The following is a 55072-nucleotide window of genomic DNA, read 5'->3' on the forward strand; positions in this document are numbered from 1 at the left end:
CGGTAGCCGGAGTACCAGGCCACGTACGGGCGCAGCGCCGTCGCGGGCCGGGCGCGGACGGCCTCGTCGACCGGGTCGGTGGCGTGCGTGGTCACGGGTTCCAGTATCGGTGCCCGCGGTCGCGCGCGGGAGCGCGGTCGCCTACGGTGAGGGCACGGTCACCCTGTGAGGGGCGCGGTGCGCCGCCGGGGGATGGCCGCCGGGGGGCAACACCGACGAAGGAGTCCCCGTGACCACTGCCCGAGACATCATGCACACCGGCGCCCAGTGCATCGGCGCCCACCAGACGCTGGACGAGGCCGCGAAGATGATGCGCGACAAGAACGTCGGCGCGCTGCCGATCTGCGGCGACGACCAGAAGCTCCACGGCATCATCACCGACCGCGACATCGTGGTGCGCTGTCTCGCCGAGGGCAAGGACCCGGCCGCCATGACGGCCATCGAACTGGCCGGGCACCTGCACTGCGTGCGGGCCGACGACAGCATGGACACGGTGCTCAAGAAGATGGAGCAGCACCAGATCCGGCGCATCCCGGTGATCGACGGCGACCGGCTGGTCGGCATGATCAGCGAGGCCGACCTGGCGATGGGTCACCGCGAGGGCCACCGGCTGACGGACCAGCAGATCATCGAATTCATGGACAGCGTCTACTCGAAGCGCTGACGCGCCCACCTTGTACGACTGCCCCGCCGTGCCCGCGGCGGGGCCGCTCGCCGTCTCATGGGCTGGATTTTCCTTTCTCGCAAGGCGAGATGCGGGCACAATCGCGCACATGGGAAAGCAGTACGAATGCATCGACGGCCGGCTGCGGCAGTTCATCGAACGCCAGCCCGTCTACTTCGTCGCGACGGCACCGCTGGCCGGTGACGGACACGTCAACCTCTCGCCCAAGGGCCGCTCCGGCACCCTCGCGATCATCGACGAACTCACCCTCGCCTACCTGGACTTCGGCGGCTCGCAGGCCGAGACCATCGCCCACCTGCGGGAGAACGGCCGGATCACCCTGATGTGGTGCGCCTTCGACGGCCCGCCCACCGTGGTGCGGGTGCACGGCCACGGCGAGCCGGTCTTCCGGGACGACCCGCGCTTCGCCGACCTGCTCGCCCGCTTCGAACCCGGGGCGGACGGCTCGGGCCTGCGGGCGATCGTGCTGGTCCGGGCCGAACGGGTCAGCGACTCCTGCGGGTACGCCGTGCCGTTCATGGACTACCGCGCCGACCGCGACCTGCACGCGCAGTACTTCGACCGCAAGGACGAGGACGAGTTCGGCGCCTACTGCGAGCGCAAGCCCCTCGTCGCCACCAGCATCGACGGCCTGCCCGCCCTCCCCCTCCCGCTCCCCGCCCGCCCGACCCCGTCGACCCAGCCGGCCTGAGGGGTCTGCGGGCCGGAGGGGCTGGGCGGCCGGTGACGCGGCGAAGCCGCCGTACCCCGGGGGGTGCGGCGGCTTCGTGGGTGCGTGGGGGCGGCGGGCTTACTTGCCCAGGCCGGCCTTGACGGAGCAGATCGGCCAGGCGCCGGGGCCCTGGGCGGCGAGGACCTTCTCGCCGATCGCGATCTGCTGGGCCTTGGAGGCCATGTGGGCCTGCGGGGCGTACGCGGTGCCGCCGAAGGCCGCCCAGGTGCTGGAGGTGAACTGCAGGCCGCCGTAGAAGCCGTTGCCGTTGTTGATGGCCCAGTTGCCGGTGGCCTCACAGGAGGCGACCTTGTCCCAGACCGACGCCGGCGCGGCGGAGGCGCTGGTGGCCGTGACGAGGCCGGCCACCGGCAGCGCGGTGAGCGCCCCGGCCATCAGAGCCATCCGGACGCGGTTGCGGCGCTTCGGGGTGGCAGTGGTGGTGGCAGCGGCAGTCTCGTTACGGAAGGTCATGCGTTTCCTTTCGGAGGGGGTGTGCGGGCGTGCGGAACCAGGCCCTCGGAAGGCCGTCGGTTGCGGGGACGCATCGCTCGCGCGGTCCGGCACCGTTCCTGCCCGGGGGCCGTGGGGCCCGGCCGGAGCGGAATCGCTCGGTGCAACGAGTTCGAAGGTACGGGGGTGGTCGTGGCGGTTTCAAGGAATCGCAGGTTCGAGCACGTCAGAGGCCTGTTACCGCAGGTAGCGATCACGAAAATAAGGTGATTCCGACCGATTTGCGGCTATTTCCAAGATCAAACCACCCCCGGAAGTGGCCCCGGTCACCGCGAAGGCCGTGTGAGGCCGCGCACACCGTCGACAGCGCGTGACGGCCCGCCCGCCCCCGGTACCGGCGCGGCACCGCCGCGGGCCCGCCCGGGTGGCCCGCGCCACAGCCCTCACCCGGAGTGCCCCCGCCGGCCACCCACGGTGGCGGGCATAGCCTTCCGCCCATGAGCAATGACAGCGATGCGGCCGACACCGGGGCCGTCGAGGGCGCGGGCCGACCGGCCGGCGCCGAGCGCGGGGAGCACCAGCCGGCCGTCGCGCCGAGCGGCTTCGAGCTGGGGACCGACGGACCCAAGGTGATCCTGGCGGGCCTGGACGGCTCCGACTCCTCCTGGCGCGCCACCGCCTACGCCGCCGGACTGGCCCGCCGGCAGGGCGCCCAGCTGGCCGTCGCCTACGTCCAGCCGATACTCGGCGCCGCCACCGCCCTGGCCGGGGCCGCCGTGGAGGAGACCACCCAGGAGGTCGCCGACGAGCTGCTGGCCGCGCTGCGCGAGGCCGAGCAGCGGGTGAGCGAGGTCTGGCGGGTGGAGTGGCGCTTCCTCACCCTGCGTGGCGACCCCTACACCGGCCTCGCCAAGCTCGCCGACGAGCTGCGCGCCGACGCCGTGGTGGTCGGCGTCTCGGAGCAGGCCGGGCACAAGGTGATCGGCTCGGTCGCGGTCCGGCTGGTCAAGGCCGGCCGCTGGCCGGTCACCGTCGTGCCGTAGCCGTAGCCGTAGCCGTAGCCGTAGCCGTAGCCGTAATACGTAATAGGGGTGGCGGTTGTAGGGGTGGCCGCAGTGGTACGGGCCCGGACCGCCCGCCGGGCGGCGCCGGAGCGGCGGGTAGGGTGCGTGACCATGACGGAGACGTCGGGCGCGCACCCCACCGAGCCGGCCCACCCGACCGGTAACGACCTGCACCTGGACCTGCCCGCCACCGGCGGCCGCCGCGCCGCACTGATGGCCGCGCTGCGCGAGGCGATCCGCAGCGGCAGACTTGCCCCCGGCACCCGACTGCCGCCCTACCGGGCCCTGGCCACCGACCTCGGCCTGGCCCGCAACACCGCCGCCGAGGCCTACGCCGAGCTCGTCGCCGAGGGCTGGCTCACCGCCCGCCAGGGCTCCGGCACCACCGTCGCCGACCGCGCCGCACCCGTCCCGCCTGCCCGGGCCCGCCGCCCCGCGCGCCGCCCCGGACCGGCGCACGACCTGCGCCAGGGCCAGCCCGACGCCGCCTCCTTCCCCCGCGCCGCCTGGCTGGCCGCCGCCCGCCGGGCCCTCACCGCCGCCCCGAACGAGGCCTTCGGGCCGGGCGACCCCCAGGGCCGGCCCGAACTGCGCGCCGTCCTCGCCGACTACCTCGCCCGGGCCCGCGGCGTGCGCACCGACCCCGACCGGATCGTGGTCTGCTCCGGCTTCGCCCACGCGCTGCGCCTGCTCTTCGACGGCGCCGCGCCCGCCCTGCCGCCCGCCGACCAGGGGCCGCTGGCCGTCGAGGCGTACGGGCTGGGCTTCCACCGCGGGCTGCTGGCCGCCGCCGGCGTCACCGCCGTCCCGCTGCCGATCGACGAACAGGGCGCCCGGATCACGGAGTTGGCCCGGTACCCGGAGGTCCGGACGGTCCTGCTCACCCCCGCCCACCAGTTCCCGACCGGCGGCCCGCTGCACGCCGGGCGCCGCGCCGCCGTGATCGACTGGGCGCGCGGACGCGGCGGGCTCGTCCTGGAGGACGACTACGACGGGGAGTTCCGCTACGACCGCCAGCCGGTCGGCGCCGTCCAGGGGCTCGACCCCGACCGGGTCGTCTACCTCGGCAGCGCCAGCAAGAGCCTGAGCCCGGCGCTGCGCCTCGGCTGGATGGTCCTGCCGGACCACCTGGTCGACCGGGTGCTCGCCGCGAAGGGCGAACGCGAGGCCTGGGTCAGTGCGTTGGACCAGCTGACGCTCGCCGAGTTCATCGACTCCGGCGGCTACGACCGCCACCTGCGCCGGATGCGCCGCCGCTACCGGGACCGCCGCGACCAGCTGGTGGCCGCGCTGGCCGTCCACGCCCCGCACATCGAGGTGTCCGGCATCGCGGCCGGCCTGCACGCCGTGCTGCGGCTCGCCCCCGGCACCGAACGGTCCGTTCTCCAGGCCGCCGCCCACCGCGGCCTGGCGGTCGAGGGGCTCGCCGACTACCGGCACCCGGCAGCCGATCCGGCGGCGACGCCCGCCGTCGACGGCCTGGTGGTCGGCTACGCCACGCCGCCGGACCACGCCTGGCCGGCCGCGCTCCGGGCACTGTGCGACGTCCTGCCGGCGCCGGCCTGAGCACCTACCGGCCTGAGCACACCGGCCTCAGCGCACCGGGCCGGGCGCACCGGCCCGAGCAGGTCGTCCGGGTGCGCGGCGAAGGATAGGGCACCGGCGGTTCCGCCGGGCCGGAACGCGGACGGTCGGTCCCCGGCGTCCGCCCGCCGCTCGTACGCGAGTACGGGTTCGGGCCGAGGAGGGCGGCCCCGACGGCGCCGCCCCCTACGCTCCTTGGACATGCGCAGAACACATCTGAGCCGTGCCGCGCTCGCCGTGGGCCCGGCCCTCGCCGCCGGACTGCTGCTGGTGGCACCCGCCCGGGCCGCCGACAGCCCGCTGCCCCTGACGGCGGTCTCCGACCACCAGACGACCGGCCGGGGAGGTGAGTTCACACTGACCCTGACGCTCACCAACCCGTACGACACCCCAATCCAGTTCGTCTACCAGAGCGTCCAGGAGACGTACGACACCAGCCTGGTGAAGGGGCTCAAGTACACCGCCACGGCCTGCGGCACCCAGACCAACGGGTGCAGCGACAACGTGCACGGCGGCATCGCCCGCTACGACGTCCCGCTCGCCCCCGGCGCCAGCAGCACCTTCACGGTCACCTACGCCGTGGCCCCGGACTCGGCCTGCGGCCAGGGCGTCCGGATCGACTTCTACTCGTACCTGTACTACGAGTACCAGGGCGGTCTGGCCAACAACTCCGGCATCCTGGGCATCCCCGGTACCCAGGTCGCCTGCTGATCCACCCCCTTCCCCCCGGCGCGGCCCTCGCGGCCGCACCCCCCGTACACCCGTCAGGTGCCGGCCACCCCCGTACCGGCACCTGACGGGCCTTCCGCATGCGTCGGAGCCGGTGTCGGAGCCGGAGCCGGTGCCGGGCTCGGTGTCTGAGCCGGGTGGCAGGATCGGGCCATGCCCGACCACGCATGGATGCCGTACCGCCCCGGACCGGACGACGACCTGTTGCTGCCCTACGGGCTGTACGCCGCCCTGCGGGAGCAGGTGGGCCCGGAGCACACCTCCCGGGTCGGCGGGCTGCTGCGCCCCTCGCTGGAGCTGCGCACGGACGTCGCCGAGGACGAGCCCGGCTGGACGTCCGTCGGGCGGACCGGCGGATCGGCGGCGCTGCCGCCTGGCATCGACTGGCCCGAGGGCGACGGCCACCCGATGGAACTGCTCGCCCAACTCGACTGCGCCCGGCTGGCGGAGGCCTTCCGGGCCGGTGGCGGCGGGCGCTGGCCGCTGCCGGTCGAGGGCCTGCTGCTGTTCTTCCACGACCCGATGCCCGCCGACCTCGACGGGGAGAGCTGCCGGGTGCTGCACGTCCCGCCCGGGAGCCCGGAGCGTCCGGCCCCGCCGGACCCGGACGGCCTGGAGCCGCTGCCCGCTCGGCCGGTCCGGGCGCGCTGGGCCCGGTCGGCGCCCTCCTACCTGGAGGACGAGCTGCGGGCGCTGCTCGCGGGCGACTACCTGGTGGCCATGGGCGTCTCGGACGCCTGCCGCGAGCACCTCGGCGGGGCCGACGTCCGGCTCCTGGGGTGGTGCGACAGCGACAACACCACCCGCCCCGACGGGCACCGGCCGCTGCTCCAGGTCGAGGGTTCGGCGGTGGAGGCGCGGTGGGGCGAACTCGTCAACGTCTCGTTCTGGATCACCGAGGAGGACCTGGCCGCAGGCCGCCTCGACCGGGTGCGGCAGGGCCTGGAGGTCGCCTGAGCGGTGCGCCGGGTTGACGGCGGGAGGCCGTGCGGCAGGAGGGCGCGCGGGATGGGGTGGGGCCGGTGGGGCGCCCGGGGCACGGGGTGCGCACTCGCGAACGGGTGTTCCGGTGACGATAGCGGCCCGTGGGGGCGGATCACCGGAGATTCACCCTATCGGGGGGTAGTGGGCCGCCGTACGGGCTCCGTCGGGTTCTGGTGATCTAGGGTTCCGGATGGGCCGCCGGGCGATGGCGGTCGTCCTCTCGATACTCGCCAACTTCCCCACCAGCTCGCGGATCTGATGATCCGTTGCGGAGCATGCCCCGGAACCGGAGCGGTACCGGCCCCGGCTGCGTGATCCGACCACACGAATGGAGACCCCTGCCGATGTCCGTGGACACGACGAGCCCGGAGACACAGCAGGACCGGCAGCAGAGCCTCGCGACGGCCGCTGCCCGCAACCTTGCCACCACGACCAAGTCCGCCCCGCAGATGCAGGAGATCACCTCCCGCTGGCTGCTCAAGGTGCTCCCGTGGGTCGAGGCCCACGGTGGTGCGTACCGGGTCAACCGACGGCTCACCTACACCGTCGGCAACGGCGTGGTGGAGTTCATCAAGACCGGATCCCAGGTCCGCGTGATCCCGGCCGAGCTGGGCGAACTCGCCCTGCTGCGCGGCTACGAGGACGAGGAGGTGCTGACCGCCCTCGCCGACCGCTGCCAGCAGCGCGACTTCGGCCCCGGCGAGGTGCTCACCACCCAGGGCGAGGCGGCCGACCGGATCTTCCTGATCGCGCACGGCAAGATCAACAAGATCGGCACCGGCAAGTACGGTGACGAGACCGTGGTCGGCGTGGCCGCCGACGGCGACCGCTTCGGCGACGACTCGCTGCTGAACCCGGACGCGGTCTGGGAGTACACGGCGAAGACCACCACCTCCGGGGTCGCCCTCACCCTGAGCCGGGACGACTTCGCCCGCATCCGGGACAACGCGCCGAGCCTCCAGGAGCACCTGGCGACGTTCCTGTCCCTGCCGCTGCAGGCCCAGAACGAGCGCGGCGAGGCCGAGATCGCCATGTCGGCCGGCCACCGCGGCGAGTACGAACTCCCCGGCGCCTTCGTGGACTACGAGCTCAAGCCGCGCGAGTACGAGCTGAGCGTCGCCCAGACCATCCTCAAGATCCACACCCGCGTCGCGGACCTGTACAACCAGCCGATGAACCAGACCGAGCACCAGCTCCGGCTGACCATCGAGGCCCTGCGCGAGCGGCAGGAGCACGAGATGATCAACAACCCGGAGTTCGGCCTGCTCAACAACGCCGACTTCGACCAGCGGATCCAGACCCACTCCGGCCCGCCCACCCCGGACGACCTGGACGAGCTGCTCAACCGCCGCCGTGACCCGGACTACCTGCTGGCCCACCCCAAGGCCATCGCCGCGATCGGCCGCGAGTTCAACGCCCGGGGCATCTACCCGCACCACGTCGACCTCGGCGGGCAGCAGGTCCCGGCCTGGCGCGGGGTTCCGATCCTGCCGTGCAGCAAGATCCCGATCACCAAGGAGAACACCAGCTCGATCCTGGTGATCCGTACCGGTGAGGACAACCAGGGCGTCATCGGCCTGCACCAGACCGGGCTGCCGGACGAGTACCAGCCCTCGCTCTCGGTCCGCTTCATGGGGATCGACGAGAAGGCGATCATCTCCTACCTGGTCAGCGCCTACTACTCCTGCGCGATCCTGGTGCCGGACGCGGTCGGTGTGCTGGAGAACGTCGAGATCGCGCACCGCCGCCACTGAGCGCGCGGAACGGCGGGCGCGGGCCGTAACCGGTCGGCGCGAAGATCGTTTCACCTGATGGCGGACGGCCCGCCCCGGAGGCGGGCCGTCCGCCTGATCGCGTCTGAATGCGCATGGTCGTACCCGATCGGCTCTGATTCGGATCCGACCACTGCTGCCCGTTCCTGTCGGCCGATCAGCCAAATCCTTCCGTCCTGCCCGGACGACCCGAGAGGTGTGTGGAGCCCATGCCGCAGCGCCGGCAGTACCGACGGATACCGCGGCACGGCGGCGGGGGCGCGGTCCCCGGTCGACGGGCGCGGCTGATCGGCGCGGCGGTCGGCGTGGTGGCGATGTGCGCGCTGGTAGGCGGGGCCAGCGCATCGGGGGCCGAACGCCCCGGCGGGCACGCGAACGGCGCGGCCGTCGACACCTGCGTGTGCACCGGGACGGACGTGTCCACCACGGTGGGCCCGGGCGGCAGCGTGGACGTCGGAGTGGACGTGGACGTCGAGGTCGGCGTCACCGTCGCCCCCGACGTCGGCCGCCACCACGGGCCCCGGCCGCCGCACGACCACCACCACTGCCACCGGCCGCTGACGGCCGGCACGGTGCCCGCGGCGCCCTCGCCCTCCGGCACGGCCGGGCTCCGACCCGCGCCGGGGCGACCGACCGACGGCCACGGGTCCGACGGCCACGGTTCCGGCGGCCACGGGGCCGGCGGCCACGGGGCCGGCGACGAATGGTCCGGCGACGACGGGCAGGGGGAGCACGGGGACGGCTGGTGGCACTGGGGCCACCACCATCACCACCACCATCCGCACCCCTGCCCGAGCCCCACCCCGACGCCTACGCCGACGCCCACCCCGACCCCTACGCACACACCGACGCCGACGCCGACCCCCACCCCGACGCCCACGCGCACCCCCACGCCGACGCCCACGCGCACCCCGAGCCCCACCCCCACGCCGTCCCCGACCGCGGTGCCGTCGCCCCCGGACCCCACCCCGCCGCCGTCGCCCCCGGCCCCGGCGTCTCCGCCGCCGCCCGCCCCCGCGCCGGCCCCACCGCCCCCGGCGGTGCCCGCCGCGCCCGCGGCCCCGGCCCCCGCGGCCCCCGCCCCGCAGCCGCCACCGCCCGCGGTGGTGCCGGTTCCGGCGGTGCCCGCGCCGACGGCCCCCGCCGTGGTGGCGCCCAGCCCCGTGCTGCCGAGCCCGGCCCGTCCGAGCCCGGTCTGGCCCGCCCCGTCGGCGGATCCGTCCTTCAAGGTGGTGCGGGCCTCCAAGTCGGGGCCCGTCGCGCCGCCGCACCACGGCGCCTCGACCACCACCACGATGCTGCTGATCACTGTCCCCGCGGTGCTCGCGGCGGCCTCGCTGCGCCCGGGTCGTGGCCGCGGCCGCGGTCGTTCCGGGTCCTGACGGCCTTCCGTCCCGACCTTCCCCCGGCTCCTCCTGTCGAGTCCCGTCGAGCGGGCCCGGGGGTTCGCCTTTCACGTCACGAGCCAAGCCAGAGAAGGGAGTTCCCATGTCCGAGTGGGTGGCGCTGATCATCGCCTTGGCGGCGGCCTGTGCCGTTGTGTCGACGGTGGTGGTGCTGCGGCGTCGCGGCACCGGTGTCGTCGAGAACACCGACGAGACGCCGGACGTCATCGAGTACATCACGATGATGATCGGAGTGGTCTACGCGATCGTCCTCGGCCTCGCCATCGCGGGTGTCTGGGAGGCGCGCGGCGCCGCCCAGGACGACCTGTTCCGTGAGGCCCAGTCGCTGCGGGAGGTCAGCGACCGGGCGGTGGTCTACCCGGTCGAGTTCCGCGACCAGGTCCGGTCCGATGTCGACGCCTACGTCACCTACGTGGTGACCGTCGAGTGGGACTACATGGGCAAGAACGGTGAGATCACCGACAAGGGCACCGAGTTGCTGGACAAGATCCAGAACGAGGTGGTCTCCCGGGCGCCGGCCTCGGAGCTGGAGGCCCAGGCCTACCAGCCCATCACCGACCGGATCAGCCAGGCCTCCGACTCCCGCAACCAGCGCGGCCAGAACGCCGGGCCGACCATGCCGGGCGTGGTGTGGTTCGGGCTGATCGGCGGGGCGGTGGTGACCATCGGCATGCTGTTCGCGCTGCAGATCCAGCACACCCCACGGGAGTTGATCCTGGCGGCCTGTTTCAGCGTGCTGATCGCCTTCCTGCTGTTCATGATCTGGGACTTCGACGATCCGTTCGCCCGGAGTGTCTCGGTCACCACCCAGCCCTTCACGGACCTCTTCCCCTCGCTCAACCTCAAGAGTTGAACCGGGGCCGAGATCGACGCCGACGCCGGTGGTCCCGAACGGGGCCACCGGCGTCGGTCGTTCGACCGGCTCGACGTCAGCGCAGGCTGCTGTCCATCGAGTTGAGCATGGTGCCGGAGGCGTCGTCGTTCTCCAAGGAGAAGGCGAACAGGCCGCCCAGGCCCTTGCCCTTGGCGTAGGAGCCGCGGGCCTGGACGGCCTGCGGGGTGTCACCCGTCCAGAAGTTGGTGCCGTCGTAGACCCAGCTGCTCTCCGTCACCGGGTCCCAATGGGTCTGCGCGGCGGTCGGGTTGAGCTCCTTCCAGGCGGCCAGACCGGCCTCCTGGCTGAGCGGCTTGGCGGCCGTCGGGCCGGTCGCGCTCTGGTACAGGCCGTAGTTCGAGCCGGCCGGGACGCCGGTCCAGCCGCGCCAGTAGAACGGGATGCCGAGCACGATCTTGTTCGCCGGGAAGCCGCCGGGGATGCCGTACTCGGGCAGGCCGGTGGTGTACGCGGTGAGCGTGGTGTCCACGTTGTACTTGCGGGTGCCGGGGGTGATCGGTGTGGTCGGGTCCGCCGCGCTGTCGTGCAGCGGGTCCTGGTGGTTGGTCGGGCCCTTGGCGTCCCAGGAGCCGTGCATGTCGTAGGACATCACGTCGGCGTAGTCCAGGTAGGCGCCGATCCTGTCGGTCTCCAACTGGGCGATCTTGTCCTGGCCGCTGGGCAGCGCGGCGCTCAGCAGGTAGCGCTTGCCCTGGGCGGCGCCGAGGGCGTCCAGCTGGGTGCGGAACTCCTTGAGCAGCAGGGTGTAGTTCTGCTTGTCGGCGGGGGAGTAGTGGTTGCCCGTGTGGCCGCCGGCCGAGCCCGGGTACTCCCAGTCGATGTCGATGCCGTCGAAGATGCCGGCCGCCGAGGCCGCGCCGCCGGAGGCGTCGCCGGCGACCCCGGTCGGCAGGTTCCCCTTGAGGAACATGTCGACGCAGGAGGAGACGAAGGCCTTCCGGGAGGCGTCGGTGGCGGCCGCGTCCGAGAAGTACTTGGAGTACGTCCAGCCGCCGATCGAGATGGTGAAGCGCAGGTTCGGGTACTTGGCCTTGAGCTGGCGCAGCTGGTTGAAGTTGCCCTTGAGCGGCTGGTCCCAGCCGTCGGTGCTGCCGTCCACGCTGGTGGCGGAGGTGTAGCCGTCCTGGTAGTCGGCGTAGGCGTCGCCCGCGCCGTCGCCGGCGTTGGGGTCGGAGTCGTTGGCCGAGTCGGAGGCCTTCACCGCCTGGAAGCAGGTGAACTTCGAGGGGTCGATGTTGGCGAAGGCGTAGTGGACGACGTCCAGCTTGTTCGCGGCGCCGCTGGTGTCGACGTTCTTCGGGTAGTACGCGTTCTCGTAGATGCCCCACTGGTCGAAGTAGGCCGCGCGGACCGGCTGTTGGGCCGGGGCGGCGGCGGTCGTGGTGCTCACCGGGGCGGACTGGGCGGAGGCGTGGCCGCCCGAGTAGCCCTGGACGCTGAACGTGTAGGCCTGGCCGGGCCGCAGCGAGCTGACGGCGACCGAGGTGCCCATCGAGGTGGCGACCAACTGGCCGTTGGACCACACCTTGTAGGCGACCGGGCCGTCGTCGCCGTTCAGGGTGGACGGCTGCCAGCCGAGTACCACGGCGCCGGAGGTGACCTTGCTGACCGTGACGCCGGTCGGGGTGGTGACCTTGCCGTCCCCGGCCGGGCCGCTCGCGGTGGCGGTCGCGGTCGGACTCCCGGTGGGGCTGCCGCTGGGTGATCCGCTGGGGCTCCCGGTCGGGGAGCCCGTCGCGGTCGGACTGCCGCTGGGGGAGCCGGTGGCCGTGGGGCTGCCCGAGGCCGTCGGACTGGTGGACGCCGTGGGGCTGCCGGTGGCCGTCGGACTGGTGGACGCCGTCGGGCTGGTGGTGGAGGTCGGCCCGCCCGGCCCGGTCAGGGTGAGGTCGTCCGCGTAGTACGTGCCGGTGCCGTACCAGCCGTGGGTGAAGACCGTGACGGAGGTCGTGGTGGCGCCGGTGGTGAAGGTGCTGCTGAGCTGGTTCCAGCCCGTCCCGCCGGGCGTCCAGCTGGAGGCGTTGACACCGGTGCCGGTGGCGCCCAGGTACACGTAGCTGCCCTGGACGAAGCCGGCCAGGGTGTAGCTGGTGTTCGGCTGGACGGTGACGGTCTGCTGGCACTGCGCGGTGTCGGAGCCGGAGGCGGCGCCGCTGAGCGCGTAACTCCCGCCGTGCACCGGGGTGGTGACCACCGAGCCGTTGGAGCAGCTCCAGCCGGACAGGGTGCCGGTCTCGAAGCCGCCGTTGGCCAGCAGGTTGACCGGCGAGGCGGCGGCGGAGCCGAGGGTGAGGGCGAGGGCGGCGCCGCTGGTGGTCAGCGTGGCGGCCAAGGCCAGTGCGGTGGCCCGTCTGTGCCGGGTGGCCCGACGGGCGGCTCGACCCTCGGCGGGCAGGTCGGGCCGTGCGGGCAGGACGCGGTCGTGCATGCGGGGTGTCCTCCGGATGTGTGGGGGTTCCGGCGGTGCGTGGCCCGGACGGGCCGTGGGGAGCCGGCCCGGACGCGGTGGGGGCGACCGGGCGGGGTGACACGTGCTTGACGGGTGCTCGACTGAACAGATTGGACTGGACCAATATTCGCCGTCAAGGGTGTCCACCCGCTGGACCGACCCGGGCGGCGAACAGCGGCCGACCGGTAGGTTGACCGGGACGGAACAGGACCGCCGAACGGAGGAGCGCATGGACAGTCAGGGCTGGGACGACCGCTACGCCGCGAGTGAACTGGTCTGGGGCGCCGCGCCCAACCGGTGGGTGGTGCGCGAACTCACCGGCCGCACCCCCGGCCACGCCCTCGACCTGGCCACCGGCGAGGGCCGCAACGCCATCTGGCTCGCCGCCCAGGGCTGGGAGGTCACCGGCCTCGACTTCTCCGCCGTCGCCCTCGAACGCGCCGAACGGCTCACCGCCGAACTGCCCGACGAGGTCGCCGACCGCCTCACCTGGCGCCACGGCGACGCCCGCACCCACGAGGCCCCCACCGTCGGCTACGACCTCGTCCTGGTCGCCTACCTCCAACTGCCCGCCGCCGACCGCCGCGCCGCACTGCACCGCGCCGCCGAAGCACTCGCCCCCGGCGGCACCCTGCTGGTGATCGGACACGACCTGAGCAACCTCACCGAGGGCGTCGGCGGCCCGCAGGACCCGGCCGTGCTGCTCACCCCGCGGGACGTCCTCGCCGACCTCGCCCCCTACGGCCTGCACACCGTGCGGGCCGAGCGCGTCCGGCGCGAGGTCGACACCGAACCCGGCCACCGGGGCGGTGCGACGGGCAGCGCGACCGGCGCCGCGACGGGCGTCGCGATCGACGCGCTCGTGCGCCTGGAGCGGGGTGCCGCGTGAGCGCCCGGCCCACGACCGCCCGACCCACCCGCCGGCTGCTCCTCACCGGCCTCGCGGCCGCCGCCCCGCTGGTGCTCGCCGGCTGCTCCTCCGGCAAGAAGGACAAGGCCGACAAGAACGGCCCGGTGGCCAGGGCCAGTGACCCGGGCGGCGCCGCCTTCGTGATGATCATCCGGCACGGCGAGAAGCCCGACGGCAACCAGCCCGGCCTGGACGAGAACGGCAAGCACGACGGCAAGTCCCTCACCCAGCGCGGCTGGGACCGGGCCAAGGCACTGCCCACCCTGTTCACCACCCCGCCCGCGACCGGCCTGCGCACCCCCGCCCGGATCTACGCCGCCACCGACCAGGGCCCGCTGGCCGGAGCCCACCGGATGCGGCAGACCGTCACCCCGCTGGCCGGCAGGCTCGGACTGACCGTGGACACCACCTACGCCGAGTCCCAGGAGTCCCAGCTGGCCGGCGCCGCCCTCGCCGGAACGCAGCCGGTGCTGATCTGCTGGGAGCACTCCCGGATCCCGCGCATCGTCGAGGCGCTCGGTGCGGCCGGCAGCGGGGCGCCGGGCACCTGGCCGGACCGGTTCGACCTGGTCTGGGTGTTCTCCCGGGCGGCCGGCGGGGCCTGGGCCTTCCAGGAGGTGCGCCAGCACCTGCTGGACGGCGACGCCTGATCCGCCCGGTCGCCCCCCGGTCCGGCTCGGTCGCCTCCGGCCCGGACCGGAGGCGACCGGGCGGATCCCGCTGCCCGCCGGTCAGACCGCCGACGCGCTGATCGTCACCACCGAGTACTGGACGACGGTCAGCGGCACGCTGACCGTCCCGGTGGTCACCGTGTACGGGACGGGCCGGGGCGCCGGGTCGGTGCCGTCCGGGCTGGCGACGGTCACGGCGGTGACGACCGCTCCGGCCGGGAGCGCGTACGAGAGGGTGCAGTTGACGGGCGTGGTGCGGAAGTCGGCCGGGGCGTCGCCGAAGTTGGTGAAGTTCACCAGGTGGACGACGGTGTCGCCGCCGAGCCGCCGGGCGTCCAGGAAGATCCGCCGGTCCCCGGTGAGGGTGACGGCGGGCGGCGCCGACTGCCGTACCGCCGCCAGCAGTTGGTCGGCCGAGGCCTGGTCGGTGTTCGACAGGTAGCTCAGCCCGGGCAGGGCCTTGAGGTACCAGCAGCTGCCGCTGCCGTAGGAGTTCCGCCGGCTCGCGGGCAACGGGTCGGCCCGGCGCAGCCCGAGGACGTCGGAGAGCGCGAACTCGGCGCGCCGGCCGCCCAGTTCGTCCAGCGCGGTGGGGGCCGGTCCGGTGATCACGACCGTCCCGCCGGCCGCGACGAAGCCGCGCAGCACGGTCGCCTCGGCATCCGAGACGGCCTGGAGGTTGGGCAGCAGCAGGACCTGGAAGCGGGCCAGGTCGGCGGCGACGAGGCCGGGGCTGGGCACGGTGTCGAACGGCACCTGGGCGTACACCAGGGCCTTGACCGTGCCGCGGAACTCGCCCAGCCAGGGCAGCGCGGCGCAGCTCATCTGCGGGTCGTCGCCGCCCCACCAGTCGGCGATCCCGGCCGGGGCCTTGGCGTTGGCGTACATCCCGTTGCCCTCGCCGGGCGCGACGTAGTCCCGGGACGGCGCGGAGTGGTAGACCCCGACCCGGGCCGCGGAGACCGGGTCGTAGAGCTTCCCCTGGTTGGCCCGGACGAAGGCGTACATCCGGGCGCGCATGGCCGCGTCCACGGTGTCGTTCTTGAACGGGGTCTTCACCTCGTACGGGTTGCAGCCGGCCGCGATCAGCTGGGACATCACCAGCGAGGCGTCGTCGGCCTGCCAGCCGTAGGAGAACGCCCAGGCGGGCTTGGTGCCGCTGGCCGCGCGGGCGTACTTGTACATCGAGATCAGGCAGGTCCAGTCGGTGGCGGTGGCGTGCCGCATGCCGTCGTAGTTGCCGAGGATGTCCACCTCCCAGACCTGGGAGACCGCGCCCTCGGCGGTGCGCAGGTAGCCGCCGTCCAGGCCGATGGAGGTGGCGTAGCGGTAGTCCATCGAGACCGTCTCGACGAAGGTGACCAGGTCGGGGTTGACCGAGCGCCCGGCGGCGGCGATGTCCAACTGGAAGCCGAGCAGGCTGCGGTGGCGCCACTCGACGTAGCGGCGGAACACCGGGTCGGTGAAGTCGGCGGCCCGGGGCAGGGCGAGCCCGGTGTCGGCCTTGAAGGCGGCCGCGCCCCAGCTGGAGGCGTCGCACCAGGTGAGCACGCCGTCGAAGTAGATCGGCACGTCCGGCCAGATGCCGTCCACGCCGGTGGCGGCCACCCCCTTGATCCGCCGGAGGTAGTAGTCCCGCCAGGGCGAGTCGGGGCTGAGCCAGACGCTCTCGTCGCCCGGGTCGACCCAGACCACCACGCTGCCGTAGAACACGTTGGGATTGCCCGCGAGGTCGCGCTGGACCCAGTCCTTGCCGTGGTCGTCCTTGTAGAAGGAGCGGCCCTTCTCACCGCCGGGGGAGATCAGTTCGAGGGACGGGTAGTACATGACGACCTTGAGGCCGGCCGCGTGGGCCAGGCCGGTGAAGGTCTTCACGTCGGCCATGTGGGCGGCGAACTCGGCGTCGGTGAGCCAGTTGGAGAGCAGGGTGTCGAGTTCGATGACACTGACGTTCTGCGCCTTGAGGGCGTCGACGCAACCCTGCATGTCGGCGGGCTCGTTGAAGGTGCCGTCGGCGATCCGGGCGTAGCGGGTCCAGTCGGGCCAGGGCTGCGCCGGGGCGGATCCCGGCGCGGCCGGGCGGGCGGCTCGGGCGGCTCGGGCGGTCAGGGTCGGGGTCGGGGTGGCGGGAGCGGTCGGCGCGGCCGGGGCGAACGGGGTGGCGGCCCGGGCCGGGGCGGCGGGCAGCAGGCGGCCAGCGGCGAGGGCGCCGCCCGCGCCGAGGCCGGCCCGGAGCAGCCGGCGGCGGCCGAGGCGGGCGGTGGTGGCGGCGGTGGCCGCGGGCGGTGTTCCGTCGTGCTGTTCGGGCATGGTGGTCCCCCAGCGTGGGTCGGAGCGGCTCCGAGGCGACCCTAGACCGTGCGCCGCCCGTCGGGCCGGTCCCCTGTCATGGCTACGCCAGTCGTCGGACGGGTGGATCCGCCGGTGCGCGGAGCACCGCCGCGAGCGGGGCCGGTGGGGCTGGTGGGTGGGAGCGCCGCCGCCTGGGTAGGGGACCTGGACGGACGCCGTCCGATGATCATGGTTTCTCTGTGTGCGATAGGTTCACGGCACGGACGGCGGCGGGAACGAGGAGGGCACAATGGCCGTTTCGCTGGCCAAGGGGCAGAAGATCAGCCTGGAGAAGCCGGGCGGTGGGCAGCTGAGCGTGGTCCGGATGGGCCTGGGCTGGCGGGCGGTGCAGCGCAAGGGCTTCCTGGCCAAACTGCTGTCCGCCGGGCAGGAGATCGACCTGGACGCCTCGGCGGTGCTCTTCGCCCACGGCAAGCCGCTGGACGTGGTCTTCTTCCAGCACCTCACCAGCAACGACGGCTCCGTCCGGCACAGCGGGGACAACCTGGTCGGCGGCTCGGGCGGCGCGACCGACGACGAGTCGATCACCGTCGACCTGACCAGGGTGTCAGCCGAGGTCGACCAGATCCTCTTCACCGTGAACTCCTTCACCGGGCAGACCTTCCAGGAGGTCGAGGCCGCCTTCTGCCGCCTGGTCGACGAGACCACCGGCGTCGAGCTGGCCCGCTACACCCTCACCGGCGGCGGCCCCTACACCGCCCAGATCATGGCCAAGGTGCAGCGCACGCCGGGCGGTTGGCAGATGGCCGCGATCGGCCAGCCCGCCAGCGGGCGCACCTTCCAGGACCTCATGCCGGAGCTGGTCAAGCACCTGTGACCCTCGGGCTCGGGCTCGGGCCCGGGTTCCGGCGCCTCAGTCGAGGTCGCGGCGCCGGAACCCGGCCAGGGCCAGCGCGATCAGCGCGGCCGCGACCAGGGTCAGCACGGCCGGCGGCGCCCAGTCCATCCGGGCCGCCGGGAGCCGGGGCACCCGGCCGAACGGGGACAACCCGTCCAGCCCCCGGGGCAGCCGCAGCAACGGGCCCAGGTAGCCGATCACGAACGCGTACGCCGGGACGGCCCAGGCCAGCGCCGTCGCCCGGGGCAGCCAACCGTGGACGGCGGCCGCGAACCCCACCGTCACCCACAGCGCGGGCACGAAGGCCAGCGCCGCACCCAGCAGCCGCAGGAACACGGCGCCGTCGCCGGTCGACAGCGCCCCCGCCAGGCCGAAACCCGTGCCCGCCGCCACCATCACCACGACGGAGCCCAACAGCGCCGCCGCCAGGTGCCCGCCCAGCCAGCCGGAGCGCGACACCCCCGCGGCCAGCACGGGCACCGCCCGCCCGGCGCTCTCCTCGGCGCGCGCACGCTGCGCCGCCAGCACCGCGTAGACGCCGCCGACCACCGCGACGACCAGCATCGTCAGCGCCGCGAAGGAGTCGGCGAGGGAGTGGCCGCCCAGCCGGGCCAGCGCCTCCTTGATCCGGTCGACGTCCCGGAGCATCGAGTCGGCCTCGCCGAGCAGCGAGCCGTACATCGCGCCGAGCAGCAGCAGGGCCGTCGCGAAGCCGCCGATCAGCCCGCGGTGCAGCCGCAGCGCCAGGCCGAACGGGGTGCCGAGGAAGGCGCTGCCGGTGGCCGGGCCGGGGCGGGCCGCGCGCAGCCCGGCGCCGAAGTCGCGGCGGGTGCTCAGCGCGAACCCCGCCACGGCCGTGCCGGCGGCCAGCGCCAGTGCGGGCAGCAGCGGCCACCAGCGGTCCTCGACGAAGGGGTAGCTGCGCTGGAGCCAGCCGATCGGGGAGGCCCAGGAGAGGCCGGTCCGGCCGGTGTCCCCGGCGGCGCGCAGCGCGTAGGCGGCGCCGAGTACGGCGAGGGCGAGCCCGGAGGCCGTCCGGGCGTGCGCGGAGACCTGCGCGGTGACGGCGGCGACGGCCCCGAACAGCAGCCCGCCGACGGCCGTGGCGGCGCCGTAGAGCAGCGCGCCGCCGGCGCCCAGTCCGGGGATGCCGAGGGCGGGCAGGCCCAGGGCGAGCAGCAGGCCGAGGGCGAGGTCGGCGACCGCGGCGGCGGCCAGCGCGGCGGCGAGCTGGGCGTGCCGGCCGACGGCGGCCGAGCGGACCAACTCGGCGCGGCCTCCCTCCTCCTCGGCCCGGGTGTGCCGGATGACGGTCAGCACGTTCAGCAGACCGGCCAGCACGACCAGTAGGCCCAGCAGCCGGTGGCCGAGCATCGCGCCCCAGGTGTAGTCGGCCAGGTAGCGGGCCGGGCCGGTCATGGCGAGCACGGCCGGACTGGCCGAGGCGTGCGCGATCGAGGCCCGGTCGGCGGCGGTCGGGTAGACGGAGTGGACGCTGTCGGCGGTGGCCAGGGTGAGCAGCCCGAGGCCGAGCACCCAGGCGCTCAGCCGCACCCGGTCGCGGCGCAGCGCGAAGCGCAGCAGCGTGGCGCCGCCGGCCAGGGCGGCGGGCCCGCCGGGGCGGACCGGGGCGGTGCGCCGGGCGGTGGGGGCGGTGGTGGCGGTCATCGGACGGCCTCGGGGTCGGGGCGGTGCCCGTTGGCGGCCAGCTCGTCGCCGTAGTGGCGCAGCATGAGCTCCTCCAGGGTGGGCGGGTGGCTGACCAGGGTGCGCAGTCCGGCCTCGCTCAGCATCCGTACGGCGGCGTCGAGCCGGGCGCCGTCCACGGCGAAGCGGACCCGGCGCCCCTCGGTGCGCAGGGCGTGCACCCCGGGCAGCGCGTCCAGTCCGGTGACGGGCCGGTCGGTCTCCGCCTCCACGGTGGTGCGGGTGAGGTGGCGCAGCTCGGACAGGGTGCCGCTCTGCACCACCCGGCCCCGGCGGATGATGCTGACCCGGTCGCCCAGTTTCTCCACCTCGTCCAGGACGTGGCTGGAGAGCAGGACGGTGCGGCCCTGGTCCTTGGCCTGCCGGACGACGTCCTGGAAGACCACCTCCATCAGCGGGTCCAGGCCGGAGGTCGGCTCGTCCAGCAGTAGGAGCTCGGCGTCGGAGGCGAGTGCGGCGACGATGGCGACCTTCTGCCGGTTGCCCTTGGAGTAGCTGCGGCCCTTCTTGGTCGGGTCGAGGTCGAAGCGCTCGATCAGTTCGTCCCGGCGGCGGCGGTCGGGCCGGCCGCGCAGTCGGCAGAGCAGGTCGATCGCCTCGCCGCCGGTGAGGTTGGGCCACAGCTCGACGTCCCCGGGGACGTAGGCGAGGCGGCGGTGCAACTCGACGGCGTCGCGCCACGGGTCCTCGCCGAGCAGCCGGGCGCTGCCGCCGTCGGCGCGCAGCAGGCCGAGCAGGACGCGGAGGGTGGTGGACTTCCCGGCGCCGTTGGGGCCGAGGAAGCCGTGGACCTCGCCGGTCTCGACGGTGAGGTCGAGGCCGTCCAGCGCGGTGGTCCGGCCGAAGTTCTTGCGCAGGCCGGACAGGATGATGGCCTTGGTCATGCTTCCGAAGCTACCGTAGTTTCAGAAAAACGTGAATATTGGGAAGGCGTTAAAGTTCGGTCAGTGGGCGGATGATCTCCGGGAAAGGGGAGAGCGGTGGAACGGGAGCCGGAGCGGAGTGCGGAGCAGGGCGTGGAGCAGGGGGCGGCGCCGGCGCCGGGCAGGTGGCACGAGTACCAGGCCGTGGCCGACTTCGTGGAGCGGTTCGCGGCCGAGCTGGTGGTCGCCGGCATGGGCCGGATGCCCGCGCGGATCTTCTCCTGCCTGATGGCCGAGGAGAGCGGTGTGCTGACCTCCGCCGAGCTCTCCGAGCGGCTGCAGATCAGCCCGGCGGCCGTCTCCGGCGGGATGCGCTACCTGATCCAGGTCGGTCTGGTCGCCAAGGAGCGCGAGCCGGGCTCCCGCCGCGACCGCTACCGGGTGCTCAACGACGTCTGGTTCGAGTCGCTGACCCGGCGCGACGAACTGCTGCTGCGCTGGATCGGGGTGTTGAAGGAGGGTGAGGTGACCGTCGGCAGGGGCACGGTGGCGGGGGAGCGGCTCGCGGAGAGCGCGGCCTTCTTCGAGTTCATGATCGACGAGCTGCACGGGATGCTCGGCCGCTGGCGCGTGCACCGGGCGGCGCGGCACCTGGAGCTGTAGGAAGCCGGCCCCGACGGCGTTCGCGTCCCGGATGTGCGGACGGCGGCAGTCCGGCCGGTCGGGCCGTCCTGCCGCCGTCGGCGGTTCGGTGCGGTGTGTGCGCGGGTGCTACTTCTTCGCGCTCGCCGAGGGGGAGGGGGAGAGCGAGGCACTCGGCGTGCCGGTCGGCGCGGCGGAGGTGGTGGCGCTGGCGCTCGGGCTGCCGCTGGGCGTGGGCGTCGCGCAGTTCGGGGCGGTGGTCGGGGCGGCCGACGGGGTGCCGGTGGGGGTGGCCGTCGGGCCGGCGGTGGGCGAGGGCGAACCGGTGGGCGTGGCCGTTCCGGTGGGCGTCGCGGTCGCGGTCGGGCTCGGGCAGGACGTCGGCGTGCCGGTCGGGGTGCCGGACGGTGTGCCGCTGGGCGTGGCCGTCGGGGAGGCGCTGCCGGTCGGCGTGGTGCTCGGAGTCGTGGTCGGCGTGCCGCTCGGGGTGGCCGTCGGGCTGGCGGAGGGCGAGGGCGAACCGCTCGGCGTCGGCGTGCCGGTGGGCTGCGCGGACGGCGTCGGAGTCGGCGTCACCGGAGGCACCGTCGGCCGGCCGCCCGGCGTCGGGCCGGTGCCGCTGCCGGTGTCGCCGGTCGGGGTGGTGCCCGCGGTGCCGGTGCTGCCGGACGGCCGGAGGAAGGGCGAGGGCGTCGAGCCGGGCAGGGTCGGGACGCCCGGGCGGTCCGCGACCGTGGTCACCTGGCCGCTGCCGAAGTGCGCCATCCAGTTGCGGACGGTGCGCAGGTACTCGGTGGAGTTGTTGTAGCTGAGGATCGCCCGGTCCAGCTGGGCCGGGTCGGAGAGGTCCCGGCCGCCCGCGCAGAGGTAGCGCCCGGCGGTCTCGGCCGCGTCGAAGATGTTGTTCGGGTCGGCCGTGCCCTTGCCGGTGGCGTCCACGCCCCAGGAGGCCCAGGTGGAGGGGATGAACTGCATCGGGCCGACCGCGCGGTCCCAACGGGAGTCGCCGTCGTAGCGGCCGCCGTCGGTGTCGGGTATCGCGGCGAAGCCGTTGCCGTCCAGTGCCGGGCCGAGGATCGGGGTGAGCGTGGTGCCGGCGGCGTCCACCTTGCCGCCGTTCGCCTGGCCGGACTCGACCTGGCCGATCGCCGCCAGCAGCTGCCAGGGCAGGTGGCAGCCCGGCGAACGCTGCGCCAGTGAGGCCTCGGCCTTCTGGTACGCGGCGAAGACGGTGGCGGGCAGCGAGGGCCCGTTGGCGGTGAACGGGCCGGCCGCGGGCAGGCCGGGCTGGGTGCCGGGCGGCTGCGGCAGCTGGACGGCGCTGCCGCCGTCGGCGGCGGTGCCCGGGACTCCGGCGGCCGGACCGCCGAAGGGGGTGGCGGAGCCCGAGGACTGCGCGGCGGCGTCCTGCGACTGCCCGGTGTCGGCGGCGGCGGCCGGGGCGAGCCCGAGGCCCGACACCTGAGAGCCGGTCAGCGCGGCCAGCGCGGCGAACGCGGCCGCCGTGCCGGTGACCCGCTTGCCGATCCGTACCTTCCGCCCGCCCTTGGCACTGCCGATCCTCGCCGCCATCTGCTGCCCCTCCCCGTCGCCGTCCGGACCCTCCCGGAACGGTTGAGCCTTCGTCATCGTGCCCGCCCGCCGCATCGGCGGCGCCCGCCGCCGCAACGATTAGTATCACGACGATCTGACAGGTCCAGGATGGACGGGAGGCGGCCGCGAACCCGACGACGGGTGAACGCGGCGCCCCGGCCGGGGTCCGGTCGACCCGGAGCCGTCGCGCGGTGCCCACTCCGCGCTCCATCTCCGCTGCCGGTAAAGGGAGTTGGCCGTAGGGACAACGCCGGGCGGCCGGGCGCCCCGGCGGTCGGACGGGCGGTTCGAAGCGCGGGGGTGGTGCGTGGGCGTCGTTTCGGGCTCCCCGGCGGCGCCCGTCGCGAACCCCCCTGACCTGGCCCGATGCCCGCCCCCGTGGGCGGCCTTCCCTAGCAGGGCGGACGGTCGGGCGCCAGGGGGCGTCCCCAACTCGGCCCTGGACGGATGACGTTCAGGTGAAAGTGGGCATGCCAGGAATCCCGGTCCGGCATGCTGTGCCGCGTGACCATGTGGATGGAGGCCGAAACCGTGACCGCGAACCTGCCGGAGACCGTCGCCGAGGGGGCGGTGGTCCTGCCGGCACCCCCTCGGGTGGTGGACGACCTGGCCCGTGACCTGACCCAGGCCGCCGCCGCCGTCCGGGCGGTGTCGCGGAGCGGCCGTACCACCGGCGGGGACGTCGCGGTCGCCGCCTACACCGCCGTGGTGTGCACCGGGCGTTCGGCCGCGCGCGCCCTGGAGGAGGCCGCCGCCTGGTGCCGGCAGGCCCCGGAGGCCGAGGTGCACTCGCTCGCCTGGGCGCGGGTGCCCGGGCACCGGCACGACGTCTTCGAGTACCGCGTCACCATGGCCGTCAGCTTCCCCGACGACGAGACCGGGGAGCACCTCGGGGACACCCATCACTCCCACCGGTGAGGCCGTATGATCACCTGCATGGGTGATCGGGGTACGAACGGGACGGCCGGCGCGGCAGCGGACGACACCGCCAACGGGACTGCGGCAGAGGCCACTTCGGAGGCCGGCGAGCACGGCGACGACGGCCCGCGCGAACTCTCGCGGGTCGCCGCCGTCGGTGCCACCGTGCTGGCGATCGTCTGCGGCTGCGCGGCGATGCTGGCCGCGCTCCACTGGTTGGGCTGGACCGTCCCGGGCATCGGCTGGATCGTCGCCAAGGCCGGGATCAAGCTGTCCGTGGGCGGCTTCCTCGTCCTGGCCGTGGCCGCCGAGCACCTGCGCGGCAAGCTCCGGCCGAAGTCCCGCTCCTGACCGGCCCGCTCCTGACCGGCCCGGCCGGGCCGGTCGGCCACGGTGCCCCGGGGCTCAACCGGCCTGCGGCGCCGGGCAGGTGAGGTCGTGCTCGGGCGCGCGGCCGTCCAGCAGGTAGTGCTCGACGGTGTCCGTGACGCAGGGGTCGGAGCCCGGGTACTGGCCGTGGTTGCCGTTGCTGGTGACCGTCACCAGCCTGGAGCCGCGCAGCGCCCGGTGCGCGCCGAGCGCCGCCTCGTAGTACGTCGCCGGGTCGTGCAGCGAGTTGAGCATCAGCACCGGCGGCAGGTGGGCGCCGGTGACCTTGACCTCGGGCGCGGGGGCGGTCGGCCAGAGCGCGCAGACCGAGCTGAACGCGAGCGTGCGGGCACCGATCAGCGGGTAGCGCGCGGTGTTCTCCGCGCCGCGCTCGATCCAGGTGTCCAGGTCCTTCGTCCACGGGGTGTCGCCGCACGTCACCGAGAAGTACTCGGCGAGGAACTCCGGGCTGAGGTACTGGCCGAACAGTCGGCGGGCGGTCTCCTTGGCGGCCGGATCGGCCTGCTCCCAGTCGTCCAGCGCGGTCAATCCGCTCGCCAGGAGGGGGAAGGCCTTCTCGCTGTAGATCGCGTTGATCGTGCCGTTGTCCAGCTGGTTGGGGCCCAGCGTCAACGACCCGTCGGTGATCGGCGCGTCGTGCAGGGCGGCGCGCCGCTGCTCCCAGTGGGCTCCGACCTCCGCCGGGGTCGAGCCCCAGTGGTAGGTGGCGTCCCGGGCGGCCATCCAGGGCAGGAAGTCCTCCTCGAAGCGGCGCTGGAAGCTCATCGGCTGGCCCAGTTCGTACTGCTCCCAGGTGCCGTCGAAGCCGATGTTGCTGTCCAGCACCATCCGCTCGACCCGGTGCGGGAAGAGCGTCCCGTAGTAGGCGCCGATCATGGTGGCGTAGGAGGCGCCGTAGTAGCTGATCTTCTTCTCGCCGAGCAGCGAGCGGTACAGGTCCATGTCGTGGGCGGTCTGCTCGGTGGTCAGGTAGGGCAGCAGGTCGCCGCTGTTCTTCTCGCAACCCTCCACCAGCTTGCGGGAGTTGGCGATGACCCGGTCGACCGCCTCCGGCGACCGGTCGCGGTAGTCCCCGGCCAGGAACTCCTGGAACTCCTCCGGGGTCTGGCACGCGACGTGGGTGCTGCGGCCGACGCCGCGCTGGTCGAAGCTGACGATGTCGTACGCGGCGGCCACGGCGGGGGCGCCCTGGGCGAGGTCCATCGGGCGCAGCAGGCCCTGCCCGCCCGGGCCGCCGGCCGTCTCCATCAGCGCGCCCTTGCGGTGGGCTTGGTCGGTGGCGCGGTGCCGGGAGACGGCGATGCTCAGGTCGGCGCCGACGCCGGGGTGGTGCCAGTCGCGCGGGACGGCCATGGTGGCGCACTCCAGGGCCGGCTGCCCCGCGCAGGGCTGCCAGTCGAGCGCCTGCCGGGCGTAGCGGGTGGGGACGCGGTCGGCGTTCCCCGGGTTGCGGCCGGAGTCGGCGTTCGCGGTGGTGGGCAGGGCGAGGCCGGCGAGGAGCGCGGCGGCGAGGGCGGCGGCGGCGCGGCGGCCGTGGGATGCGGTGGTGTTCACGGGAACGATCATGTCCCGCCGGGTGGCTGACGCACGATGAGGCAGGAGACCGCCTTCGGGGTGGTGCTGGATACACCCCCGGGCGGGGGTATCCAGCACCACGGGCCCTGGCGGGGCGTTTCACCCGCGGTTCCGGAGGGTGGTTCCGACGGGTGCGGTTCCGGCGGGCGGCTCAGTAGGCGGCGGTGAACCGGGTACGTCGGTGCACGGGCCGCTCCGCCTCGTCCAGCAGCGCGACGGCGAGGTCCTCCATGGAGATCGCCGAGTTGCCGTCGGCGTCGACCAGCAGCTCGTCCCGGCCGAGCCGGAACCGGCCGGTGCGCACCCCGGGTTCGAGCAGGGCGGCCGGGCTCAGGTACGTCCAGTCGACCTCCCCGTCCGCGCGGTAGAGCTCCAGCTGCTCGCCGCAGGCCAGGGCGATCGGCCGGATCTCCGCCGGGAAGCCGGGCGACTCCACCAGGACCGTGCCGTCGGTGCCCGGCACGGTCAGGCTGCCGGCTCCGCCGACGGCGAGCAGGCGCACGCCGGTACCGGCCAGGCCGGCCAGCAGGCCCCGGGTGGTGGCGGCCAGTTCGTGCTCACGGCCGGGCGCCGGGCGGGTGGCGGTGACCGCGAGGTCCTGGCCGGCGACGATCCGGGCGACGTCGGCGGGCTCGCCGGCATCGCCGACGGCGAGCGTGACGGTGGCCGGCAGGCCGTGCGGCTTGGCGGGGTCGCGGACGACGGCCGTCACCTCGTGGCCGCGGGCGAGCGCCTCGGTCACGACCCGTCGGCCGACGTTGCCGGTGGCGCCGAACACGGTGATGCGCATGAAGGTTTCTCCTCGGTTCCTCTGAACGGGACTGCGATGGGGTACGCGTGGGGTGTCGTGCGGGGTGTGCGGTGCGGGGTCAGGCGTTCTCGCGCACCGGGTCCGGCCGGAGGTCCGGTCCCGCTCCGGTGGACGTCGGGGCGGCCCGGCGGGGCCGCTGGGTCTGGGCGACGATCAGCGAGCCGAGGACGACCAGCGCGCCGAGCGCCTGCAGCGGGCTCAGGTCCTGTCCGAGCACCAGCCAGCCGGCCAGGGTGGCGACCACCGGGCTGAGCAGGGAGAGGAAGGACAGCGAGGTCGGCGGCAGCGAGCGCAGCCCGCGGAACCAGACGACGTAGGTGAGGGCCGCGCCGATCAGGCAGAGGTACGCGTAGCCGAGCAGGTTGTCGGCGGTGTAGTGGGTGGGCGGGGCGCCCTCGCTCAGCAGGGTGACCGGCACCAGCAGCAGGCCGCCGGCGGTGAGTTGCCAGCCGGTGGTGGCGAGCAGCGGTGCGGGGGAGACCCAGCGCTTGGAGAGCACGACGCCGGAGGCCATCACCACCGCGCCGCCGAGCGCGGCGGCCACCCCGGCCGCGTCCAGCCGGGCGCCGGCGCGCAGCACCAGCAGGCTGACGCCCGCCACGCCGGCGATGCCGGAGAGCACGGTGCGCAGGGTGAGCCGGTCGCCGAGCAGGGCGGCCGAGAGCCCGGCGGTGACCAGGGGCTGGACGGCGCCGACGGTGGCGGCGATCCCGCCCGGGAGGCGGTAGGCGGCGATGAAGAGCAGGGCCTGGAAGGCGCCGATGTTGAGGGCGCCGAGGACGAGGGCGCGCCACCACCAGTCGCCCTTGGGCAGGGTGCGGGTGAGGGCGATCAGCAGCAGTCCGGCGGGCAGGCAGCGGATGACGGCGGCGAGGAGCGGGCGGTGGGGCGGGAGCAGTTCGGTGGTGACGAGGTAGGTCGTCCCCCAGACCGCGGGGGCGAGGGCCGTCGTCAGCAGGACGGCGAGGCGATTGCTTAGCACTAAGCCAATGTATCTCAGTGCTAAGGCATTCTTCGGCGGATCCCGCCGGTGATGTGGCTCACAGTTACCTCATCGCTAAGGAATCCGGCGGGCATCGCTTACCCTGAACCCGTGGCAGATCATCTCGACCGCGTCGTCGCGCAATGGGGCGCCGAGCGCCCCGACCTGGACGTCTCCCCGATGGAGGTGTTCGGCCGGCTCAAGCGCCTCTACCGCCTGGTCGACGCCGAACTCAACCGCACCTTCGCCGAACACGGCCTGGACGCGCCCTCGTTCGACGTCCTCGCCACCCTCAAACGCAGCGGCCCGCCCTACCGCCTCACCCCCACCGGCCTGATGCAGTCCGCCATGGTCACCTCCGGTGCCATCACCCAGCGCCTCGACCGCCTGGAAGCCCGCGGTCTGGTCACCCGGACCCGCAGCGACCAGGACCGCCGCAGCCGCGACGTCGAACTCACCCCCGAGGGTCACGCCCTGATCGACCGCGCCCTCCCCGACCACATCGCCACCGAGCACCGCATGCTCGCCGGACTCGACGAGGCCCGCAGGGCCGCGCTCGTCGACGCCATGCGCGCGCTGCTCGCCGACCTCGGGGACGACCCGGCCGGCTGACCGGCCGGGTCGGCCGGAGGTTCGACCGGCCGTTAATCGATTGCCGGGGCCGGCCGCCCCGCCTTGGATGGCGGCCATGGACCACCCTCTCTGGACCGCACTCCCCGCCGACGTCCGTCGCACGGTCGACGAACACCTCGCCGTACGGCGCCACGTCCACGCGATCAAGGCGATCCGCGAAGCGTCGCCGGAGCCCGTGCCCGGCATCCGGGAGTGCAACGACCTGATCGCCGACCGGATGACGGAACTCGGCCTGCTGCCGAACGGGCCGACCCCGGTGCCGGGCCCTCCGGCGGTGGGTGCTACGAGTCGAACCACACCGTGAGCCGCACGTTGTCCGGCCCGTGCAGGTCCGCCAGGGTCCGCATCACCGCGAACACCGGCGCCCACGGGCCGTTCGGCGGTACGGCGTCGCGCCGGGTCAGCCGCGCGATGCGGTGGAGTTGGTCGCCGACCCACCACTCGTCCCCCTCGACCCGGCCCCCGTGGTCGACGGGGTACTTCGTGTGTCGGACCAAGGCCCCGTCCGGCCCCGGGCCGTACACGTGGACCCGCTCGTCCGCCCGCTCGGCCGGTTCGTCCCAGTCCACCGCCGCCAGTTCCGCCCAGCTGATCCAGGTCGGGCTGTGGAAGTCGACCTCGGACGCCCCGAAGGCCGTACGCGTCTCCTCGGGCAGTTCCTCGGGCAGGCCCCGGTCCGGGGCGAGCGGCCGGAAGCCCGCGAGGTTGCGGACCCCGAAGAGGCAACCGAACTCGTCGTAGTTCCGGCCGCAGTACAGCGCGTAGAGGTCCAGCGCCACGCTCCAGACGGTGTCCTCGTCGGCGTCGTCCACAGGTGCGCCGTGCGTGCAGTGGTACTCGATGAAGCCGTGGATGTCCGTTCCCATTTCCCGGATCCTTGCAGTGCTCCGGGCCCGGGTGCGAGGCGTTTTCCCCGGCGCGGGGCGGTGCTCGGGGTCTACTCCGGCTTGACCGCGACCGCCTTGAAGAAGGTGTAGTGGAAGGTCCCGCCCGGTTCGGCTGCTCGGCGCAGGTCGGCGATGCCGCGGTCGAAGGCCTCCGGGGTGGTGAGCCCGGCGGCCAGGGCCTCCGGTCGGACGGCCTCGACCATCGGGACGAAGGTCCGCCGGGTGAAGCCCTCCACCAGGGCCGGGCGGCCGTCGTCGGCGTAGACCGTCCGCGGGCGGACCGTCACGTCCGTGAACCCGGCCGCCGTCAGCAGCGGGTGCAGCCGGCGCCCCACCAGGGCGTCGCCGCCCGCCCCGGCCTGGAGCCGGACCAGGTGGTCGACGGTGCGGCGGGCCGCCGGGGTCTCCGGGTGGAAGAAGGCCGAGCCGTGGTCGCCCTCGATCACCGTGATCGTCCCGCCCGGCCGCAGCACCCGCCGCAGCGCGGCCAGCCCGGCCGTCGGGTCGGACAGGTGCTCCAGCACGAAGCACAGGAAGACGTGGTCGAACGCGCCGTCCGGGAAGGGCAGTCGGTGGAGGTCACCGTGGTGCCAGGTGACCTGGGCGGCCGGCGCCGCGGCGGCGACCCGGGCCCGGGCCTGGTCCAGCGACCGGGCGGAGATGTCCGCCGCCGTGAGCAGTACGCCCGGGCTGGTGGCGAGCAGGTGCGCCGTCTGCGCACCTACTCCGCAGCCCGCCTCCAGTACCCGGCTGCCCGCCGGGTAGGCGGTGCCCGAGTGCAGCAACTCGGCGAGGGTGTCGGCCTGGTCGCCGAGGCGCTGCGCCTCGGTGTCGGAGTAGCCGTGGACGTACGGGGTGGCGGGGAGCGGGGTCGTTTCGGTGGTCATGGCTCAACCCTCGCGTCAGTATGGACCGGTGAACAGGTCCAAAGTCGCCGTGAATGACAGGTCCAAAGAGGCCGGACCGGTCGGGGAGGTCGGGGAGACCGGTGTCGACTTCCTCCAGCTCGACGCTGCCGAGGCCCCGCCCGGCGGCCTCACCGACTGGCTGGCCCGCCGGTTGCGCGAGGCCGTCGCCGACGGGCGGTTGCCCGCCGGCACCCGGCTGCCCGCCAGTCGGGTGCTCGCGGCCGAACTCGGCGTCTCCCGGGGCGTGGTGACCGACGCCTACCGGCGGCTCGCCGAGGCGGGGCAGCTCGCCGGGCGGGGCCGGGGCGGGACGGTCGTGGTCGCCCTGCCGCCGGCCGCGGTTCCCAGCGCGGTTCCCGCCGCGGTCTCCGCCGCTGGGCCGGCCCGCCCGGCACCCGCGCTGTTCCGGGACGACCCCGACCCCGAGGTGTTCGACCACCTGCGCGCCACCCCCGCCCGGATCGACCTCACCCCCGGCGTGCCCGACCTCGCCGCGTTCCCCCGCGCCGCCTGGCTGCGGGCCGAACGGGCCGTCCTCGACGGCCTCGCCGCAGCCGACCTCGGCTACGGGGACGTCCGCGGCACCCCCGCCCTGCGGCAGGCCGTCGCCCACTGGCTCGCCCGCAACCGGGGCATCCGCGCCGACCCGGAGGAGGTGCTCGTGGTCGCCGGGACGGCCCAGTCGCTCGCCCTGCTCGGCCGGGCCTTCGGCCGGGTGGGCATCACCGAGGTCGCGGTGGAGGATCCGGGCTCGCTCGGCGCCCGCCAGCACCTCGCCCACTGGCTCGCCGCCACCCCGCCCGTCCCGGTGGACGCCGAGGGCATCCGGGTCGACGCGCTGCGCGCCACCGGCGCCCCCGCCGTGCTGCTCACCCCCGCCCACCAGTACCCGACCGGTGTCGTCCTCGGCGGCGAGCGGCGTCGTGAACTCCTGCGCTGGGCGGACGAGGGCGGCCTGGTCGTCGAGGACGACTACGACGCCGAGCACCGTTACGACCGCCCGCCCGTCCCCGCGCTGCGGGCCGAACTGCCGGACCGGGTCTGCTACGCGGGCAGCACCTCCAAACTGCTCGCCCCGGCGCTGCGCACCGGCTGGCTGCTGGTGCCGCCGCCGCTGCGTGCGGCCGTGCTCGACGCCAAGCGCTTCGCGGACCTCGGCAACCCGGTGCTGCCCCAACTGGTGCTCGCCCGGCTGATGGAGTCCGGCGAACTGGAGCGCCACCTGCGGCTGTTGCGCCGACGCCACCGCCGCCGCCGGGACGCGATGATCACCGCCGTCCGCACCCACCTCCCCGCCGCGACCGTGCACGGCGCGGCCGCCGGGCTGCACCTGATGCTCACCCTGCCGGAGCAACTCGGCTGCAGTGACGTGGAGTTGGCCACCGCCGCGCTCGCCCGCGGCGTCAAGGTCCAGCCCCTGTCCTGGCACGCCCGCCTGCCGTACCCACCCGGTCTGGTGCTCGGCTACGCGGCCGGCCCACCGGGTGACATCGCCGAAGGCATCGCCGTCCTGGGGGAGTTGGTCCGCCGGGCCTCGGCCGGCGGCAACTCGGGTGCCCGCCTGGCTCCTGCGTGATCGGATCAACCACCATGAGGACGACGAAGCCCGCTGCTCCGGACCGAGCCGACCTGCTCGCCGGGATGGAGCGGACCTGGCCGAGCACGCCTGCCCCCTGCACCGCCCTCTCCGCCCGCCTGGGCGCCGTCGGCCTGGAGGCGTCCGAGCAGGAGGCGGCCATGTGGGCACTCCTGGACGACGCCCCATCGCCCGAGCACGTCACCGGGCTCGACCTCCGCCCCGTGACCACCCCCGAAGGCCTCGCCGACCACGCCTCGGTCGTGGCCGCGAACCGGGACCCGCCGGCCGCCACCGTACGGCGGTTCTTCACCCGGGCGGCGGAGTCGGCACTCGCCGACGACTGTCCGGCCCGCTACCTGGTCGGCTACGTCGACGCGGCGAGTTCGTCGAGCACGCCGTCCGAGGCCCCGCATGCGGCCGGGGGCAGACAGAGGCCCGCCCCCCGGGGCCGGCGGCGGGTGCGGTGGCGGGTGCGGTGGCGGGTGCGGTGACGGGTGCGGGGGCGGTGGTGTGCGGGCTGCCGTCCGGCGGGTTCCTGGGTACGCTGACGGACCGTATGCCGTTGCTGACCCTGGAGGGACGGATGGCCCCGTTGCGGCGGATCGCCCGGTTGACGTCGGTGGTGCTGGTGGTGGCGGCCGTGCTCGGCCCCGTCCCCGCCGGGTCGGTGACGCGCGGGAGAGGGCTCCCCGACGAGAGGAACCCGGCGATGACCGGACGGCACCAGGACGCGCGTCAACTCGCGGGTCGGCGCATCGTGCTCTCCTATCCCGGCCCGACCCCGCCTCCCGGGGTGCTGCGGGCGATCCGGGAGGGCCGGGCGGCCGGGGTGATCCTGTTCGGTGAGAACGTCACCGGTCCGGAGCAACTGGCCGAGGCGGTGGCCGCGTTGAAGCAGGCCGCCGCCGAGGCCCCGGACGCGCGCCCGCTGCTGCTGATGACCGACCAGGAGGGCGGCAAGGTGCGCCGGCTGCCCGGGGCACCGGAGCTCTCCGCCCGCCGCACCGGAACGGCCCCGGATCCGTTCGCCGCCGCCGTGGACTCCGGCGCCGGCGCCGCCGGAACGCTCGGCGACGCCGGGTTGAACGTCAACCTCGCCCCGGTGCTCGACGTCTACGACACCCCGGGCAACTTCATCGACCGCTACGAGCGCTCCTACGGCCAGGACCCGTCCACGGTGGGCGCGTTGGGCAGCGCCTTCCTCGCCGAGCAGCAGAGCCGGGGCGTGGCGGCCACCGCCAAGCACTTCCCCGGCCTGGGCGCGGCGGCCCGGGACGAGAACACCGACGCCCGCCCCGTCACCCTCCCCGTCCCGCTGGACCTGCTGCGCTCCCGCGACGAGGCCCCGTACCGGGCCGCCATCGCCGCTGGCGTGCGGATGGTGATGGCCTCCTGGGCGGTCTACCCGGCGCTGGACCCGGACCGCCCGGCGGGGCTGTCGCCCACCGTGGTCCAGGGCGAACTCCGTGAGCGCCTGGGCTTCGACGGCGTCACCGTCACCGACGCCCTGGAGGCCGACGCCCTCATGCCGTACGGTCCGACCGGCCCGCGTGCCGTCGCCGCCGCGGCGGCCGGGATGGACCTGATCCTCTGCTCCGCCCGCGACCCCCAGCAGGGCGAGGACGCCACCACCGTCCTGGCGGCCGCCCTGGACTCCGGCGACCTCGACCGCGCCGCCTTCACGGAGGCCGTCGCCCGGGTGGACGCGCTGCGGGAGGACCTCGGCTGACGGCGGCCGGCGCGGGCCGGGCGGCCAGGGCAGCCAGGGCCGCCAGGGCAGCCGACCGGGCGGCCCCGCTGCTCGGTCCGGCCGCCGGGCCAACGGTTCATCCTGGGTTCAACGGGCCGACGCCCGGCGAGGTGCGGGGGTTCGCCTTGCCGCATGGGAACACGCCATCGTAGGCGTGCTTTCGGTCGGAGGCATCGGTTCGAAGGGGAAGTGGCACTTGGGGGTTTGAATCGCATGGCAGAGTTGCAGTCAAGGCACGCATGAAATGTCACATGTGCCATGACACACTGCTCGATCCCCGTCCCACGCGTTCATTCCTCACACCCTCCGAAGGAGGAGCCATGAACCGCATCACCCGAGCTACCCGCACCACCCGCACCACCCGCATCACCCGGATCGCGGCAGGCGCGGCCGGTGCCGTCGCGCTGCTGGGCGCGCCGCTGCCGGCGGCCGCCGCCGGGCAGGAGACCGCCACCGTCACCACCTGCGGGCACTCCGGCCTCCAGGCCGGACTGTCCACCAGGGTCTGCGCGGACGTCACCGGTGACGCCGTCGTGCTGTACGGCCTGATCGGGCTGGCCGGGCCGCCCTCGCCGGGAACTCCGTGGCCGCCGGCCCCGCAGGCGCTGGTCACCCGGCTGTCGGCCGATCTGGCCGGCGTCGGCCCGCTCGGTGCGGTGGCCGGGCGCACCGAGTTCAGGGTCAGCACGGTCCGGGTGGACGGGGTCGGTGCCACCGTGCCCTGCGGGTCGGTCGTGCACGCCTCCTTCTCGGTGGAGGGCAGCTTGCGCGGACCGGCCCCGGTCACCCTGGAACTGCCTGTAGGCTGCTGACGGCTCGTCACTCAGACTGCCGGGCCCGGGAGTTGGCAGCGTCCCGGGCCCGGCCCTGTGCCGTCCCGGCCCGGCCCTCGGTGTGGGAGAGGTCACCTTCCCCTGTGACGACTTGAAGAAATCTTCATCCGTCGCGATGATGCCTACCGGCCGCGGCACGGACCCCGCCCGGCCGGGCGACCAGGCCGCCACCGAGCCGGATCGATGGAGGGAACGGACCATGCCGGTCCCGCTGTACCAGGCCAAGGCGGAGTTCTTCCGCACCCTCGGCCACCCCGTCCGGATCCGGGTCCTGGAGCTGCTCCAGGACGGCCCCCGGCCGGTGCGCGAGCTGCTGGCGGAGATCGGGATCGAGCCGTCCAACCTCTCCCAGCAGCTCGCGGTGCTGCGCCGCACCCAGCTGGTCACGGCCACCCGCGAGGGCAACACGGTGGTGTACGCGCTCAGCACCCCGGACGTCGCCGAGCTGCTCAGCGCGGCGCGGCGGATCCTGACCGAGCTGATCACCGACCAGGGGGCGCTGCTCACCGAGCTGCGCGCCGCCGGTGGCCGGTCGCCCCGCTGAGTCCGCAGCCGGCAGCTTCGCGCCCACCGGCGGCGACCGTGACCGACCCGAGGAGAGCAGTTCCATGAGTGACAGCGCCGACAGCACGGGCAGTGCCAACAGTGCCGACAGCACCGGCGAGGAGAAGCGCCGCCGCAAGGCGATGCTGATCCGCGCCGGCATCTACATCTTCGCCACCCACCTGTTCGCGGGCTTCGTCCTGCTGTTGTTCGCCCTCGGCGACCGCAAGTAGCCGTGCGGCCCGTCCGCGACGCCCGTCAGCGAGCGCGGTCGCCCGGTACCAGGTAGCGGTCGCTGGTGCTGGTCCAGGCCTGGACGCCGGCCACCAACTCCCGGGTGCCGTCCAGGTACCAGCGCCCCGCCGGGTGGCGGCGGCCCAGGTCGCGGCGCAGCCGCTCGTTCTCCCGGTGCAGGGTGCCGACCCGGGTGCGCACCGCGCGCACGGCCCGGCTGCGGGTGCAGCCGCGGACCCGCTGGAGGGTGAGGACGGTGTTGAACGCGGCGGCGCTCTGCCGTTCCTCCCGCTCCAGCGAGTAGAGGTCGTTGATCAGCGTCGCGGCGTCGGCGGTGTTGGCGCGCAGGCGGTGCAGTGCGGGTTCCGCGTGCAGGGCGGCGGGGGCGTCGGCGCCGTGGACCCGTTCCAGTATGTTCATGAACGGGTAGACGCAGCTGCCGTGGCGTCGCAGCCGCATGGTGTCGGCCAGGCCGAGGCCGAGGGCGGGAACGGTGCCGCGGGCGCGGTGTTCGGCCTCGGCGGGGAAGGTGGCCAGGCAGGCGCGCCACTCGCGGGCCGCCCGGGCGCGCCAGTCGGGGGAGGTGGACCGGCGTTGCCGGTCCCAGAGTTCCTGCCAGGCGGTGAGCAGCAGGTCGCCCGGTGCCGCGGGGCGGGCGTCGCCGTCGAGGGCGGAGATCAGCGGGTCGACCAGCGCGTGGGCCTCGGCGGGCCGGCGCCCGGGCGGGCCGTCGAAGCGGTCGTCCAGGACGGTGAACCAGCCCAGCATGTCCACCAGCAGGTCCAGGTCGGTGCCCCGGGCGCGGGGGAAGGCGTGGCCGATCAGCTCGTGCAGGGCGTAGGCCCGGTAGTCGGGGAGCTCGGTGGGGGCGAGCAGGCCGTGGCGGACCGCCCAGTCGGCGTGCCGGTCGGCGGCGGCGCGCAGTTCGGCGGGCGGCCGGGGGAGGGGTACGGCGGCGGGCGCGCCGGGGCGGGTCGCGGTGGCGGTGAGCGGACAGCCGGCGGAGTGCGGCCGGTCCGTGCCGGCCCCGGCCGGTGCGAGGCCTGTGGTGCTTGCGGTGACCGCAGCGTCCGCCGCCACGTCGCGCCCTGCCGGGGCGGAGGCGGCGGAGGCGGAGGAGACGGCGGCACTCGGCGCGGCGGAGCCACGCGGCGCCAGCCGGACCCGCAGGCCGTGGGCCTGGACGGTGGTCCACACCACCTCCCGGGCCCGCGCCCCCGGCACCGCCACCGGCCGCCAGCGGCGCAGGATCGCGGCGGCCGCGACGGTCAGCTCGGCCCAGGCGAAGGCCTCGCCGATGCACTTGTGCTTGCCCGCCCCGAAGGGCAGGAAGGACGGCCGCCCGAGCCCGCCGCCGTCCTGCCAGCGCTCGGGCCGGAAGCTCGACGGGTCGTCGTAGCGCAGCGGGTCGCGGTGCAGCGCGGTGAGGCTGTACAGCAGCTCGGTCCCGGCCGGGATCCGGTACGGGCCGAGGTCGACGGGCACCCGGGCGGTGCGCATCAGGAAGGCGTTGGGGGCGTGCAGCCGCACCACCTCCTGGGTGACGCCGCGGGTGTACGTGAGCCGGGCGAGCGCCTCGGGGGTGGGGGTGGTGCCGGCGGGCAGGTGCTCGTCCAGTTCGGCCAGGACCCGGGCCTCCACCTCGGGGTGGCGCAGGAGTTCGTCGAGCAGCCAGGTGAGCGTGGTGGAGACGGTCTCGGTGCCGGCGCCGAACATGGTGATGGCCTCGGAGCGGACGTCGGCCTCGGTGAGCGGACGGCCGGTGGCCGGGTCGGTGGCGGCGCGCAGCAGGGCCGGCAGGGTGCCGCCGCGCTGGTCCGGCCGGCCGCTTCCGGGGCGGCCGTTGACGGCCTGGTCGACCACCCGGTTGAGCACCCGGACGGCGGCGTCGAAGCGCCGGTTGACGGGCAGCGGGAGCCGGGCGAGGGCGGGGTGAGGGTAGAGGGACTGGACGATCTGGCCCTTCACCAGGTCGGGCAGCGCCCGGTGGAAGGCGAGGGTGGCGTCCTCGCTGAGCCGGGCGTCGAACAGCGAGCGGGTGACGATCTCCAGCGCGAGGTGGTTCATCTCCTTGGCCACGTCGAGGACTTGGCCGGGGCGCCAGCGGCCGGCCCGCTCCTCGGTGACCTGGTGCATCACGGCCAGGTAGCCGGCCGTCCGGTCGGGGCCGAAGGCGGGCTGGATGATCCGGCGGCGGTCGCGGTGCGCCTGTCCCTCGGACATCAGCAGGCCGTCGCCGAAGGCGGTCCTGAGGGTGTCCTGGACGGCGCCGCGCGGGCAGTCGTGGGCGAGGGCGACGAGCAGGGTGTGGACCAGCCGGGCGTCGGTCACCACGCAGACGGTGCGGGGCCCGAGCCGGATGCGGACCACGCCGCCGTGGCGGGCCAGCGAGCCGAGGAAGCCGAGCGGGTCGCGCAGCAGGGCGGCCGCGTGGCCGAGGCCGGGCAGGGCGCCGGGGGCGAGCGGCGGGACGGCGGCTCGGGGGGCGGGTGCGGGGGGTGGCGTGGTTCTCGGGGGGACGATCCGTTTCCGTGTCTCTGCCAGCAGGGCGTTGGTCGGCAGGGTCATGACACTTCCTCTCACCAGAGGGGCCGGTGCGGGCGGTACCGGGGGAAGGCACCGGCCGGCCGGCCGGGTGGCGGGGGCCGGCGAGTGCGGAGCCCGCGTGCGCCAGGGGCAGAGGGCGCACGCCATGGGAAACGCGCCGGTGCGACGGGCGTTGCGCCGAACGCGCCCGGATCACTCCAACGGACGATCATCGTGTCGGCGCTGCGCCCGTCCGTCCGTCAGGCCTGCCGCCCGGCCCTCGGGGCGGCCCTCGGCCCGGTCCGTCGCCCGGCCCTCCGCCCGGTCCTTCGCCCGACCCTCGGCCCGGTCCTCCGCCCGGCGTCGAAGCGGCCCGCTTCCATCGCCCTGACCTGCGCCGATGCCGTCCGTCCGGTGGCCCGTACCGGGCCCCGGCGGGAGGGTCTTTGGACCCTCGCCGCACGGCCGCCGGGACGCCAGCATGGTGGGTGGAGAAGGAGGAACCTGATGACCCGTCTGCGCCACCGGCCCGCCCTCGACGTCCGGGTGGAGGTCCGCGGCGAGCTGCCGCGCGAGGACGCCGAGTACGCCCGGAGCCGGGCGCAGGACACCGCGGCGCTCCTGGGCCCCGACGCCCACGGACTGCGGCTGCGGCTCACCCGGGCCCGCGACCGCATGCTCACCCGGCCCGCGCTCGCCCAGGTCGACGTCGAGCTGGACGGCACCGGCCCGGTCCGGGTCCAGCTGGCCACCGGCACCGCCCGGGAGGCCGTCGACCTGGTGCTCGGCACCCTGGCCGGCCGGGCGGTCCGGCTGCGCGAAGTGGGCGACATCGGTCTGGCCGCCGTGCACGAGAGCGCCTACCGGCCGCAGTACGCCGACCGGCCGCTCGCCCGGCGGCGGATCGCCCGGCACAAGGCGGTCGTGCCCGCCCGCCGCACCCAGGAGCAGGCGGCCCGCGAACTGCTGCTCCTGGACCGGCGGTTCCACCTGTTCCTGGACGCCGACACCGGACGGGACGGTCTGGTCCACCGTTGCCCGCTGAGCGGCGCGGTCGAGCCCTGGCCCACCGGCGGCGACGCGGTGCCGGTGCTCGACCTCGCCGAAGCGGCCCGCCGGCTCTGGCTCACCGGGCGCCCGTTCGTCTGCCACACCGGCCCCGAGGACGGCCGCGCCCGGGTGCTCTACCGCCGCTACGACGGGCACTACGGCCTGATAACGCCGGTAGCGGAGGGCGGTCGCGGGGCAGGAATGCCCTCGGCGCGCGATTGATCCGCGAGGTTCGACCGCCCGCCGGGCCGGACCGCCCGTCGGACTGCACCTCCCGCCGGGCTCCACCACCCTCCAGACGCCACCAACTCCACGACAGGGGAACGGGACCATGGACTGCGATGACGAGGTCATGCTGACCGTCCGGATCACCGCCGCCGAGCGGGCGCTGCTGCGGGACCTCGCGCGCGGCCACGGCGGCGACGTCTCCGGCGTCGCGGTCGACGGGCTCCTGGAGGTCATTCCCTCGCTGCACGACGACGGTTCGGTGCTGCCGCTGCTGCGGGTCCTGGCCCGGCCCGCGCCCTGTGCGGTCACCCTCTGGCTGCCCGCACCGGTCGCGGACCTGCTGCCGTTGCTCGGCGAGCGGCTGGTGCGCACCGGCGGCCCGTCGGCGGGCCCGGCCAGTGCCGCGCTCTCCGCCGCGCTGCGGGTGTGGCTCGCCGGGGACCGGGCGGTGCTCGCCGCCGGGCTGGCCCGGTTGCACGGCGGCTGCGGTGCGGTGGGGGTGGCGAGCGGACCGGCGGTCGGCGGTCCGGCCCGGGTCGGGGTCGCGGCCTGAGAGCCGGGGTGAGAGCCGGTGTGAGGGTCGGCCCGAGGTCTGGAGTGAGCCAAGTGACGGATCGTCATATCCCGTGTGGCGATGGCATGTCCGGGGCGGAAACTTCCCCGTTCGGGGCGCTGGCCAGCTCCCGGCGGGAGGTCTAGCATTCGACACGGCCCGCCGGGGCGCAGACCCCGAGGGTTCCGGCCGGGTGGCCGCCACCACCCCGTGCCGGGGAGCGCGTACCCCCCGAGTGCGCTCCCCGGCACTTCGCCGCCCGGGCTGCCGGGCCTCGCCTGTCGTTCCCCGTCCGCTCGGCCTCGCTTCGAACGGGATCGGGACTTTCGCAAGAGGTTTCTGTTATTCCCCGCCGTCCCACCGGCTCTCCCTCGTGTCGGAAGGTTCGGACCCCTCACCACAGGGTCCGGGCCGTCGCACGAGGAAAGGAACGCGATGGGACACCGGAGCAGCGAACTCCGCCGGCGCAGGCGCCGCAGGTTCACCCGCAGGAGCGCCCTGGTCGCCGTGGCGGTCGCGGCCGGACTGGTCGCGGGTACCCTGGGCCTGCGCACCGCGCTGGAGCCCGGGGCGATGCGCAGCACCGTCACGGCGGCGGACGCGCCGCTCGACGCGGTCGCGGACGACGGTGGCCCGGGGGAGACCGGTACCGCCGAGGGCGCCACCCGGGCGCCCGCCCCGAAACGGGACGAGAAGGCCGCTCCGCCCAAGGCGATACCCAAGGACCAGCCCGACCGTGGCCTGGTCTACGCGGGCTTGACCCTGCCGACCAGTGACCGCTGCGGCAACATGCTGGAGGTCACCGGCAGCGCCCAGTGCAGCCACGGCCCGGACGCGCCGCCCAAGGACGTGGACATCCGCAAGGACGTTCCGCCGGTCGCCGCCCCGGCCGCCCGGGTGCCCGCGCTCACCCCGCCCGCCGGAGCCCAACCACCCTCCACGGCCGATCTGTTGAAGGGCGGCGCCCCCGTCCTCGACGCCGCCCAGAAGGCGCTGCTCGGCGAGGCCGGCCAGGGCTCCGCGGCGCAGGACGCCGCCGCCCCGCCCGCTGCGGCCCCGGCCGCCGGAGCGGGCCTGGTCTGCGAGGGTGACGGCAGCGGCGGCAACCGCGTCCAGGTGGTGTACGTGCACACCCCCGGCAACGACCGGTTCGCCCAGTACCTGTCCTCCTTCAAGAAGTGGGCCGCGGACGTCGACGTCATCTACGACGCCAGCGCCGCCGAGACCGGCGGCGTGCGGCACGTCCGCTTCGTCACCGAACCCGACTGCACCGCCTCGGTGTTGAACGTGCAGATCTCCGACTCCGAGATCCAGGACTTCAACGCGAGCAACCGCGCCCTGGCCGCGCAGGGGTTCAACCGCAAGGACCGCAAGTACATGATGTTCACCGACGCCAAGGTGTACTGCGGGATCGGCACCTTCGCCGGTGACGAGCGCCCGGGCCAGGACAACCTCAGCAACTTCGGCCCCTCGTACGGCCGGACCGACTCCGGCTGCTGGAGCGGAACCACCGCCGCGCACGAACTCGGCCACAACCTGGGCGCGGTGAACAACAGCGCACCCAACTCCAGCAAGGCCGGTCACTGCACGGACGAGTGGGACATCATGTGCTACTCGGACGCCCCGTACTACCCGCAGATGCGGATCGCCTGCCCGGACCGCGCGCACGACGACCGGCTCGACTGCAACCACGACGACTACTACAACACCTCGCCGGCGCCCGGCAGTTACCTGGCCACGCACTGGAACGTCGCGAACAACCGCTTCCTCATCGCGGGCAACGGCGGCGGGACCGGGCCGAACCCCACGCCGACCCCGACCGCCACGGGGCCGACCCCGACCCCGACCGGCACGGGTCCGACCCCCACGGGCACACCCACCCGCACGCCCTCGCCGTCCCCGACGCCCACCGGCGGCCCCACCGCCACGCCCACCGGCTCCCCGTCGCCGACCAGGACCCCGGCCCCGGGCGGCGCCGGCCCCGATGTGACGACGAGTCAGATCACCCAGAACTCGGTCGTGCTGAGCTGGAACCCCGTTCCCTCCGCCGCCGGGTACGACGTCCAGCTGAACGGCCGGACCATCGGTACCGTCAGCTCGACCGTGGTCGGCGTGGTCCGGTTGGCCCCCGGCACCGGCTACACCGTGGCCGTCGCCGTCCGCGACGCCGCCGGAACGGTCGGCAAGCCCGGCCGCGCGGCGAACTTCCGCACCCTCGCCGACGCCGGCCGCCCGCAGCCCGGCACCCACTACAGCATGGTCAACGGCCTCACCGGCCAGGCCGCCGACCTGTGGGGCAGCTCGATGAACGACGGAACCGTGGCGATCGGTTACCAGCGCACCGGCTACGCCAACCAGAAGTGGCAGTTCGAGGACGCCGGCAACGGTGCGCTGCGGATCAAGTCCGCACGCTCGGGCAAGTGCCTGCAGCTCGGCGGCACCCCGGTGGCCGGGCAGTACGTGGCGCAGCAGCCGTGCTCCGACACCGCCGAGCAGAAGTGGCAACTCAACGCCGCCGAGGGCGGGTTCACCCTCACCGCTGACGGATCCGGTCTGGTGCTCGGGCTCAGCGACCGTTGGTACTACGGTGGTTGGCTGCTGGAGTTGCAGCAGCCGAACGGCCGGCCGTACCAGAACTGGTCGCTGCTGAAGACCTCGTAGCCCGGTACGACCGCACGATCCCGCACCACCCCGTACTACCCGTACGGCCCCGTACGATCCCGCACGGCCCGTACGATCCCGCACAGCGGGTGCGGCCGCCACCACCGGATGGCGGCCGCACCCGGCGCCGCCGCTCCACCTACCCTCACCCCCACCGCCGAGGACCGCCCGACATGCGAACCCGCACTCGCCCGCTGCTCGCCTCCCTCGCCCTCGCCGCCGTCGCCGTCCTGCCCACCGCCGCACCCGCCGCCGCCCATGGTGACACCGTCCACCTGGACGTGACCGGCCAGCAGAACGGCCGGGTCAGCACCGTCGCCACCTGGGAGAACGACCACGACCCGGTCACCGAGGAGTTCGCCGGCACGCTCTCCGCGACCGCCGCCGACGGCCGGACCGTCGGCCCCTGGCGGCTGGTCGCCGTGCCGGGCCGCCCGGGCACGTACACCACCCGGGAGTTGCTGCCCGCCGGGCACTGGAAGATCTCCGTCGACTGCGCCTTCCCCTCCTTGGGTCATGGCGAGCGCGAACTCGACGTCGAGGCGGCGGCGATCAGCGACCCGGTGCCGCTGGACGCGGCCGCCTCCGCCAACTCCTCGGCCTCCGCCGCGCCCGCAGCCTCCGCCGGACCTTCCGGCGCCACGCCCACCGCGGGCCCGACCGTGGTGGCCGTGGCGGCCACCACCGCCGCGCCCGCCCACGAGACCACCGACGACGCCACCACCTGGGCCGCCATCGGCACCGCCACCGCGGCCGTGCTGCTGGTCGGCACCGGCTTCTGGCTGCGCGGACGCGCCCGCCGCTGACGGGCCGGAGCACGGCGCCGCCCCGGCCGGCCGTCGGCGACCCGTGATCCGTGATCCGTGCCGCCCTGGCAAAACGGGAACCGGCGGCGCACGAAGCACGTCTGAGCGATCACCGGGCGTCACCGGACGCCCGGCCGATCGCAAGGGAGCATCCGCGCATGAGGAAGGTCCTGATCACCGGCGGTGCCGGCTTCATCGGCAGCACGGTGGCCTCGGTCCTGCTCGACCGGGGCATCACCCCGGTCGTCCTGGACGACCTGTCCAAGGGCCGCGCCGAGTTCGTGGAGAACCGCGTCTTCTACGGGGGCGACATCGGCGATGCCGCCCTGCTGGACCGGATCTTCACCGAACACCCGGACATCGACGCCACCGTGCACTGCGCGGCCAGGATCGTCGTCCCGGAGTCGGTGGCCAAGCCGCTGTTCTACTACCGGGAGAACGTCGCCAAGACCGTCGAGCTGCTCGACGCCCTCCAGCGCCACGGCTGCACCCGGGTGGTGTTCAGCAGCTCCGCCTCGATCTACGCGCCCACCCCGGACGGCCGGGTCGACGAGGACTCCGCGCTGGAGGCGAACAGCCCGTACGCGCGCACCAAGCTGATGATGGAGCAGGTGCTCCAGGACTGGACCCGGGGCGAGGGCGCCGAGCGGCAGCGGGTCATCACCCTGCGGTACTTCAACCCGGTCGGCGCCGACTCCCGGCTGCGCACCGGCCTGCAGAACCTCAACCCCAGCCACGCCCTCGGCAAGCTGATCGAGGCCCACACCGAGGGCACCCCGTTCACCGTCACCGGCGTCGACTGGCCGACCCGGGACGGCTCCGGCATCCGCGACTACGTCCACGTGCAGGACCTGGCGGAGGCCCACGTCGCGGCGCTGCTCCGGTTCGACGAGGTGATCGCCCCCGACGCCGCCGACCGCTTCCGGGCGATCAACGTCGGGACGGGCGAGGGCACCACCGTCCGCGAGCTGGTCGCCGCCTTCGAACAGGCGGTCGGCGGCAAGCTCGACGTCCGCGAGGCCGGCCCGCGCCCGGGTGACGTGATCGGCTGCTACGCCTCCGTCGACGCCGCCCGCGAGCTGCTCGACTGGTCGCCGCGGCGCACCCTGGCCGAGGGCGTCGCCGACGCGCTCGCCTGGCGCGCCAAGTGGGCCACCCAGCTCGGCGCGAACTGACCGGCCGCAACCGCTACTTCACGGCCTCGCCGGACTTCGCCCAGTTGTCGTGCAGGCGGTCCAGGTAGGACTGCGCCTGCGGGCCGATCTTGACGCCCCGGGCGAAGGCGAGCATGTTGCCCGCCCCGGCGTTGTAGCCGAGGGCGAGCAGCTCGTCCTTGTTCAGCGGGGCGCCCACCTTGGCGGGGAGCTGTTCGGCGAGGTCGTGGAGGTGCCAGGCGGCTGCCTGGACGGCCAGGTTGCGGTCGTCCGGCAGCTCCTCCCAACGACGGGAGGCGAACGGGCGGCCCGGCTTGGTGTCGTCGAAGGCGGCGCGGTGCATGTTGGCGATGCCGAAGGCGGCGTCCGGCTTGCCGCGCTGCCAGGCCCGCTCGAAGTCCGGGTCGTGCGGCTTGTACGCCTCGTTGTAGAGGATCGCCATCAGCAGCTGGGGGTTGACCCCGGCCTCGGCCGCGTACTGGCGCACCGGCGCCGCGTAGTCGGCGGGCTCGTAGCGGCCGGAGGGCTTCGACGGAGCCGCCGACGACCCGCCCGACCCGGCTCCCGACCCGGCTCCCGCGCCTGCTCCCGACCCGGCTCCCGCGCCCGCACCCGACCCGGCGCCCGCCGAACCGGAGGCGCCGGACGACGGGGCGGCGGCGGAGGACGAGGGCGCCGCCGAAGCGGCCCCGGGCTCGTGGCCGCCGCTGCGGACGATGCCCCACCCGGCCGCCGCCAGGACGCCGATCACGATCCAGCGCCCCCAGCGCGGACCTTTCTGCTCCTCGCTCACCGCCGTCGGCCCTCCCCGTTCGCCCGTCATCCAGTTCGACCGTCGTACGGTCGCTCGCGCCCCGCGGGAGGCCCGGCCGGTCCTACTCGGCGGACTTCGCGTCGCCGTCGAGGTTGCGCAGGAAGTCCTTCGCCTTCTCGACGCCGGTGTCGATCTGCCCGCTGTACTTGCCGTCCGTGCGGTCGTCGATCACGTCGCCGACCTTCTCCAGGCCCTGCCCGAGCACGTTGCTGTGCTCGCGGGCGAGGTCGGTGGCCTTGTCCGCGATGTTCTTAAGACTTTCAAACATGGTGACGCTCTACTCCTCTTGTGCGTTCCTGTTGGTGTGCCGACGTGGCGGGGATCATGGTCATCCTAACGAGGGCCGGCCGGGCGGTCCGCCGCTGCGGAACGGCGGCGAGTGACTTTGCTGAAATGGGTTTGTATGCTCCAGACCAGCCTCTACAGGCCTGTAGACGGCGGGAATTGCCAGCGGACGGATGGCGTCCCGGCACGAGGGGCGGCGTGGTCTCGCCGCCGCAGCCGAAACGATCGAGGGAAGTGCGCATGGCCGGCCAGCGGGCGAGAACGCCGTACCAGGACGCGGGACCTCGCATCGAGGACCCCGCCGTGCCCGCCCAGCGCTCCCGCGCGGCCGGCGGTGACCCCGACCCGTCGGGGCAGGCCCGCACCCAGCGCGCCGGGACCTCGCGCCGCAGGCAGCAGGCCCGTCGGCGCGGCGGACCGGTCGCCGCGCTCGCCGCGGTCGGGCTGCCGCTGCTCGGCGGGATCGGCGACGAACTCGGCGGCCCCGGCGTCGGCGTCCTGTTCGCGGTCGGCGCGGTGCTCGGCACCGGCGTCGCGGCCGTGCTGTGCAGTCGGAGCGGCCGCTGGTGGGTGCTGACCGCGACCCCCTTGGTGGTGCTGCTGACGGCCTCGGCCGTCGAGTACGGGGCCGATCCCGACAAGTATCAGGGCAAGGGCCTGGGCACCGGCGCGGTGCGCTGGGTGGTCGAGGCGTTCCCGGTGATGGCGACGGCGCTGGTGGTCGCGCTGCTGGTGATCGTGGTGCGCGCGGTGCTGGACCGCCGCCGGCCCCCCAGGGCCGGAGCCCCGAGCGGACGGGGCCGCCGTGGCTGACCGCACCAACCGCACCAACCACACCGAGCGCCCGCGCGGCCGGGCCCCGCGCCGTGGCTCCGCCGCGCGTCGCGGGCCCGCCCCGCTGACCGTGGCCGGCCGCACCCTGGCCTGCGCCGTCTCGGTCGCCGTGCTCGGCGCCAGCGGCTTCACCTGGTACGAGTACCGCAGCCTGGACGACGGCATGATCAAGTCCGGTGCGTTGAACGAGGCGAAGAAGAACGCCCCGCCGCACCTGGACAAGTCCGTCAACCTGCTGCTGATCGGCCTCGACAGCCGCAAGGACATGGACGGCAACGACCTGCCCAAGCAGTTCGTCGAGGACGAACTGCACGCCGGCTCCAGCGAGATCGGCGGCTACAACACCAACGCCCTGATCGTGCTGCACATCCCGGCCAACGGCGGGAAGGTCACCGCGCTGTCCGTACCGCGTGACGACTACGTGCAGACCGTCGGCGCCGACGGCAAGATGCACAAGATCAAGGAGGCCTACGGCATCGCCAAGGAGGCCGCCGAGTCGAAGCTCGCGGGCAAGGGCCTCTCCAAGGCGGATCTGGAACGGCAGAGCCGGGAGGCCGGCCGCTCGGCCACGATCCAGACGGTGCAGAGCTTCCTGGACGTCCCGATCGACCACTTCGCCGAGGTCAACCTGATCGGTTTCTACGACATCGCCAAGGCCGTGGAACCGATCCAGGTCTGCCTCAACCACCCGGTCGACGATCCGATCATCGCCCGGACCGCCGCGCACGAGGGCGGCGGCACCGGCCTCAAACTGCCCGCCGGGATCAGCTCGTTGGACGCCGCCCAGGCACTGTCCTTCGTCCGCCAGCGCCACCACCTCACCAACGGCGACCTCGACCGCACCCACCGGCAGCAGGCGTTCATCTCCTCCGTCGAGTACAAGCTCAAGCAGCAGGGCATCCTCAACGACTTCGGACAGATGCAGAAGCTGTTCGGGGTGGTGAAGAAGGACGTCGTGATCGACAACGAGTGGAACATCCTCGACTTCGCCCAGCAGGCGCCCAACCTCACCGGTGGCAACGTCGAGTTCAACACCCTGCCCATCACCGGGTTCAAGACCGTCGGCGGGCAGGAGGTCAACACCGTCAACCCGGACCTGATCAAGAAGATCGTCCGGCAGCTCTTCAACCGCGAACAGGCGCCCGCCGCCCCGGCCGCGGCGCCCGGCGGCGCCCCGGGCGAGACGGCCCCGCCCTCGCCCTCGCCCAGCGCCGCGCCCAAGTCGGTGGTCGACGTCAACGCGGCGGCGGGCGCGGGCGCCGCCGCCACCGAGTCCAAGGCGCTGGTCGACCTCGGCTACCAGGCCGGCCGGATCGGTGACGCGCCCGCGCGGATCCGCACCACCACCGTGACCTACGGCACCGGTGCCAAGACCGACGCCCAGGCGGTCGCCGCCCGGTACGGCGTCACCGCCGTCCCGTCCTCGGCCGTCCCGGCGGGCCACGTCCTGGTCACCCTCGCCGGCACCCGGACCGCGACCCCCACCCCGGCCACGACCGCCTCGGGCGCCCCCGCGCCGGCCGACGGCTCCGCCGACCCGGCCGCCGGGCTGCCGATGCAGGGGCCGGCGGTCAAGGCCGGCGGGATCCCCTGCGTGGACTGACCCGCGGTACGAGCGTCCGGCGGGGCCGCCCGCCGGACGCGCCAGGTGTCGGGTCGGATCGTGCTTCGGGTCGGATCGTGCTTCGGGTCAGGCCCGAGCGCTCAGGTCCAACCGGCCGTCCTGAGCACGGCGGAGGCGACGGCCGGGAGCGGCAGGCGGGTGGTGTCGACGGTGAAGTCCGCGACGCCGGCCTGATCGAGGATCCGGTGGAGCCCGTCGGCGCGCTCCAGGTGCCAGGGCAGGGACTCGGGGTCGTTGTCGGCCTCGTGCCGGCGCCTGAGCCGACCGTGGACGACGGGGAGGGCCGCCGTCAGGCGGCAGACCTGGAGCGGCATGCCGAGGGCGGCCCGGTAGCCGTCGCGCTCGGCGATGCTCTCGGCCACCCCGGCCAGGACGAACCGGCGCACCCCGGCGTCCCGGTAGTTGGCGGTCAGGGCGCGCAGGTTGCGCAGCAGCAGACCGAGGTTGAACGGGTCGCCCTCGGGGGCGGGCCACGCCTGGCAGAGCCGGTCGAGGTCCATGACCGCGTGCGGCACACCGGCCTCCTGGAGGAGGTCGCCCACCGCGTCGGCGGCCGAGGTCTTGCCGACTCCGACGGTGCCGGTGATCAGCAGGGCACGCGGCTCCGCCCCGTTCGTGTGGTCCTGGTGGTTCAGCACTGCTCGCTCCGTGTCCGGTGGTGTCCTGCCTTGGGCTGCTCCGCGCATCATGGCCCGGGTGCGGGCGGCACGGCGGTCAAGGGCGCGGGGCCTTCTCGCCGTGGACGGCGGTGTACTCGGCGGCCAGCCACGGGGCCAGGCCGTCGATGAGGGCGGCCAGGACCGCGCGGTCGGTGGTGGGGGTGCGGGCGACGGCCGCGGCCAGGCGCATCCGGTCGGCGTGGTCGGGGTAGTGGGCGGCGAAGGCCTCGGCGGAGAGGGTGAGGTCGCTGGTCCAGCCGCCCCAGCGGGGCATGACCAGGGTGAAGCCGGTGCGGACGAGTCGGCGGGAGACCGCGCGGCTGAGTGCGGTGAGCCGGGCGTCCGAATCGGCGGCGGCCAGTCGCTCGCGCCAGCGGGGGAGGGCGAGCGTGAGGTCGCCGTTGGTCTCGCGGGCGAGCAGGGAGTCCGGACGGTAGCGGGGGAGTCGCCCCGCGAGGTCCTCGCCGAGCAGCGGGGTGCACAGGCAGGCGACGAACCAGCCCAGGTCGTGCCGCTCCAGCTCGCTGAGCAGCGTGCCGGTGCCGAACAGGAGCACGCCGACGCCGTCGACCTGCGGGAAGTCCGCGTCGAGGGCGGCTTCGAGGGCGTCGGCCGCCCGTCGGTCGTCGGGTGTGGGCTCCCGGTGCAGGGCGAGCAGCAGGTCGAGGTCGGAGACACCGGGGAGCGCGGTGCCGCGCGGGATGCTGCCGTACAGGTAGGCGCCGTGCAGGCGGTCCGGGCCGAAGGCGGCGGCGATCCGCGCCCGCGCGGCGGCGACCACCGGCGCGAACTCCGGCCGGACGCGCTCCAGCGATCCCTCCCGCGCGATGTACCCGTCCTCGTCCAGTCCCTGAATGTCCATGGGCGAACCCTGCCGCACCGTCACGTGGTTGACCAGCGGATTTCCGGGGCCCGGGCGAATTGTCAGTGGGGCGTGCCAGCATCCATTGCACACGAACACGGAGGGAATTCTCATGGGCACCTGGGACATCGGTCATTTCGACAACGACACCGCGGCGGATTTCGCCGGTGGCCTCGACGACGCCGCGCCGGGCGAGCGCGCGGGCCTCGTCCGGGCGGCGCTGGAGCGCGCCGCCCGGAGCTCGGAGTACCTGGACGACGACGAGGGCGCGCAGGCCGTCGCGGCGGCGGCGCTGGTCGCCGCCCAGTGCCCGGGTGGCGGGGCGGTGACGACCGCCTACGGCCCCAAGGAGCCGATCGGCCCGCTGCCCGTCGAGCTGCGCCCGCTCGCCGTCGGGGCGCTCGACCGGGTGGTGGCGGAGGAGTCGGAGCTGGCAGCGCTGTGGGACGAGGCGGGAGCCAATGGGCCGTGGCGGGAGCGGATACGTGCCCTGCGGGAGATCCTGGCACCGGTGGAGCCGACGGCGGGCGTTCCGCTGTCCGGCGTGTGACGTCGACTCAACTGCGCTGCGCCGCCCGCCAGTAGGCGAGCGCGGCGAGGCTGGTGGCGGCCCCGAGCGCGCAGACGGCGTGCCAGCCGCCGTGGTCGTACACCACGGTGGAGGCGATCGCGCCCGCTCCGCAGCCGACGGAGTACAGCAGCATGTAGCCCGCGGTCAGGCGGCTCCTGGCCTCGGGGCGGACTTGGTAGAGGAGGTGCTGGTTGACCACGTGCACGGACTGGAGGCCGTAGTCGATGACGACCACGGCGAGCACCAGCCACCACACCGAGTGCGGCAGCAGCGCGGCCGGGAGCCAGGCGGCGAGCATGGCCACCAGGCCGAGGCCGGCGGTGCGTTCGGCGTGACGGCGGCCGCGGTCGGCCCGGCGTCCCGCGCGCCCGGCGCCGAGTGCCCCGGCGGCTCCGGCCAGTCCGAACAGGCCGATCCGGGTGTGGCTGAGCTCGAAGGGCGGTGCGGCGAGCGGGAGGACCATCGGGGTGAGCAGGACGGTGACGGCGGTGAAGGTGAGCAGGGCGAGCACGGCGCGCACGCGCAGCACGCGCTCCTCGGCGAAGAGCGTGAACACCGAGCCGACCAGCCGCAGGTAGCGGATCCGCTCGGTCGGGCCGCGGCGGTCGGGCGGGAGGACGGCCGCGACGGCGAAGGCCATGGCGCCGGTCGCGACGGCGGAGGCGAGGTAGACGGCGCGCCAGCCGGCCAGGTCGCCGACCGTCCCGGCGACGGTGCGCGCGAGCAGGATGCCGACCACGATGCCGCTGGTGACGGTACCGACCACCCGGCCCCGGTCGCCGGGCGCGGCGAGCGAGGCGGAGTGGGCGACGACGACCTGGGCGACGACGGCCAGCACCCCGACGGCCGCCATCGCGGCCAGCAGCAGCAGAGCGGAGGGTGCGACGGCGACGGCGAGCAGGGCGAGGACGGACAGCCCGAGTTGGGCGGTGGTCAGGGCGCGGCGGTCGATGTGGTCACCGAGCGGGACGAGCAGCAGCAGGCCGAGCCCGTAACCGACCTGGGTGAGGGTGCCGACCAGGCCGATGGTGGCCGGGTCGATGCCGTAGTCCCGGGCGATCAGGTCCAGCAGCGGCTGGGAGTAGTAGACGTTGGCGACGGCCAGGCCGCACGCGACGGAGAGCAGCCAGGCCACGGCCGGTGACAGGCCACGCGGCGGCGTGGCCGTGCGCGTCGCGTCGGTGGTGGGTGGGCCGGGTCGGCCGGTGGGAGCGGGGGAGGTCATGAGCGGGAACCCCTCGACGGGCAGCAGTGGTTTCAAAGTGCTACCGCATCACCCTGGCATATCCTGGTTTCAATAAGCAACCATGTGTCCGGCGGTACGCTGGCCGCCGACCGGTCGAGAGGTGGGAAGAGTGCCGAAACGCACCACGCACGAGGAGTCGACCTGCCCGGTCGCCCGCCCGCTCGACGTGGTCGGCGACGGCTGGACGCTGCTGATCGTCCGGGACGCCTTCGACGGGCTGCGCCGCTTCGGGCAGTTCCAGAAGAACCTGGGGCTGGCCAAGAACATCCTGTCGGCGCGGCTCACCAACCTGGTCGCCACCGGGGTCTTCGAACTCGCTCCGGCCGCCGACGGCAGCCCCTACCAGGAGTACCTGCTCACCGAGAAGGGCCGCGCATTGTTCCCGGTGATCACCGCGCTGCGGCAGTGGGGTGACGACTGGTTCTTCGCCGAGGGCGAGCCCCGGGCCCGGCTGGTCGACCGCGCCTCGGGCGCCCCGGTCGCCCCGGTGGAGGTGCGCTCGGCGGACGGGCGGCTGCTCGGCCCGGACGACGCGAAGGTGCTGCTGCCCTGAGACGTGCCACCGCCACCGGCGTTCGAGACGGCCGGTGGCGGCGGGGCGGTGGGGCAGTGGGGCGGTGGGATCAGGGGGTCGCGGGCGGGCAGGGCGTGACCGTGCCCGTCGGTCCCGGCTGCTTGCAGATCGGCGTGGCCGTCTGGGCGCCGGCCGAGGTGGCGCCGGTCGAGGTGCTGCCGGTCGAGGTCGTGGTGCCTTCGCTGGTCGCTCCGGTCCCGGTCGTGGTGGTCTTGCTGGTCGGTGCCTCGCTGAGCGTCGAGGCGGACGAGGAGTGGGTCGTCGCGGTGCTCTCGGACGGCCTGCCCGACGTGGTCGACGAGGTGGCCGCGGCTGAGCCCGTACCGGTGGAGGTGCCGGAGGACGTCGCCCCGCCGGACGTCGCTCCGGAGGAAGTGGCACCGGAGGAGGTGGCACCGGAGCTGGTGGCGCCGGAGGACGTCGCCCCGGAGCTGGTCGCGCCCGAGGTCGAGGCCGTCGCGCCGGACGAGGTCGCTCCGGAGGAGGTGGCACCCGAGCTGGTGGCGCCGGAGGAGGTGGCACCGGACGACGTCGCCCCGCTGGACGTCGCGCCCGAAGAGGTCGCGCCCGAGGTCGAGGCCGTCGCCGTCGGCGACGTGGGCTTCCACGGCACGGGCGGCGGAACGCCCGGCACCAGTTGCTTCGGCGGCTCGACGCGCTTGTCCACCACCTCGATCCGACCGGTCAGCCGGGAGAACCAGCCGCCCGTCTCGATGTTCACCAGGATGATCTCGGTCACCGGCTGCGGGGCCGGCACCACCACGATCAGCGTGGTCGGCTCGAAGCCCGTCCAGGCCTTCCCGGTGTACTTGGCGTTGCTCACCAGCACCGCCGGCTTCAACGGGTTGCCGCAGGCGCAGCGCACCCGGGGCACGCCCTGGGCGTCCACCAGGACGGCCGTGCCCGCCTGCAGCACGGACTGGTACTCGACCACGGCGCCGCTCTTGTAGCTGTGGTTGGTCACCCGGGTGTCCACCCGCAGGTAGGCCGAGGTCAGCGAGCGCAGGTAGGACGGGATCGCGGACTGTTCGATGCCCGCCGCCGAGGCCCAGGCCCGTCCGGCGTCACCGCTGGACACCATGCCGATCAGCCGTTCGGTGTCGCAGCTGGACCGGCTCATCGTCCCGCCGTACAGGCCCGCCGAGCTGCCCTGCACGCTGTGCAGGACGGCCGGGGAGCCGGTTCTGGAGGTGCCGCCCGGCTGTGCCGCCGTGCTGGTGGGAGCGGGGGCCGGGGCGCTCATGCCCTGGGTTTCCACCGATGGGGTGAACGGCGCCGGTCCGGGGTCGGCCGGGGCCTGGAGGGCGACCTCGTTGGCGGTCGGGACGGCCTCGTTCTTGCCGCCCTGGTTGTTGACGATCAGCACCGTCGCCACCACGGCCGCCGCCACCACGCCCGCCGCGACCGACAGCCCCTTCCGGGAACGCCACCACGGCGTGCGCGGACCCCGCCCGCTGCCCGCGCTGGAGCCACCCGCACCGCCCCCGGACGGCCCCGACGGTCCTGAGGGCCCCGACGGGCCCGAGGGCGGTGGCGGTACGGACGACGCACCGCCCGTGCCGCCACCCGACGGGGGGCCGGCCAGCGGGCCGGACGGGGGACCGGAGGGCGGGCCGTAGGGCGGCTCGCTCGGCGGGCCGGACGGGGGCGGTTGGGAACTCATCGAGGCTCCGTTTCGCAGGCGGCCGACACGAACGGTCGGCACGGGAAGCTCCTGCCACTGGGTTCCATTTCTCCCCCGGTGCCCCGTTCGCCGCAACAGCAGGTGGCCCCGCCGTCGCCGAGCGTGCCCCGCGGCGGTCGGTCACCCTGGGAACGGACCAGGCCCGTTCGAGCAGAGGGAGGCGGCATGCAGCAGCCCACCACCGGGGCCGCCGGCCCGCCCGGAGCCGTCCGCGGTTGGCTGGACGCGCTCGCCGTGGTGCTGGCCGGACTCGTCGCGATGGCGGCGGTGGCCGCGCTGGGCCTCTGGCTGGCCGGCGCGAGCGACCTCCCGGAGGGCGGCTTCCCGCCGGTGCTCGCCGCGACGCTGGCGCTGGCCGTCGGCGGCTCGGTCCAACTCGACGGCGGCGCGGGCAGCTTCGCGGCGGTGGACGCCGGGGTCAGCGCGATGCCGCTGAGCGTCTCGCTGGTCGGCGCGGTGGTGATCGCCGAGGTGTTCCTGCGTCAACTGCGCTTCCGGGCGGTCGCGGGAGGCGGTGAACTGCTGGGCCGGATCGCCCGGACGGTGGTGCTCTGGCTGATCGCCCTGGTGGTGATCACCGTCACCGCCAAGCACACCTTCGTGATCCAGCTCGGCGGCAGCCTGGTGGAGACCATCGGCGGCGCGCTCGGGCTCACCCCGGAGGTCGGCTTCCACGCGGACGGCGCCACCACCGTCGGCATCGGGCTGGCCTGGCTGCTGCTGGTGTTCGCCGCGGTCTTCGCGGTCTCCCGCCGGGCGCCGCTGCCGCGCGGCCTGTTGCGCTACCAACTCGCCGTCCGCCCGGCCGCGTTCGCGCTCTGGACGGTGCTGCTCGGGTACGTCGCGATCGGCGCGGTGGCCGGGGTCGTCACCGCGCTCGTGCACGGCAACGCCCGCTCGACCATGGCGGTGCTGCTGCTGGCCCTGCCCGACCTGGTCTGGCTGGCCTTCGGTCTCGGCCTCGGCGCCGTCTGGCACGGCCGACTGGTCGGCGCGCTCGGCCTGCCCGTCCCCCAACCGCTCAGCGCGGTGCTGCGCGCCCCCGGTGGGGGGACGGCGACCATCGACCTCGGCACCCTGGCCGAGCACGACGCGCGCAGCTGGTGGCTGCTGCCGGTGGCCGCCGTGCTGCTGACCGCCGCCGCCTTCCTCGCCGCCCGCCGCTCGCCGCGCCGCGTCCGGCTCTGGCAGCACTCCGTGCGCTTCGCGCTGGCCACCGCCGTCACCGTGCTGCTGGTGGGCCTGTGGACCCGGATGGACGCCGACTACGGGCTGTCCGTGCTGGGCGTCGGCCTCGGCCAGGGCGGACTGGGGGACCTGCTCGGTGCGGTGCTCGGCGGGGACAACCCGGTGTCGGCGCTGGGCAGCGGCAGCCTGACGCTGCGCCCGGAGCTGTGGACGGCGGTGCCGCTGGCGGCCGGCTGGGGACTGCTGACCGGACTGCTCGGGGCGCTGCTGGCGGCCCGGGTGCGGCACCCCGGGGAGGTCACCGGGGAGGTCACCGGCGATGTCGCCGGGGAGGGCGCGGAGAGTACCGGGGCGGGCACCGGCGGCTGAACCCGGAGCGGGCACCCGTACCCGCCCCGGCCTCAGAGCAGTTCGGCGAGCAGGACGGCCGCCGCCGGGACGGCCTGGCCGAGCGCGCCGCGCCACAGCTTCGGCTCCGAGACGAACAGGGTGGTCCCGCCGGCCACCATGAAGGCCGCGATGTAGAGGATCACCGGCCGCCCCGCCCCGGAGTGCCCGGTGTGCAGCAGGACCAGCCCGGCGACCAGCCCGAGGGCCAGGAACAGGTTGTAGAAACCGACGTTGAACCGCCACAGCCGGACCTCCGGGGCGTCCGCCGTGCTGCCGGTGAGCAGGTAGCGCACCCTCGGGTGCCCGTACAGGTAGCTCTCCAGCGGCCACACCACGAGGTGGATCGCGGCGGCGAGCATGGCGAAGACCTGGCTCACGGCGTTCATGGTCGACGGCTCTCCAGAGCTTCCTGGGACGGGCCCTGACGGCCCCGGTACGGCGGGTGGACGACCGGGCCGGCCCAGGCGGGCGGGTCCGGCACCGGGGTGGGGCCGGAGGCGCGGGCGACCGCGGGGACCACCCGGGTGGGCGGGCCGTCCGCCGTCCAGGGCGCGGGCCCGGTGGACGCGCGCAGCTCGGCGACGAACTGCAGGCAGCTGTCGTAGCGCTCCCCGGGCGTCTTGGCGAGCGAGCGGGCCAGCACGGCGTCGACCGCCTCGGGGAGGTCCGGGCGGTGCCGGCGCAGTTCGGGCGGCGGGTCGTTGAGGTGGGCCCAGAGCAGCGCGAGGTCGCTCTCGCGGCGGAACGGCGGGGTGCCCGCGAGCATCTCGAAGACCACGCAGCCGAGCGCGTACTGGTCGCAGCGCCCGTCCAGCGGCCGGCCGGAGATCTGCTCGGGCGCGGCGTAGTCGAGGGTACCGACGATCTGGCCGACGCTGGTCAGCCCGCTGAGCGAGAGGGACTTCTTGGTGAGGCCGAAGTCCGCCAGGTAGAGGTGCTCGGGGTGCTCGCTGTCGGTGCCGGCGGCGACCAGGACGTTGCCGGGCTTGACGTCCCGGTGCACCAGGTCGT

The 55072-nt window shown here is 74.4% G+C and carries 54 protein-coding genes (2 of these 54 only partly in view); 33 read left to right on the top strand and 21 right to left on the bottom strand.

Going from position 1 to position 55072, the window contains the following annotated elements; all coding sequences use genetic code 11:
* Positions 1-95, bottom strand: the 5' end (the start) of a protein-coding gene (locus ACFV8H_RS09675; RefSeq protein ID WP_380398000.1) for a helix-turn-helix domain-containing protein. Its footprint begins 790 nt before the window's first position; only the first 95 of its 885 coding nucleotides appear in the window; its start codon is at positions 93-95; its stop codon lies off the left edge, out of view.
* Between the two features lie 134 nt (positions 96-229).
* On the opposite strand from ACFV8H_RS09675, the gene ACFV8H_RS09680 reads away from it, so the two are divergent.
* Together ACFV8H_RS09680 and ACFV8H_RS09685 are read left to right on the top strand one after the other, a co-directional pair.
* Positions 230-664, top strand: coding sequence for a CBS domain-containing protein (locus tag ACFV8H_RS09680; protein WP_375886767.1), 435 nt, complete (start codon positions 230-232; stop codon positions 662-664).
* 109 nt (positions 665-773) lie between these two features.
* Positions 774-1376: a pyridoxamine 5'-phosphate oxidase family protein gene (locus ACFV8H_RS09685; protein WP_380398002.1), complete on the top strand. Its 603-nt coding sequence runs from the start codon at positions 774-776 to the stop codon at positions 1374-1376.
* Between the two features lie 99 nt (positions 1377-1475).
* Here the strand turns inward: ACFV8H_RS09685 and ACFV8H_RS09690 are convergent, their stop codons facing one another.
* Entirely contained in the window at positions 1476-1871 is a 396-nt protein-coding gene (locus ACFV8H_RS09690) for a transglycosylase family protein (protein ID WP_375886773.1), read from the bottom strand.
* 476 nt (positions 1872-2347) lie between these two features.
* Here ACFV8H_RS09690 and ACFV8H_RS09695 point away from each other — a divergent pair, with 476 nt between their 5' ends.
* The 7 genes from ACFV8H_RS09695 (at position 2348) to ACFV8H_RS09725 (ending at position 10242) form a co-directional block, all read left to right on the top strand.
* A complete protein-coding gene (locus tag ACFV8H_RS09695) occupies positions 2348-2893 on the top strand; it encodes a universal stress protein (RefSeq protein ID WP_380398004.1) in 546 nt (181 codons plus the stop codon).
* A 132-nt stretch (positions 2894-3025) separates the two neighbouring features.
* Entirely contained in the window at positions 3026-4480 is a 1455-nt protein-coding gene (locus ACFV8H_RS09700; RefSeq protein WP_380398006.1) for a PLP-dependent aminotransferase family protein, read from the top strand.
* Positions 4481-4699: 219 nt separating this feature from the next.
* Positions 4700-5209, top strand: coding sequence for a hypothetical protein (locus tag ACFV8H_RS09705; protein WP_380398008.1), 510 nt, complete (start codon positions 4700-4702; stop codon positions 5207-5209).
* A gap of 171 nt (positions 5210-5380) precedes the next feature.
* Entirely contained in the window at positions 5381-6184 is an 804-nt protein-coding gene (locus tag ACFV8H_RS09710) for a DUF1963 domain-containing protein (protein ID WP_380398010.1), read from the top strand.
* Positions 6185-6555: 371 nt separating this feature from the next.
* Positions 6556-7965, top strand: a complete 1410-nt coding sequence (locus ACFV8H_RS09715; protein ID WP_380398012.1) for a family 2B encapsulin nanocompartment shell protein — start codon at positions 6556-6558, stop codon at positions 7963-7965.
* Positions 7966-8192: 227 nt separating this feature from the next.
* Positions 8193-9365, top strand: coding sequence for a hypothetical protein (locus ACFV8H_RS09720; RefSeq protein ID WP_380398014.1), 1173 nt, complete (start codon positions 8193-8195; stop codon positions 9363-9365).
* Between the two features lie 106 nt (positions 9366-9471).
* On the top strand, positions 9472-10242 hold the full coding sequence (locus ACFV8H_RS09725) for a hypothetical protein (protein WP_380398016.1): 771 nt from the start codon (positions 9472-9474) through the stop codon (positions 10240-10242).
* 76 nt (positions 10243-10318) lie between these two features.
* Here the strand turns inward: ACFV8H_RS09725 and ACFV8H_RS09730 are convergent, their stop codons facing one another.
* Positions 10319-12712, bottom strand: a complete 2394-nt coding sequence (locus tag ACFV8H_RS09730; protein WP_380398018.1) for a glycosyl hydrolase family 18 protein — start codon at positions 12710-12712, stop codon at positions 10319-10321.
* A 250-nt stretch (positions 12713-12962) separates the two neighbouring features.
* Between ACFV8H_RS09730 and ACFV8H_RS09735 the strand changes: the two genes are divergently transcribed.
* Together ACFV8H_RS09735 and ACFV8H_RS09740 are read left to right on the top strand one after the other, a co-directional pair.
* The gene (locus tag ACFV8H_RS09735) at positions 12963-13622 is read left to right on the top strand and encodes a class I SAM-dependent methyltransferase (protein WP_380398020.1); all 660 of its coding nucleotides are present in this window, start codon (positions 12963-12965) and stop codon (positions 13620-13622) included.
* On the top strand, positions 13619-14293 hold the full coding sequence (locus tag ACFV8H_RS09740; protein WP_380398022.1) for a hypothetical protein: 675 nt from the start codon (positions 13619-13621) through the stop codon (positions 14291-14293). The genes ACFV8H_RS09735 and ACFV8H_RS09740 overlap by 4 nt, the downstream gene beginning before the upstream one ends.
* 81 nt (positions 14294-14374) lie before the next feature.
* Here ACFV8H_RS09740 and ACFV8H_RS09745 read toward each other — a convergent pair whose 3' ends face one another.
* Positions 14375-16624, bottom strand: a complete 2250-nt coding sequence (locus ACFV8H_RS09745) for a hypothetical protein (protein ID WP_380398024.1) — start codon at positions 16622-16624, stop codon at positions 14375-14377.
* A gap of 271 nt (positions 16625-16895) precedes the next feature.
* Between ACFV8H_RS09745 and ACFV8H_RS09750 the strand changes: the two genes are divergently transcribed.
* On the top strand, positions 16896-17483 hold the full coding sequence (locus ACFV8H_RS09750; RefSeq protein ID WP_380398026.1) for a TerD family protein: 588 nt from the start codon (positions 16896-16898) through the stop codon (positions 17481-17483).
* A 36-nt stretch (positions 17484-17519) separates the two neighbouring features.
* Here the strand turns inward: ACFV8H_RS09750 and ACFV8H_RS09755 are convergent, their stop codons facing one another.
* On the bottom strand, positions 17520-19172 hold the full coding sequence (locus ACFV8H_RS09755) for an ABC transporter permease (protein WP_380398028.1): 1653 nt from the start codon (positions 19170-19172) through the stop codon (positions 17520-17522).
* A complete protein-coding gene (locus ACFV8H_RS09760; RefSeq protein WP_380398030.1) occupies positions 19169-20095 on the bottom strand; it encodes an ABC transporter ATP-binding protein in 927 nt (308 codons plus the stop codon). Before ACFV8H_RS09760 ends, ACFV8H_RS09755 begins: the two co-directional genes overlap by 4 nt.
* 96 nt (positions 20096-20191) lie before the next feature.
* Here ACFV8H_RS09760 and ACFV8H_RS09765 point away from each other — a divergent pair, with 96 nt between their 5' ends.
* The gene (locus tag ACFV8H_RS09765) at positions 20192-20737 is read left to right on the top strand and encodes a GbsR/MarR family transcriptional regulator (RefSeq protein ID WP_380398032.1); all 546 of its coding nucleotides are present in this window, start codon (positions 20192-20194) and stop codon (positions 20735-20737) included.
* Between the two features lie 108 nt (positions 20738-20845).
* Here ACFV8H_RS09765 and ACFV8H_RS09770 read toward each other — a convergent pair whose 3' ends face one another.
* The gene (locus tag ACFV8H_RS09770; RefSeq protein ID WP_380398034.1) at positions 20846-22288 is read right to left on the bottom strand and encodes a hypothetical protein; all 1443 of its coding nucleotides are present in this window, start codon (positions 22286-22288) and stop codon (positions 20846-20848) included.
* A gap of 525 nt (positions 22289-22813) precedes the next feature.
* On the opposite strand from ACFV8H_RS09770, the gene ACFV8H_RS09775 reads away from it, so the two are divergent.
* Together ACFV8H_RS09775 and ACFV8H_RS09780 are read left to right on the top strand one after the other, a co-directional pair.
* On the top strand, positions 22814-23227 hold the full coding sequence (locus ACFV8H_RS09775; protein ID WP_380398035.1) for a hypothetical protein: 414 nt from the start codon (positions 22814-22816) through the stop codon (positions 23225-23227).
* 18 nt (positions 23228-23245) lie between these two features.
* Complete coding sequence (locus ACFV8H_RS09780; RefSeq protein ID WP_380398037.1) at positions 23246-23578, top strand: hypothetical protein; 333 nt, start codon at positions 23246-23248, stop codon at positions 23576-23578.
* A gap of 54 nt (positions 23579-23632) precedes the next feature.
* On the opposite strand, the gene ACFV8H_RS09785 is transcribed toward ACFV8H_RS09780, so the two are convergent.
* The 3 genes from ACFV8H_RS09785 to ACFV8H_RS09795 all read right to left on the bottom strand — a co-directional run bounded on the left by ACFV8H_RS09785 (position 23633) and on the right by ACFV8H_RS09795 (position 26985).
* Positions 23633-25171 (bottom strand): alpha/beta hydrolase, encoded by a 1539-nt coding sequence (locus tag ACFV8H_RS09785; protein WP_380398039.1) that lies wholly within the window; start codon positions 25169-25171, stop codon positions 23633-23635.
* A gap of 172 nt (positions 25172-25343) precedes the next feature.
* Entirely contained in the window at positions 25344-25982 is a 639-nt protein-coding gene (locus ACFV8H_RS09790) for an NAD(P)-dependent oxidoreductase (RefSeq protein WP_380398041.1), read from the bottom strand.
* 79 nt (positions 25983-26061) lie between these two features.
* A complete protein-coding gene (locus ACFV8H_RS09795) occupies positions 26062-26985 on the bottom strand; it encodes an EamA family transporter (protein WP_380398043.1) in 924 nt (307 codons plus the stop codon).
* Positions 26986-27096: 111 nt separating this feature from the next.
* Here ACFV8H_RS09795 and ACFV8H_RS09800 point away from each other — a divergent pair, with 111 nt between their 5' ends.
* Both ACFV8H_RS09800 and ACFV8H_RS09805 read left to right on the top strand, forming a co-directional pair.
* The gene (locus ACFV8H_RS09800; RefSeq protein ID WP_380398045.1) at positions 27097-27597 is read left to right on the top strand and encodes a MarR family winged helix-turn-helix transcriptional regulator; all 501 of its coding nucleotides are present in this window, start codon (positions 27097-27099) and stop codon (positions 27595-27597) included.
* Positions 27598-27673: 76 nt separating this feature from the next.
* Complete coding sequence (locus tag ACFV8H_RS09805) at positions 27674-27922, top strand: hypothetical protein (protein ID WP_380398047.1); 249 nt, start codon at positions 27674-27676, stop codon at positions 27920-27922.
* On the opposite strand, the gene ACFV8H_RS09810 is transcribed toward ACFV8H_RS09805, so the two are convergent.
* Positions 27900-28484: a hypothetical protein gene (locus ACFV8H_RS09810; protein ID WP_380398049.1), complete on the bottom strand. Its 585-nt coding sequence runs from the start codon at positions 28482-28484 to the stop codon at positions 27900-27902. The two genes, ACFV8H_RS09805 and ACFV8H_RS09810, sit on opposite strands and share 23 nt — an antisense overlap.
* Before the next feature lie 71 nt (positions 28485-28555).
* Positions 28556-29392, bottom strand: a complete 837-nt coding sequence (locus ACFV8H_RS09815) for a methyltransferase domain-containing protein (RefSeq protein WP_380398051.1) — start codon at positions 29390-29392, stop codon at positions 28556-28558.
* On the opposite strand from ACFV8H_RS09815, the gene ACFV8H_RS09820 reads away from it, so the two are divergent.
* The 6 genes from ACFV8H_RS09820 (at position 29391) to ACFV8H_RS09845 (ending at position 34351) form a co-directional block, all read left to right on the top strand.
* Positions 29391-30989, top strand: coding sequence for a PLP-dependent aminotransferase family protein (locus tag ACFV8H_RS09820; protein ID WP_380398053.1), 1599 nt, complete (start codon positions 29391-29393; stop codon positions 30987-30989). The genes ACFV8H_RS09815 and ACFV8H_RS09820 overlap by 2 nt on opposite strands.
* Positions 30990-31003: 14 nt before the next feature.
* Positions 31004-31483: a hypothetical protein gene (locus tag ACFV8H_RS09825; RefSeq protein WP_380398055.1), complete on the top strand. Its 480-nt coding sequence runs from the start codon at positions 31004-31006 to the stop codon at positions 31481-31483.
* A gap of 65 nt (positions 31484-31548) precedes the next feature.
* Positions 31549-32721 (top strand): glycoside hydrolase family 3 N-terminal domain-containing protein, encoded by a 1173-nt coding sequence (locus ACFV8H_RS09830; RefSeq protein WP_380398056.1) that lies wholly within the window; start codon positions 31549-31551, stop codon positions 32719-32721.
* Positions 32722-33062: 341 nt separating this feature from the next.
* The gene (locus ACFV8H_RS09835; RefSeq protein ID WP_380398058.1) at positions 33063-33554 is read left to right on the top strand and encodes a hypothetical protein; all 492 of its coding nucleotides are present in this window, start codon (positions 33063-33065) and stop codon (positions 33552-33554) included.
* A 220-nt stretch (positions 33555-33774) separates the two neighbouring features.
* Complete coding sequence (locus tag ACFV8H_RS09840) at positions 33775-34119, top strand: ArsR/SmtB family transcription factor (protein ID WP_375886846.1); 345 nt, start codon at positions 33775-33777, stop codon at positions 34117-34119.
* 64 nt (positions 34120-34183) lie between these two features.
* Positions 34184-34351 (top strand): DUF6126 family protein, encoded by a 168-nt coding sequence (locus ACFV8H_RS09845; RefSeq protein WP_380398060.1) that lies wholly within the window; start codon positions 34184-34186, stop codon positions 34349-34351.
* A 25-nt stretch (positions 34352-34376) separates the two neighbouring features.
* Here the strand turns inward: ACFV8H_RS09845 and ACFV8H_RS09850 are convergent, their stop codons facing one another.
* Positions 34377-36920, bottom strand: coding sequence for a cytochrome P450 (locus ACFV8H_RS09850; protein ID WP_380398062.1), 2544 nt, complete (start codon positions 36918-36920; stop codon positions 34377-34379).
* Positions 36921-37385: 465 nt separating this feature from the next.
* Between ACFV8H_RS09850 and ACFV8H_RS09855 the strand changes: the two genes are divergently transcribed.
* The 5 genes from ACFV8H_RS09855 to galE all read left to right on the top strand — a co-directional run bounded on the left by ACFV8H_RS09855 (position 37386) and on the right by galE (position 43351).
* Positions 37386-38150, top strand: a complete 765-nt coding sequence (locus ACFV8H_RS09855) for a sigma 54 modulation/S30EA ribosomal C-terminal domain-containing protein (protein ID WP_380398064.1) — start codon at positions 37386-37388, stop codon at positions 38148-38150.
* Positions 38151-38259: 109 nt separating this feature from the next.
* The gene (locus ACFV8H_RS09860; protein WP_375886857.1) at positions 38260-38709 is read left to right on the top strand and encodes a hypothetical protein; all 450 of its coding nucleotides are present in this window, start codon (positions 38260-38262) and stop codon (positions 38707-38709) included.
* 435 nt (positions 38710-39144) lie between these two features.
* The gene (locus ACFV8H_RS09865) at positions 39145-41370 is read left to right on the top strand and encodes an RICIN domain-containing protein (RefSeq protein ID WP_380398066.1); all 2226 of its coding nucleotides are present in this window, start codon (positions 39145-39147) and stop codon (positions 41368-41370) included.
* Positions 41371-41543: 173 nt separating this feature from the next.
* A complete protein-coding gene (locus tag ACFV8H_RS09870; RefSeq protein ID WP_380398068.1) occupies positions 41544-42176 on the top strand; it encodes a hypothetical protein in 633 nt (210 codons plus the stop codon).
* A 158-nt stretch (positions 42177-42334) separates the two neighbouring features.
* Positions 42335-43351, top strand: coding sequence for a UDP-glucose 4-epimerase GalE (galE, locus tag ACFV8H_RS09875; RefSeq protein WP_380398070.1), 1017 nt, complete (start codon positions 42335-42337; stop codon positions 43349-43351).
* A 13-nt stretch (positions 43352-43364) separates the two neighbouring features.
* Here galE and ACFV8H_RS09880 read toward each other — a convergent pair whose 3' ends face one another.
* Together ACFV8H_RS09880 and ACFV8H_RS09885 are read right to left on the bottom strand one after the other, a co-directional pair.
* Positions 43365-44123 carry a lytic transglycosylase domain-containing protein gene (locus ACFV8H_RS09880; protein WP_380398072.1) on the bottom strand — a complete coding sequence of 253 codons (759 nt, stop codon included), beginning with the start codon at positions 44121-44123 and terminating at the stop codon, positions 43365-43367.
* An 82-nt stretch (positions 44124-44205) separates the two neighbouring features.
* Positions 44206-44412: an antitoxin gene (locus ACFV8H_RS09885; protein WP_380398074.1), complete on the bottom strand. Its 207-nt coding sequence runs from the start codon at positions 44410-44412 to the stop codon at positions 44206-44208.
* A 257-nt stretch (positions 44413-44669) separates the two neighbouring features.
* Between ACFV8H_RS09885 and ACFV8H_RS09890 the strand changes: the two genes are divergently transcribed.
* Entirely contained in the window at positions 44670-45242 is a 573-nt protein-coding gene (locus ACFV8H_RS09890) for a DUF6542 domain-containing protein (RefSeq protein ID WP_380398076.1), read from the top strand.
* Positions 45235-46866: an LCP family protein gene (locus ACFV8H_RS09895; RefSeq protein WP_380398078.1), complete on the top strand. Its 1632-nt coding sequence runs from the start codon at positions 45235-45237 to the stop codon at positions 46864-46866. Before ACFV8H_RS09890 ends, ACFV8H_RS09895 begins: the two co-directional genes overlap by 8 nt.
* 101 nt (positions 46867-46967) lie before the next feature.
* Here ACFV8H_RS09895 and ACFV8H_RS09900 read toward each other — a convergent pair whose 3' ends face one another.
* Both ACFV8H_RS09900 and ACFV8H_RS09905 read right to left on the bottom strand, forming a co-directional pair.
* Positions 46968-47525 carry a hypothetical protein gene (locus ACFV8H_RS09900; protein WP_380398080.1) on the bottom strand — a complete coding sequence of 186 codons (558 nt, stop codon included), beginning with the start codon at positions 47523-47525 and terminating at the stop codon, positions 46968-46970.
* Positions 47526-47601: 76 nt separating this feature from the next.
* On the bottom strand, positions 47602-48408 hold the full coding sequence (locus tag ACFV8H_RS09905; RefSeq protein WP_380398082.1) for a nucleotidyltransferase domain-containing protein: 807 nt from the start codon (positions 48406-48408) through the stop codon (positions 47602-47604).
* A gap of 112 nt (positions 48409-48520) precedes the next feature.
* Here ACFV8H_RS09905 and ACFV8H_RS09910 point away from each other — a divergent pair, with 112 nt between their 5' ends.
* A complete protein-coding gene (locus ACFV8H_RS09910; RefSeq protein WP_380398084.1) occupies positions 48521-48958 on the top strand; it encodes a DUF4259 domain-containing protein in 438 nt (145 codons plus the stop codon).
* Between the two features lie 7 nt (positions 48959-48965).
* Here ACFV8H_RS09910 and ACFV8H_RS09915 read toward each other — a convergent pair whose 3' ends face one another.
* Positions 48966-50204 (bottom strand): MFS transporter, encoded by a 1239-nt coding sequence (locus ACFV8H_RS09915; protein ID WP_380398086.1) that lies wholly within the window; start codon positions 50202-50204, stop codon positions 48966-48968.
* Positions 50205-50334: 130 nt separating this feature from the next.
* On the opposite strand from ACFV8H_RS09915, the gene ACFV8H_RS09920 reads away from it, so the two are divergent.
* Positions 50335-50778 (top strand): winged helix-turn-helix transcriptional regulator, encoded by a 444-nt coding sequence (locus tag ACFV8H_RS09920; RefSeq protein WP_380398088.1) that lies wholly within the window; start codon positions 50335-50337, stop codon positions 50776-50778.
* A gap of 70 nt (positions 50779-50848) precedes the next feature.
* Here ACFV8H_RS09920 and ACFV8H_RS09925 read toward each other — a convergent pair whose 3' ends face one another.
* Positions 50849-52177, bottom strand: a complete 1329-nt coding sequence (locus ACFV8H_RS09925) for a DUF6777 domain-containing protein (protein ID WP_380398090.1) — start codon at positions 52175-52177, stop codon at positions 50849-50851.
* A 471-nt stretch (positions 52178-52648) separates the two neighbouring features.
* Here ACFV8H_RS09925 and ACFV8H_RS09930 point away from each other — a divergent pair, with 471 nt between their 5' ends.
* Entirely contained in the window at positions 52649-54040 is a 1392-nt protein-coding gene (locus ACFV8H_RS09930; RefSeq protein WP_380398092.1) for a streptophobe family protein, read from the top strand.
* A 32-nt stretch (positions 54041-54072) separates the two neighbouring features.
* Here ACFV8H_RS09930 and ACFV8H_RS09935 read toward each other — a convergent pair whose 3' ends face one another.
* Positions 54073-54447 carry a DUF1304 family protein gene (locus tag ACFV8H_RS09935; RefSeq protein ID WP_380398094.1) on the bottom strand — a complete coding sequence of 125 codons (375 nt, stop codon included), beginning with the start codon at positions 54445-54447 and terminating at the stop codon, positions 54073-54075.
* On the bottom strand, positions 54444-55072 hold the 3' portion of the coding sequence (locus ACFV8H_RS09940; protein ID WP_380398156.1) for a serine/threonine-protein kinase. The gene runs 388 nt beyond the window's last position; 629 of the gene's 1017 nt are visible here — the last part of the coding sequence; the start codon falls outside the window, past its right edge; the stop codon is at positions 54444-54446. The genes ACFV8H_RS09935 and ACFV8H_RS09940 overlap by 4 nt, the downstream gene beginning before the upstream one ends.

The organism is Kitasatospora sp. NPDC059827, from assembly GCF_042731675.1.
In the GTDB taxonomy this organism is placed as follows: Bacteria; Actinomycetota; Actinomycetes; order Streptomycetales; family Streptomycetaceae; genus Kitasatospora.

Coding starts and splice junctions, on each gene's coding strand:
- ACFV8H_RS09905 (WP_380398082.1), bottom strand. CDS start 48,408: ATGGACATTCAGGGACTGGACGAGGACGGGTACATCGCGCGGGAGGGA.
- ACFV8H_RS09790 (WP_380398041.1), bottom strand. CDS start 25,982: ATGCGCATCACCGTGTTCGGCGCCACCGGCAACGTCGGCCGACGGGTC.
- ACFV8H_RS09725 (WP_380398016.1), top strand. CDS start 9,472: ATGTCCGAGTGGGTGGCGCTGATCATCGCCTTGGCGGCGGCCTGTGCC.
- ACFV8H_RS09735 (WP_380398020.1), top strand. CDS start 12,963: ATGGACAGTCAGGGCTGGGACGACCGCTACGCCGCGAGTGAACTGGTC.
- ACFV8H_RS09820 (WP_380398053.1), top strand. CDS start 29,391: ATGGCTCAACCCTCGCGTCAGTATGGACCGGTGAACAGGTCCAAAGTC.
- ACFV8H_RS09700 (WP_380398006.1), top strand. CDS start 3,026: ATGACGGAGACGTCGGGCGCGCACCCCACCGAGCCGGCCCACCCGACC.
- ACFV8H_RS09865 (WP_380398066.1), top strand. CDS start 39,145: ATGGGACACCGGAGCAGCGAACTCCGCCGGCGCAGGCGCCGCAGGTTC.
- ACFV8H_RS09825 (WP_380398055.1), top strand. CDS start 31,004: ATGAGGACGACGAAGCCCGCTGCTCCGGACCGAGCCGACCTGCTCGCC.
- ACFV8H_RS09760 (WP_380398030.1), bottom strand. CDS start 20,095: ATGACCAAGGCCATCATCCTGTCCGGCCTGCGCAAGAACTTCGGCCGG.
- ACFV8H_RS09890 (WP_380398076.1), top strand. CDS start 44,670: ATGGCCGGCCAGCGGGCGAGAACGCCGTACCAGGACGCGGGACCTCGC.
- ACFV8H_RS09835 (WP_380398058.1), top strand. CDS start 33,063: ATGAACCGCATCACCCGAGCTACCCGCACCACCCGCACCACCCGCATC.
- ACFV8H_RS09710 (WP_380398010.1), top strand. CDS start 5,381: ATGCCCGACCACGCATGGATGCCGTACCGCCCCGGACCGGACGACGAC.
- ACFV8H_RS09715 (WP_380398012.1), top strand. CDS start 6,556: ATGTCCGTGGACACGACGAGCCCGGAGACACAGCAGGACCGGCAGCAG.
- ACFV8H_RS09860 (WP_375886857.1), top strand. CDS start 38,260: ATGGACTGCGATGACGAGGTCATGCTGACCGTCCGGATCACCGCCGCC.
- ACFV8H_RS09810 (WP_380398049.1), bottom strand. CDS start 28,484: ATGGGAACGGACATCCACGGCTTCATCGAGTACCACTGCACGCACGGC.
- ACFV8H_RS09770 (WP_380398034.1), bottom strand. CDS start 22,288: ATGGCGGCGAGGATCGGCAGTGCCAAGGGCGGGCGGAAGGTACGGATC.
- ACFV8H_RS09705 (WP_380398008.1), top strand. CDS start 4,700: ATGCGCAGAACACATCTGAGCCGTGCCGCGCTCGCCGTGGGCCCGGCC.
- ACFV8H_RS09855 (WP_380398064.1), top strand. CDS start 37,386: ATGACCCGTCTGCGCCACCGGCCCGCCCTCGACGTCCGGGTGGAGGTC.
- ACFV8H_RS09695 (WP_380398004.1), top strand. CDS start 2,348: ATGAGCAATGACAGCGATGCGGCCGACACCGGGGCCGTCGAGGGCGCG.
- ACFV8H_RS09930 (WP_380398092.1), top strand. CDS start 52,649: ATGCAGCAGCCCACCACCGGGGCCGCCGGCCCGCCCGGAGCCGTCCGC.
- ACFV8H_RS09935 (WP_380398094.1), bottom strand. CDS start 54,447: ATGAACGCCGTGAGCCAGGTCTTCGCCATGCTCGCCGCCGCGATCCAC.
- galE (WP_380398070.1), top strand. CDS start 42,335: ATGAGGAAGGTCCTGATCACCGGCGGTGCCGGCTTCATCGGCAGCACG.
- ACFV8H_RS09840 (WP_375886846.1), top strand. CDS start 33,775: ATGCCGGTCCCGCTGTACCAGGCCAAGGCGGAGTTCTTCCGCACCCTC.
- ACFV8H_RS09690 (WP_375886773.1), bottom strand. CDS start 1,871: ATGACCTTCCGTAACGAGACTGCCGCTGCCACCACCACTGCCACCCCG.
- ACFV8H_RS09755 (WP_380398028.1), bottom strand. CDS start 19,172: ATGACCGCCACCACCGCCCCCACCGCCCGGCGCACCGCCCCGGTCCGC.
- ACFV8H_RS09720 (WP_380398014.1), top strand. CDS start 8,193: ATGCCGCAGCGCCGGCAGTACCGACGGATACCGCGGCACGGCGGCGGG.
- ACFV8H_RS09815 (WP_380398051.1), bottom strand. CDS start 29,392: ATGACCACCGAAACGACCCCGCTCCCCGCCACCCCGTACGTCCACGGC.
- ACFV8H_RS09685 (WP_380398002.1), top strand. CDS start 774: ATGGGAAAGCAGTACGAATGCATCGACGGCCGGCTGCGGCAGTTCATC.
- ACFV8H_RS09850 (WP_380398062.1), bottom strand. CDS start 36,920: ATGACCCTGCCGACCAACGCCCTGCTGGCAGAGACACGGAAACGGATC.
- ACFV8H_RS09910 (WP_380398084.1), top strand. CDS start 48,521: ATGGGCACCTGGGACATCGGTCATTTCGACAACGACACCGCGGCGGAT.
- ACFV8H_RS09745 (WP_380398024.1), bottom strand. CDS start 16,624: ATGCCCGAACAGCACGACGGAACACCGCCCGCGGCCACCGCCGCCACC.
- ACFV8H_RS09750 (WP_380398026.1), top strand. CDS start 16,896: ATGGCCGTTTCGCTGGCCAAGGGGCAGAAGATCAGCCTGGAGAAGCCG.
- ACFV8H_RS09805 (WP_380398047.1), top strand. CDS start 27,674: ATGGACCACCCTCTCTGGACCGCACTCCCCGCCGACGTCCGTCGCACG.
- ACFV8H_RS09845 (WP_380398060.1), top strand. CDS start 34,184: ATGAGTGACAGCGCCGACAGCACGGGCAGTGCCAACAGTGCCGACAGC.
- ACFV8H_RS09870 (WP_380398068.1), top strand. CDS start 41,544: ATGCGAACCCGCACTCGCCCGCTGCTCGCCTCCCTCGCCCTCGCCGCC.
- ACFV8H_RS09730 (WP_380398018.1), bottom strand. CDS start 12,712: ATGCACGACCGCGTCCTGCCCGCACGGCCCGACCTGCCCGCCGAGGGT.
- ACFV8H_RS09885 (WP_380398074.1), bottom strand. CDS start 44,412: ATGTTTGAAAGTCTTAAGAACATCGCGGACAAGGCCACCGACCTCGCC.
- ACFV8H_RS09780 (WP_380398037.1), top strand. CDS start 23,246: ATGGGTGATCGGGGTACGAACGGGACGGCCGGCGCGGCAGCGGACGAC.
- ACFV8H_RS09915 (WP_380398086.1), bottom strand. CDS start 50,204: ATGACCTCCCCCGCTCCCACCGGCCGACCCGGCCCACCCACCACCGAC.
- ACFV8H_RS09830 (WP_380398056.1), top strand. CDS start 31,549: ATGCCGTTGCTGACCCTGGAGGGACGGATGGCCCCGTTGCGGCGGATC.